Origin of the sequence: Erythrobacter longus, from assembly GCF_000715015.1 — a bacterium.
Taxonomy (GTDB): domain Bacteria; phylum Pseudomonadota; class Alphaproteobacteria; order Sphingomonadales; family Sphingomonadaceae; genus Erythrobacter; species Erythrobacter longus.
In genome coordinates this window covers 115,343-171,330 of the sequence record NZ_JMIW01000004.1, presented here as the reverse complement: position 1 = coordinate 171,330, position 55,988 = coordinate 115,343, and the positions used below count along the sequence as shown (strand labels likewise).

At 58.7% G+C, this 55,988-nt stretch carries 53 protein-coding genes, 1 tRNA gene and 1 pseudogene (2 of these 55 running past the window's edge); 38 read left to right on the top strand and 17 right to left on the bottom strand.

Going from position 1 to position 55,988, the window contains the following annotated elements:
- Both EH31_RS10850 and pyk read right to left on the bottom strand, forming a co-directional pair.
- Positions 1 to 322: the 5' portion of a hypothetical protein gene (locus tag EH31_RS10850; protein WP_034960368.1), read on the bottom strand. 2 nt of this gene lie to the left of the window's left edge; the window shows 322 of its 324 coding nt (coding positions 1–322); its start codon is at positions 320 to 322; only part of the stop codon is in view: it crosses the left edge, with 1 base visible at position 1.
- Positions 323 to 328: 6 nt separating this feature from the next.
- Positions 329 to 1,834, bottom strand: a complete 1,506-nt coding sequence (gene pyk / locus EH31_RS10845; RefSeq protein ID WP_034960367.1) for a pyruvate kinase — start codon at positions 1,832 to 1,834, stop codon at positions 329 to 331.
- 79 nt (positions 1,835 to 1,913) lie between these two features.
- Between pyk and EH31_RS10840 the strand changes: the two genes are divergently transcribed.
- Positions 1,914 to 2,228, top strand: coding sequence for a DUF1244 domain-containing protein (locus EH31_RS10840; RefSeq protein WP_034960366.1), 315 nt, complete (start codon positions 1,914 to 1,916; stop codon positions 2,226 to 2,228).
- Between the two features lie 6 nt (positions 2,229 to 2,234).
- Here EH31_RS10840 and EH31_RS16960 read toward each other — a convergent pair whose 3' ends face one another.
- Positions 2,235 to 3,428, bottom strand: coding sequence for an adenylate/guanylate cyclase domain-containing protein (locus tag EH31_RS16960; RefSeq protein WP_051699182.1), 1,194 nt, complete (start codon positions 3,426 to 3,428; stop codon positions 2,235 to 2,237).
- Between the two features lie 269 nt (positions 3,429 to 3,697).
- On the opposite strand from EH31_RS16960, the gene EH31_RS10830 reads away from it, so the two are divergent.
- Positions 3,698 to 3,934 carry a DUF2312 domain-containing protein gene (locus tag EH31_RS10830; RefSeq protein WP_034960364.1) on the top strand — a complete coding sequence of 79 codons (237 nt, stop codon included), beginning with the start codon at positions 3,698 to 3,700 and terminating at the stop codon, positions 3,932 to 3,934.
- An 18-nt stretch (positions 3,935 to 3,952) separates the two neighbouring features.
- Here EH31_RS10830 and EH31_RS10825 read toward each other — a convergent pair whose 3' ends face one another.
- A complete protein-coding gene (locus EH31_RS10825) occupies positions 3,953 to 4,411 on the bottom strand; it encodes a hypothetical protein (RefSeq protein WP_034960363.1) in 459 nt (152 codons plus the stop codon).
- Positions 4,412 to 4,545: 134 nt separating this feature from the next.
- On the opposite strand from EH31_RS10825, the gene EH31_RS10820 reads away from it, so the two are divergent.
- Entirely contained in the window at positions 4,546 to 4,893 is a 348-nt protein-coding gene (locus EH31_RS10820) for a heavy metal-binding domain-containing protein (protein ID WP_199797025.1), read from the top strand.
- Here the strand turns inward: EH31_RS10820 and EH31_RS18155 are convergent.
- A complete protein-coding gene (locus EH31_RS18155; RefSeq protein WP_081853365.1) occupies positions 4,824 to 5,129 on the bottom strand; it encodes an HNH endonuclease in 306 nt (101 codons plus the stop codon). The two genes, EH31_RS10820 and EH31_RS18155, sit on opposite strands and share 70 nt — an antisense overlap.
- Positions 5,130 to 5,182: 53 nt before the next feature.
- Positions 5,183 to 5,974 carry a CPBP family glutamic-type intramembrane protease gene (locus tag EH31_RS10810; RefSeq protein ID WP_206742026.1) on the bottom strand — a complete coding sequence of 264 codons (792 nt, stop codon included), beginning with the start codon at positions 5,972 to 5,974 and terminating at the stop codon, positions 5,183 to 5,185.
- 94 nt (positions 5,975 to 6,068) lie between these two features.
- On the opposite strand from EH31_RS10810, the gene EH31_RS10805 reads away from it, so the two are divergent.
- Positions 6,069 to 6,815, top strand: a complete 747-nt coding sequence (locus EH31_RS10805) for a YebC/PmpR family DNA-binding transcriptional regulator (protein WP_034960481.1) — start codon at positions 6,069 to 6,071, stop codon at positions 6,813 to 6,815.
- 222 nt (positions 6,816 to 7,037) lie between these two features.
- Positions 7,038 to 7,523: a crossover junction endodeoxyribonuclease RuvC gene (ruvC, locus tag EH31_RS10800; protein WP_034960361.1), complete on the top strand. Its 486-nt coding sequence runs from the start codon at positions 7,038 to 7,040 to the stop codon at positions 7,521 to 7,523.
- On the opposite strand, the gene EH31_RS10795 is transcribed toward ruvC, so the two are convergent.
- Entirely contained in the window at positions 7,520 to 7,846 is a 327-nt protein-coding gene (locus EH31_RS10795; protein ID WP_034960359.1) for a hypothetical protein, read from the bottom strand. The two genes, ruvC and EH31_RS10795, sit on opposite strands and share 4 nt — an antisense overlap.
- Positions 7,847 to 8,069: 223 nt before the next feature.
- Here EH31_RS10795 and EH31_RS10790 point away from each other — a divergent pair, with 223 nt between their 5' ends.
- The 3 genes from EH31_RS10790 to EH31_RS10780 are packed head-to-tail and all read left to right on the top strand — an operon-like array spanning position 8,070 to position 9,881.
- Positions 8,070 to 8,420 (top strand): arsenate reductase, encoded by a 351-nt coding sequence (locus EH31_RS10790; RefSeq protein ID WP_034960358.1) that lies wholly within the window; start codon positions 8,070 to 8,072, stop codon positions 8,418 to 8,420.
- Positions 8,399 to 9,448 carry a glycerophosphodiester phosphodiesterase family protein gene (locus EH31_RS10785; protein WP_034960357.1) on the top strand — a complete coding sequence of 350 codons (1,050 nt, stop codon included), beginning with the start codon at positions 8,399 to 8,401 and terminating at the stop codon, positions 9,446 to 9,448. Before EH31_RS10790 ends, EH31_RS10785 begins: the two co-directional genes overlap by 22 nt.
- Positions 9,438 to 9,881: a thiol-disulfide oxidoreductase DCC family protein gene (locus tag EH31_RS10780; RefSeq protein WP_034960356.1), complete on the top strand. Its 444-nt coding sequence runs from the start codon at positions 9,438 to 9,440 to the stop codon at positions 9,879 to 9,881. The genes EH31_RS10785 and EH31_RS10780 overlap by 11 nt, the downstream gene beginning before the upstream one ends.
- A 102-nt stretch (positions 9,882 to 9,983) precedes the next feature.
- Here EH31_RS10780 and ubiG read toward each other — a convergent pair whose 3' ends face one another.
- Positions 9,984 to 10,724, bottom strand: a complete 741-nt coding sequence (ubiG, locus tag EH31_RS10775; protein WP_034960355.1) for a bifunctional 2-polyprenyl-6-hydroxyphenol methylase/3-demethylubiquinol 3-O-methyltransferase UbiG — start codon at positions 10,722 to 10,724, stop codon at positions 9,984 to 9,986.
- Positions 10,725 to 10,803: 79 nt separating this feature from the next.
- On the opposite strand from ubiG, the gene EH31_RS10770 reads away from it, so the two are divergent.
- The 7 genes from EH31_RS10770 (at position 10,804) to purU (ending at position 18,166) form a co-directional block, all read left to right on the top strand.
- Positions 10,804 to 12,060, top strand: a complete 1,257-nt coding sequence (locus EH31_RS10770; protein ID WP_199797024.1) for an aspartate kinase — start codon at positions 10,804 to 10,806, stop codon at positions 12,058 to 12,060.
- 145 nt (positions 12,061 to 12,205) lie between these two features.
- Positions 12,206 to 12,910, top strand: a complete 705-nt coding sequence (locus EH31_RS10765) for a helix-turn-helix domain-containing protein (protein ID WP_034960352.1) — start codon at positions 12,206 to 12,208, stop codon at positions 12,908 to 12,910.
- A 240-nt stretch (positions 12,911 to 13,150) separates the two neighbouring features.
- Positions 13,151 to 14,167, top strand: coding sequence for a GGDEF domain-containing protein (locus EH31_RS10760; RefSeq protein WP_081853364.1), 1,017 nt, complete (start codon positions 13,151 to 13,153; stop codon positions 14,165 to 14,167).
- Between the two features lie 101 nt (positions 14,168 to 14,268).
- Positions 14,269 to 15,447, top strand: a complete 1,179-nt coding sequence (gene purT, locus EH31_RS10755; RefSeq protein ID WP_034960350.1) for a formate-dependent phosphoribosylglycinamide formyltransferase — start codon at positions 14,269 to 14,271, stop codon at positions 15,445 to 15,447.
- Between the two features lie 34 nt (positions 15,448 to 15,481).
- Positions 15,482 to 16,492 (top strand): NAD(P)H-dependent flavin oxidoreductase, encoded by a 1,011-nt coding sequence (locus EH31_RS10750; RefSeq protein ID WP_034960348.1) that lies wholly within the window; start codon positions 15,482 to 15,484, stop codon positions 16,490 to 16,492.
- A gap of 5 nt (positions 16,493 to 16,497) precedes the next feature.
- Positions 16,498 to 17,298, top strand: a complete 801-nt coding sequence (locus EH31_RS10745) for an SDR family NAD(P)-dependent oxidoreductase (protein ID WP_034960347.1) — start codon at positions 16,498 to 16,500, stop codon at positions 17,296 to 17,298.
- Between the two features lie 13 nt (positions 17,299 to 17,311).
- Entirely contained in the window at positions 17,312 to 18,166 is an 855-nt protein-coding gene (purU, locus tag EH31_RS10740; RefSeq protein WP_034960346.1) for a formyltetrahydrofolate deformylase, read from the top strand.
- Positions 18,167 to 18,184: 18 nt separating this feature from the next.
- Here the strand turns inward: purU and EH31_RS10735 are convergent, their stop codons facing one another.
- Positions 18,185 to 20,365, bottom strand: a complete 2,181-nt coding sequence (locus EH31_RS10735; RefSeq protein ID WP_034960345.1) for a PQQ-dependent dehydrogenase, methanol/ethanol family — start codon at positions 20,363 to 20,365, stop codon at positions 18,185 to 18,187.
- Positions 20,366 to 20,402: 37 nt separating this feature from the next.
- Here EH31_RS10735 and EH31_RS10730 point away from each other — a divergent pair, with 37 nt between their 5' ends.
- A complete protein-coding gene (locus tag EH31_RS10730) occupies positions 20,403 to 21,380 on the top strand; it encodes a dienelactone hydrolase family protein (protein ID WP_338390480.1) in 978 nt (325 codons plus the stop codon).
- Positions 21,381 to 21,558: 178 nt separating this feature from the next.
- Here the strand turns inward: EH31_RS10730 and EH31_RS10725 are convergent, their stop codons facing one another.
- Complete coding sequence (locus tag EH31_RS10725; RefSeq protein ID WP_034960343.1) at positions 21,559 to 22,542, bottom strand: complex I NDUFA9 subunit family protein; 984 nt, start codon at positions 22,540 to 22,542, stop codon at positions 21,559 to 21,561.
- A 231-nt stretch (positions 22,543 to 22,773) separates the two neighbouring features.
- On the opposite strand from EH31_RS10725, the gene EH31_RS10720 reads away from it, so the two are divergent.
- A tRNA-Leu gene (locus EH31_RS10720) sits at positions 22,774 to 22,860 on the top strand.
- A gap of 166 nt (positions 22,861 to 23,026) precedes the next feature.
- Positions 23,027 to 24,250 carry a tyrosine-type recombinase/integrase gene (locus EH31_RS10715; RefSeq protein ID WP_034960480.1) on the top strand — a complete coding sequence of 408 codons (1,224 nt, stop codon included), beginning with the start codon at positions 23,027 to 23,029 and terminating at the stop codon, positions 24,248 to 24,250.
- 137 nt (positions 24,251 to 24,387) lie between these two features.
- Here the strand turns inward: EH31_RS10715 and EH31_RS10710 are convergent, their stop codons facing one another.
- From EH31_RS10710 to EH31_RS10700, 3 genes are all read right to left on the bottom strand, one after another.
- Complete coding sequence (locus EH31_RS10710; protein ID WP_051699180.1) at positions 24,388 to 24,582, bottom strand: DUF6961 family protein; 195 nt, start codon at positions 24,580 to 24,582, stop codon at positions 24,388 to 24,390.
- The gene (locus EH31_RS17975; protein ID WP_422110926.1) at positions 24,573 to 25,001 is read right to left on the bottom strand and encodes a thermonuclease family protein; all 429 of its coding nucleotides are present in this window, start codon (positions 24,999 to 25,001) and stop codon (positions 24,573 to 24,575) included. Before EH31_RS17975 ends, EH31_RS10710 begins: the two co-directional genes overlap by 10 nt.
- 187 nt (positions 25,002 to 25,188) lie before the next feature.
- Positions 25,189 to 25,779, bottom strand: a complete 591-nt coding sequence (locus EH31_RS10700) for a lytic transglycosylase domain-containing protein (protein ID WP_034960342.1) — start codon at positions 25,777 to 25,779, stop codon at positions 25,189 to 25,191.
- Between the two features lie 138 nt (positions 25,780 to 25,917).
- On the opposite strand from EH31_RS10700, the gene EH31_RS10695 reads away from it, so the two are divergent.
- From EH31_RS10695 to EH31_RS10685, 3 genes are all read left to right on the top strand, one after another.
- The gene (locus tag EH31_RS10695) at positions 25,918 to 26,832 is read left to right on the top strand and encodes a DUF7146 domain-containing protein (protein WP_169738771.1); all 915 of its coding nucleotides are present in this window, start codon (positions 25,918 to 25,920) and stop codon (positions 26,830 to 26,832) included.
- Between the two features lie 75 nt (positions 26,833 to 26,907).
- A complete protein-coding gene (locus tag EH31_RS10690) occupies positions 26,908 to 31,155 on the top strand; it encodes a strawberry notch family protein (protein WP_034960341.1) in 4,248 nt (1,415 codons plus the stop codon).
- A 104-nt stretch (positions 31,156 to 31,259) separates the two neighbouring features.
- Positions 31,260 to 33,233: a ParB/RepB/Spo0J family partition protein gene (locus tag EH31_RS10685; RefSeq protein ID WP_034960340.1), complete on the top strand. Its 1,974-nt coding sequence runs from the start codon at positions 31,260 to 31,262 to the stop codon at positions 33,231 to 33,233.
- A gap of 272 nt (positions 33,234 to 33,505) precedes the next feature.
- On the opposite strand, the gene EH31_RS10680 is transcribed toward EH31_RS10685, so the two are convergent.
- The gene (locus EH31_RS10680; RefSeq protein WP_034960338.1) at positions 33,506 to 36,160 is read right to left on the bottom strand and encodes a TonB-dependent receptor; all 2,655 of its coding nucleotides are present in this window, start codon (positions 36,158 to 36,160) and stop codon (positions 33,506 to 33,508) included.
- Positions 36,161 to 36,712: 552 nt separating this feature from the next.
- A pseudogene (locus EH31_RS10675) lies at positions 36,713 to 40,384 on the bottom strand (YobI family P-loop NTPase).
- Positions 40,385 to 40,815: 431 nt separating this feature from the next.
- On the opposite strand from EH31_RS10675, the gene EH31_RS10665 reads away from it, so the two are divergent.
- From EH31_RS10665 to EH31_RS10645, 5 genes are all read left to right on the top strand, one after another.
- Complete coding sequence (locus EH31_RS10665; RefSeq protein WP_034960335.1) at positions 40,816 to 41,745, top strand: ArdC family protein; 930 nt, start codon at positions 40,816 to 40,818, stop codon at positions 41,743 to 41,745.
- A gap of 11 nt (positions 41,746 to 41,756) precedes the next feature.
- A complete protein-coding gene (locus tag EH31_RS10660) occupies positions 41,757 to 42,197 on the top strand; it encodes a hypothetical protein (RefSeq protein ID WP_034960333.1) in 441 nt (146 codons plus the stop codon).
- A gap of 219 nt (positions 42,198 to 42,416) precedes the next feature.
- Positions 42,417 to 43,352: a DUF2493 domain-containing protein gene (locus tag EH31_RS10655; protein ID WP_034960332.1), complete on the top strand. Its 936-nt coding sequence runs from the start codon at positions 42,417 to 42,419 to the stop codon at positions 43,350 to 43,352.
- Between the two features lie 70 nt (positions 43,353 to 43,422).
- Positions 43,423 to 43,692: a hypothetical protein gene (locus EH31_RS10650; protein ID WP_034960331.1), complete on the top strand. Its 270-nt coding sequence runs from the start codon at positions 43,423 to 43,425 to the stop codon at positions 43,690 to 43,692.
- A gap of 280 nt (positions 43,693 to 43,972) precedes the next feature.
- Positions 43,973 to 44,371: a single-stranded DNA-binding protein gene (locus EH31_RS10645; protein ID WP_034960330.1), complete on the top strand. Its 399-nt coding sequence runs from the start codon at positions 43,973 to 43,975 to the stop codon at positions 44,369 to 44,371.
- 67 nt (positions 44,372 to 44,438) lie between these two features.
- Here the strand turns inward: EH31_RS10645 and EH31_RS10640 are convergent, their stop codons facing one another.
- A complete protein-coding gene (locus EH31_RS10640) occupies positions 44,439 to 44,705 on the bottom strand; it encodes a DUF6437 family protein (RefSeq protein ID WP_034960329.1) in 267 nt (88 codons plus the stop codon).
- A 346-nt stretch (positions 44,706 to 45,051) separates the two neighbouring features.
- Between EH31_RS10640 and EH31_RS17275 the strand changes: the two genes are divergently transcribed.
- The 5 genes from EH31_RS17275 (at position 45,052) to EH31_RS10610 (ending at position 49,042) form a co-directional block, all read left to right on the top strand.
- Complete coding sequence (locus tag EH31_RS17275) at positions 45,052 to 45,273, top strand: hypothetical protein (protein WP_081853363.1); 222 nt, start codon at positions 45,052 to 45,054, stop codon at positions 45,271 to 45,273.
- Between the two features lie 567 nt (positions 45,274 to 45,840).
- A complete protein-coding gene (locus EH31_RS10625) occupies positions 45,841 to 47,097 on the top strand; it encodes a tyrosine-type recombinase/integrase (protein WP_034960324.1) in 1,257 nt (418 codons plus the stop codon).
- Positions 47,094 to 48,335 carry a tyrosine-type recombinase/integrase gene (locus EH31_RS10620; RefSeq protein WP_051699179.1) on the top strand — a complete coding sequence of 414 codons (1,242 nt, stop codon included), beginning with the start codon at positions 47,094 to 47,096 and terminating at the stop codon, positions 48,333 to 48,335. The genes EH31_RS10625 and EH31_RS10620 overlap by 4 nt, the downstream gene beginning before the upstream one ends.
- Entirely contained in the window at positions 48,328 to 48,726 is a 399-nt protein-coding gene (locus EH31_RS10615; RefSeq protein WP_034960323.1) for a type II toxin-antitoxin system RelE/ParE family toxin, read from the top strand. The genes EH31_RS10620 and EH31_RS10615 overlap by 8 nt, the downstream gene beginning before the upstream one ends.
- Positions 48,713 to 49,042, top strand: coding sequence for a helix-turn-helix domain-containing protein (locus tag EH31_RS10610; protein ID WP_034960322.1), 330 nt, complete (start codon positions 48,713 to 48,715; stop codon positions 49,040 to 49,042). The genes EH31_RS10615 and EH31_RS10610 overlap by 14 nt, the downstream gene beginning before the upstream one ends.
- 147 nt (positions 49,043 to 49,189) lie before the next feature.
- Here EH31_RS10610 and EH31_RS10605 read toward each other — a convergent pair whose 3' ends face one another.
- Entirely contained in the window at positions 49,190 to 49,630 is a 441-nt protein-coding gene (locus EH31_RS10605; RefSeq protein WP_034960321.1) for a MerR family transcriptional regulator, read from the bottom strand.
- A gap of 82 nt (positions 49,631 to 49,712) precedes the next feature.
- Between EH31_RS10605 and EH31_RS10600 the strand changes: the two genes are divergently transcribed.
- The 7 genes from EH31_RS10600 to EH31_RS10570 form a co-directional block, all read left to right on the top strand.
- A complete protein-coding gene (locus EH31_RS10600; RefSeq protein ID WP_051699178.1) occupies positions 49,713 to 50,204 on the top strand; it encodes a methyltransferase family protein in 492 nt (163 codons plus the stop codon).
- An 11-nt stretch (positions 50,205 to 50,215) separates the two neighbouring features.
- Positions 50,216 to 50,788, top strand: a complete 573-nt coding sequence (locus tag EH31_RS10595; RefSeq protein WP_034960320.1) for a methyltransferase family protein — start codon at positions 50,216 to 50,218, stop codon at positions 50,786 to 50,788.
- Positions 50,788 to 51,195 (top strand): DUF4345 family protein, encoded by a 408-nt coding sequence (locus EH31_RS10590; protein ID WP_034960319.1) that lies wholly within the window; start codon positions 50,788 to 50,790, stop codon positions 51,193 to 51,195. Before EH31_RS10595 ends, EH31_RS10590 begins: the two co-directional genes overlap by 1 nt.
- On the top strand, positions 51,192 to 51,617 hold the full coding sequence (locus EH31_RS10585) for a hypothetical protein (RefSeq protein ID WP_034960317.1): 426 nt from the start codon (positions 51,192 to 51,194) through the stop codon (positions 51,615 to 51,617). Before EH31_RS10590 ends, EH31_RS10585 begins: the two co-directional genes overlap by 4 nt.
- 63 nt (positions 51,618 to 51,680) lie before the next feature.
- On the top strand, positions 51,681 to 52,919 hold the full coding sequence (locus EH31_RS10580) for a TolC family protein (protein ID WP_034960316.1): 1,239 nt from the start codon (positions 51,681 to 51,683) through the stop codon (positions 52,917 to 52,919).
- Between the two features lie 11 nt (positions 52,920 to 52,930).
- A complete protein-coding gene (locus EH31_RS10575; RefSeq protein WP_034960315.1) occupies positions 52,931 to 54,094 on the top strand; it encodes an efflux RND transporter periplasmic adaptor subunit in 1,164 nt (387 codons plus the stop codon).
- A gap of 46 nt (positions 54,095 to 54,140) precedes the next feature.
- On the top strand, positions 54,141 to 55,988 hold the 5' portion of the coding sequence (locus EH31_RS10570) for an efflux RND transporter permease subunit (protein WP_152553552.1). Its footprint extends 1,359 nt past the window's final position; 1,848 of the gene's 3,207 nt are visible here — the first part of the coding sequence; it begins with the start codon at positions 54,141 to 54,143; the stop codon falls past the right edge of the window.

Genomic DNA, 55,988 nt, shown 5'->3' with positions numbered 1-55,988 from the left:
ACGATCCCAGTCCCCGCCTGCGCTTCACGATCTTAGATACAGTGCAGTCCTCGTCCGTGTGAAGAACAAGCTCGGCGCCAATCTCTGCGCGCGCGACGAACACCACGGCCCGACCAGAGCCGCACAAAAGCCTCATCCGTCCGGGGTTTCTCTCTGCCAGGCGCGTCCAGTCGTTCGCATCAAGGATCTTGTCGGCTTGCCTTAGTGTCATGCCAGTTTCGACCCCGGCGTAGCTATCCAGAAACCGTTCGTCCTGTTGCCAAAACAGCGCCAAGAGCGTCATCAGGACTACCAGCCCAAGCCCGAGCAACAAGAACCTCACAGCGCGTTACTCCCCGCGCGCGTCCAGTTCTTTGCCCGACAGCGTCACCACATGGAGCACATTGGTCGAACCCGGCGTTCCAAACGGTACGCCTGCCAGGACAATCTGCTTCGATCCTGCCACGCCAAAGCCATGGCGAAGGGCCATGCGTTTGCCTTTGGCGATCATCTCTTCAAAGCTGCCGATGTCCTTCGTCACCACAGCATGCGCGCCCCATAACAGGGCGACGCGCCGCGCGGTCCTGACGCTTGGGGTAAGGACGAGTACGGGCGTATCGGGCCGCTCTCGCGAAACGCGGCGCGCGGTGGAGCCGGACGAGGTGAAGACGGTGATTGCGCTGATTGGCACGGTGTCGGCGATGGTCATGCAGGAGTGTGCAAGCGCATCAGAGGTCGTTGCATCGGGCCGAGTTTCGAGCAGGCGGACGCGTTCCTTATAGCCCTCGTCGTTTTCGATCTGGAGCGCGATTGCATTCATCATCGCCACCGATTCTTCGGGCCATTCGCCCGCCGCGCTTTCAGCAGAAAGCATCACCGCATCCGCCCCGTCATAAACCGCATTGGCCACGTCCGAGACTTCGGCTCTGGTCGGTATCGGGCTTTCGATCATGCTTTCGAGCATTTGTGTCGCCACAATAACGGGCTTACCCGCACGCCGCGTTGCGTTGACGATTTTCTTTTGCAAAGGGGGCACTTCGTAAGGTTCAAGCTCAACCCCCAAATCGCCGCGCGCGACCATAATGCCATCGGCCATATCGATGATGTCGGAAAGGCGATTGACCGCCATCGGTTTTTCAATTTTCGCGCAAAGGGCGGTATTGGTGCCCTTGTGCTCTGCGATTAGCTTGCGCGCCTCGGCCAAGTCCTCGGGGCGCTGAACAAACGAGAGCGCGATCCAGTCGGCACCGTGTTGCACGGCAAATGCCAGGTCCTTGCGGTCCTTATCGGTGAGTGCAGGGATGGGCACCTCGGCATCCGGGACGTTCACGCCTTTGCGGTCTGAGATAACGCCGCCGACTTCTGCGGTGCAAAAGATGCGCTCCTTGTCCGCCTCTTTGACGATCAGCTTGATTTTGCCATCGTTGATGAGAAGGCGCTGTCCGCGCTCCATAATCCCGAAAAGCTCAGGGTGGGGGAGGCACACGCGGGTTTCATCACCCGGCGTGGGGTCGCGGTCCAATGTGAAATGGCCCGAGTGGCGGATGACCGCGCGGCCTTCCTTAAACTCGCCAACGCGCAGTTTTGGCCCCTGAAGGTCGGCCAGGACCGCAATCGGGCGGGCAAATTCCTTTTCCAGATCGCGGATCGCTTTGATCGCTTTGGCGTGGTCATCATGATTGCCGTGGCTCATATTGACGCGGAAGGCATCCGCGCCCGCCTTGAACAGTTTGCGCAACATTTCCGGTGAGCGGCTGGCGGGGCCGATGGTGGCCAAAATCTTGACCTTGCGCCCGCGTGGGTTGATGCGTGGGTCGATTTTGGGGTCGATCCGAGTGTTATCGCGTTTTGTCATGGCGCTACTGATCCCTTTGGCCCATCACGTAATACGTTTGCTATGACACAGCCATATTGCAACTCAAGGAAAAGCCCGCATGAATACGAATACTCCCTCCGATCTTGACCAATTGGACGATGCCGTTGCTGCTTCTGCGTTCAGGCGTCTGGTGAGCCATCTCCAACATCGCCACGATGCGCAGAATATTGAGCTGATGGGCCTTGCCGGATTTTGCCGCAATTGCCTGGCGGACTGGATTCGCGATGCTGGTTTTGAAGGTGACAAGGCGACTGCGCGCGAGCTTATTCACGGGATGCCGATGGATGAGTGGAAAGCGACGCGGCAAAAGCCGGCGACCGATGAACAATTGGCAGCGATGGAAGCCAGTATCGCTCTTAACAAGCGGGACTGATCCGCCTCAGGAATTGTCCACCTCTCCGGCGCTCTCCAAATGGTAGAGCTCCACCTCGCCATATTTTTTGGGCAAAAGCACGCGGCCAACTGAGGTGAATTTGCACTCATGGCAATTGTCCATCAGCAGCGCTGCGGCAAAGCTTTCGGTGCAATAGACCCCGCCCACTGGCGTCACCGGTTCGATCCGCGCGGTGCGATTAACCTCGCCTCCGTACCATAAACGATTGCCTGTAATCCGGTCGGTGCCCACCCAGATCGGGCCATAATGCACCCCGATCCGCATCCCTGCGACCGCGCCAGAAGGGACCAGCCCGCGCGGAATATCGGACAGTGCATCTTGCAAGGCGAGGGCAACCGCTGCGGCTTTTTTGGGAGCATCGACGATCGCATAGACCGCGTCGCCCCACGTGTTGCGAAACTCCACATGGTCGCCGTAATCGCTCAACACCTGTCCGATGCGCCCCATGATGGTGTGCATGAATTCAGGCAACTCGCGTTCTCCCAGCCTCGAGAAGCCCTTGTAATCGGCAAAGATGATGGAGCGGATTTCGCGCTTGGTCCCATCGCCAATTTTGCCCCGTTTGGGAAAGCGCATATTGCGCGGTACTTTTCCAGCAGGGATCGTGACAGTCTTGCGCCCCAAACCCTGCCACAGCTTCATATCGGCCTTGGTTCCGGCCTTTCCGGTCGAAGAAAAGCTCGCAAACTCATCGGAAACAACCGCAATTTGATAGGCCTCGCAGTCGATCCCTTGCTCTCGGCGTTTTTCTGAACGCAATAAAGCAAGACCCATTGCGTAAAGCGTGTTGTAGGCGAATTGATTGTCGTCACCGACATAATCGCTCGGCGTTGCAAAACTGATTGTCTTCGCAGCGTTACGGCAGGCGTAATACCGTTCAGCCCAATCATGCCCGCCAGATGTCACGCTTTCGTCGATGAAGTCCTCTTCGGCAAAGGGCAGGACGACATTGAGCTCAGCCCCGCGTTTTAAAAGCTCTTCGGCAATGACAATGTCCGCGCCGCACGCCAGCGGGCCATACCCAACGGCTACGTCCAATTCATCAAGGTGGTTGCTGATACGCTGCGCAAGCGAGGTTTCCGCTTCGCTTCCTGAATTGAACATATGGCCGCAAAAGACGATGACACTGCCACTTGCCCCAGCTTCACAGGGCACGGCTTCAAGCTGGTCGGGTATCATGCGCCCATCCCTTTGGCATATGCAGCCTTTACCGCCTCATCGCTGAGTTCGATTTGTCTGATCACTGGCTGGCCCCCACTGCATTCCCCACTGCATTCCCCGCTGGATTCCATGCTGCATTCCCCGCAGCGCCAACCCTACAATATCGCGAACCTTGTGCAAGTTGTGGGTAGACCGGTGGAGAAGAACAACACTAAAGCTGCAAGGAACGGCGTCTCCTGTTAGGGCCTCGCCAACTGTTTAAACCGATTCTTTGGAGAACCCCGACGATGGCCGAAGCCACCGATGACCGCCTGCGCCTTCTGATCGAACGCATCGAACGCCTTGAAGAAGAAAAGAAGGGCATCGCCGATGACATTCGCGATGTTTATGCTGAGGCAAAGGCGGTGGGATATGACACCAAGATCATGCGCCAGATCATCAAGCTTCGCAAAATGAAGCCGGATGAGCGGTCCGAGCAGGATATGGTGCTTGAGACGTATAAAGCCGCGCTTGGCATGGGCTAGGCCTGTGGGGCCAGCGTATCAGGCTGGCCCATACAGCATTGTCGTCTCTCCCACGATTGGCAGCATATAAAGTCCGCTGCCGGTATCGCCCCCGCCTACCTTGTGCATCGTTTCACCGCGCACATCCTTGCTGACTTCCGAAAAGTCGCTGAGGTCGAGGGAACTGGTGCTGAACGAACCAAAGCTTGCGCGCGACATGCAGCTGGCCAGGTCGTCCATCACAGCAAGGGAAAGATAAGGCGCTTGCTTGGTGCCGCCCTCATAGCGCACTGTTTTGCTGAGCTTTCCAGCCATTTGCCGCTTGCACGCGGGCAAGAGGCTTCGCACTTTTTCCCGGCAACCGTCATCAATACACGCTTTGGCAAAAACAAGGCCGGGCTTGGTGTAGGTGCATTCTGGACCCGCACCACTGCCCGATTGGCCTGAGACGATTAGGAGCGGAACCGCGAGGGCTGCTCCAAGAAGATATTTGTCCATGTCGCCACATATAACACTGCCGATTCTACCGATTGCTGAAGAACTATGTTTAACGCTGAAAATCTTTCGCGGCGTTGATTTTGGGCGTCGCTGCTCTATTTGGCTAATACACCCAAACGAGGAGGAGAGTTCTCATGGCAGGACAATGGAAAGACGCGCGCGGCGTGCTTGTTACGACTACACCAACGGTCGAAGGCCACCCGATTCAGGAATATTGCGGCATTGTCGTTGGCGAAGTGATCGTTGGCGCAAACCTGTTTCGTGATCTGTTCGCCAATATCCGCGACATCGTGGGCGGGCGTTCGGGCAGCTATGAACGCATCCTAAAACAAGCGCGCGACGAGGCGATTGCCGAATTGCAAGCCGAAGCCGCGTCCAAGGGCGCAAATGCGGTTGTAGCGATTGACCTTGATTACGAGGTTGTCGGCGACACTGGTTCCATGCTGATGGTCTCGGCCAGCGGAACCGCAGTTAAGATATAGGCTCTGGCCAAGCGTGAAGCTTGCATCTGGCAGCCTCTGTGCTGATTGCAATGGCGGCAAGCAGCGGCGAGGTTCTTCAGTCTGCTTGATCCGCCGTCAGCAAGCGGTCTCAAATGCTCGATGGTCGCTTCCAATGGAGAGCCCTTTGGACCGAAAACTCGCACGCAGTAGCAGCAGCGATGCTTCTGTTTGACGACCAAGTTTTGCCTTATTCGGCGCCTTTTTTTGTAATCCATAAGGTCACGTTGGCACGCAACCTAGCAAGTAGGAAAACAGATATTGGGGCTTCCTAACCCAACTGCCCGGCAATGGCGGCAATGGTGATCGCGGTTGCGTTATGCGCTGCGTGGAGCGCGATTGCCGCCCATAATGCAAAGCGCACCCGGACATAGCCAAGCATCGCGCCTAGGATAAATTGCGGCAACACCAGCGGCAGCAGGATCGCAAGCGAGCCTTCATCAAAGTTGGCGAGGTGGACCAGCGCGAAGCTTATCGTGGCGAGCCAGAAGAACACCGGGAAACCGCGCGCAAACCAATCCATCGCGGGTCTTGCTCGCAATATGAAGAGCGCGGCGAGCGCTGCGATTATGGCTGCAAGGCCGATCAATGCGCCGACGGCAGGGGCCGATGTGTGGAGGAAGAGTGCACCGCTCGCTCCGGCTGCAATCAGCATCAACGCCGCAATTGGACCGGGTTTGCCCGATAGCCAGCCGCGAAAGACAATTTCTTCCATGACCGGCGCGCCGACCACCACAGCAAAGATAATTCCCGGCGTGAATTCCATCCCCGCAAGCGCAGTTTCCGGGATGTAAACGCCGGCTGCGATCAAAGCGCTGGCAAGCCCGATCAGGACAAACATGGCCGCCATATCCAGCGCAAAGATCCGTGCAAGGACTGTAGGCGCGCCCTCATTCTGGACCCCCACGTCAAGGCTGGGCCGCTTTAGAAATGCGCCGAAACGCCTCCATTCACCAATGATCGAAGAAGCCGGGGCAAAAAGCGCAAGATCGCGCTCAGCGCCGCCAAAGGTAGCCTCGATTTCAGATGGCGAAATCGGCTCAGAGTTGGGGGTTGTCGTCATGTCGCTCATGGGGCTAATGCATGCCCACTTATTCACGCTTAAAACAGCGCAAAAAACGCAAACCGACCAAATCTTTGGCAAAAAGAGTTTTCAAATGGCAGGCCATTCCAAATTTAAGAACATCATGCACCGCAAGGGTGCGCAGGACAAGAAGCGCTCTAACCTGTTTTCTAAATTGAGCCGGGAAATCACCGTTGCTGCGAAGATGGGCACGCCTGATCCCGATATGAACCCGCGCCTGCGCCTTGCGATCAACACCGCCAAAACGCAATCCATGCCCAAGGACAATATTCAGCGCGCAATCGACAAAGCAGCGGCGGCAGACGGCGAAAATTACGAAGAGGTCCGCTACGAAGGCTATGGCCCCGGTGGCAGTGCGATCATCGTTGAGGCTCTGACCGACAACCGCAACCGCACCGCGACAGCGGTCCGCACCGCATTCAGCAAAAATGGCGGCAATCTGGGCACCGAAGGGTCTGTTGCCCACGGGTTCGAACGGCTTGGCTACATTGAATATGGCGCCGAAGCTGGTGACGAGGATAAAGTGCTTGGCGCAGCGCTGGAAGCGGGCGCACAAGATATCACATCTTCGGATGATGGCCATGAAATCTGGACCGTAGCCGAAGACCTTCACGCTGTGGCCGATGCGCTTGAAAAGGCGCTTGGAGAGGCGAAAGAGGTCAAGCTTGCGTGGAAGCCTAACCTGACCGTTGATATGGATGAAGACGGTGCAGGCACGCTTTTGAAGCTGATCGATGCGCTTGAGGATGATGACGATGTGCAAACCGTCTGGGGCAATTACGAAATCAGCGATGAAGTGATGGATAAACTCGACGCTTGAAGAAGCTCGAGCTGCTTTTTCTCGCGACGCTTTTGGCGGCTTTCGCACTGGCGATTGTGTGGCGGCTTGGATTTATGGTGGGGCTTTGAATCTTTCCCTCCCGCTTGCGGGAGGGGTCAGGGGTGGGCATGGGCCTGCAAGGCCCACCCCGCTGCGACTAAGGCTCGCCGGTGGCTCGCCAAGTCTCGCGACCCTCCCGCGGGCGGGAGGGTTGGGAATAAAGTGACTATAATTCTAGGCCTTGATCCATCGCTGACCTGCACTGGGTGGGGCGTCATCCGCAGCGAAGGCTCGCGCCTGACCCATATCGCCAATGGTCAGATTAAAACCCATGCGAAGGCTCCCATGGCTGAACGCTTGGCGCTGCTGCACGGCGGTATTGCGAGCGTTATTGCCGAGCATCGCCCGGACCGTGCCGCGTGCGAGGAGGTTTTCGTCAATGAAAACCCTAAGTCGACGCTGAAACTTGCTCAGGCGCGCGGATGCGTCTTAGCGGCGTGCGGGGGCGCGTCACTCAGTGTGAATGAACACGCCGCGCGGCTGGTGAAAAAAGCGGTTGTGGGAACAGGCGGCGCTGACAAATCGCAGGTCGGCGCGATGATCAAGGTGCTTTTGCCCGGCGCAAAAGTGGTCGGGACAGATGCGGCTGATGCCCTAGCGGTCGCGATTGCAGATGCGCATTTGGGCCGCCAGCCAGGCCAGAGTTAGACGCCCGCTGACTGGAACCCGTCATCCTCTTCATCATCGTCAAACAAGACGTCCGACGATTTGGCAACAAATACGGTTGCCCACGTCCCGAGAATGGCTGCGAGGATGAAGTAGACCGGAGCGCTCGCGCCCACTTGTTCGCCCTCTGCGCTACGTCCTATTCCGGGCTGCGATTGGGCTGAGCTGTAAGATGAGCTGTAAACAGGGGCATTGTCCCCGGCGCGCGTGCCAGCGCTGGCCGCAACAGGAGCAAAGCCAAGCGAAATGGCGCCAGCGGCAAGAGCGAGTTTTGCCAGAGCGGATTTAAAAGGCGTTTTGGTCATGGTCTTCCCTAAGATTCAACCCCTCCTTAAGGACAAACACTAAAGGGTCCGTTAAGCGCGATCGCTGCCCCTTAAAAAGGCTGCCCCCTTGAAAATTGGCTCCGAAGACGTTGGCCCTATAAACAGGCGAAGCATGCGCGAAATTGGCCCTGTTGTCCGGCTGGAGCTTGGGCTAGAGCGTGCTCGCTGAAGCGAATTCTTTGCCCAAAGGACCAAGCCCTCAATGACCATCCACCTTTACGGCATCCCCAATTGCGACACCGTCAAGAAGGCGCGAAATTGGCTCGATGCTAACGGTCTGGAATACGCATTCCACGACTACAAGAAAGAGGGCGCTGATGCTGGCAAAGTGGCCTCCTGGATCGCGGGCAAGGGCGTAGACATTGTGCTCAACAAACGCGGCACCACATTTCGCAAATTGTCCGATACTGAAAAAGCGGATGCGGCTGATAGTAACAAAGTCGTAGCCTTGCTTGTTCAGCACCCCTCTATGATCAAACGCCCAGTGGTAGAGCACGAAAATGGCATCCTCGTGGGTTTCAAGGAAGATGAATGGTCCGCTTGTTTTTTGTGAGTGCGTTTGCCGCGCTCCTTATGGTTTCCGCTCCCGCAATGGCTACAGGTGATCCCTTGATAATCGCACACAGAGGCGCCAGCGGCGACCGGCCCGAACACACTCTTGCCGCTTACGAGCTGGCGATTGATCAGGGAGCCGATTTTATCGAGCCTGACCTTGTGGTGACCAAGGATCTGGAGCTTGTCTCTCGCCATGAGAACGAGCTGTCAGGCACAACAGATGTGGCAGGCCGCGAAGAATTTGAGCATTTGCGCCGCGAGAAGACCATCGATGGCCAGCGCGTGGCCGGCTGGTTCGCAGAGGATTTCACTCTTGAGGAATTGCGCACGCTTCGCGCCAAGGAACGCGTGCCCGCAAGCCGCCCTGCAAACACGCGCTTCAACGGTCTGTATCAGGTTCCAACCTTTGAAGAGATCGTCAAACTGGTCCGTGCAAAAGAGGCCGAGACGGGCCGCAAAATCGGCCTTTACCCTGAGCTTAAACACCCCAATTTCATGCTTGAGGCGGAAGGTATCGACATGGTCGACCTGATGCTGCGCGAACTTCGCAACTTGGGGATTGAACCAAGCGACCCGATTTTCATCCAATGCTTTGAAGTGGGCACTTTGCGCCGCCTGAACCAGCGCAGCGACTATAAGCTTGTGCAATTGATCCACCCCGAAGGTGGTCCGGTGGACGAGCCCGAAATGCGCTATGCCGAGATGATTACGCCCAGCGGCTTGGCGGAGCTTGCGACTTACGCCGATGGGATCGGGCCATGGCTTGGCTATGTGATCGACCCTCAAACATTGGAGCAAACATCATTGGTGGCAGATGCAAAGGCCCAAGGATTGGCGGTGCACCCATGGACCTTGCGCAAGGAAAACGGGTTTCTTCCCGAAAGCTTGCAAAACGAAGGCGGGCCTTCGGCAGATGGCAAGTGGCGGATGCTATGGGCAGCAGCGCTTGCGAGCGGGGCGGACGGTTTCTTTACCGACAATGTGAAAGAGTTTGTCGCCCTTGTGGAGCAAGAGGATGGCCGCTGACCCATCCGCCTTTGCGACGCTTCCCCGCGACAAGCCGATCATCGTGTTTGACGGCGTGTGCGTGTTGTGCACGGCAAATGCGCGCTTTGTTTTGAAGAATGATCGTGAGGGCCGGTTTCGGCTGGCCGCCATGCAGGACGACGCGGGCGCTGCGATCATGGTTCACGCGGGGCTTGATCCCGATGATCCCACAAGCTTTATCATCCTCGACCCTGAGAGTGAGGGCGGGCGCATCTGGATGAACAGCGATGCGGTGCTGCATATGTGGTCGCAGCTTGGGCTTCCGTGGCGCGCAGCGGTGATTTTCCGCATCGTCCCGCGCTTTCTTCGCGATCCCGTCTACAAGCTCATCGCGCGCAATCGTTACAAATGGTTCGGCAAACGCGAGGAATGCTGGGTGCCGAGCCCCGAGCAGGCCGCGCGAATCTTGTAGCAGAATCGTCATGCTGAACTTGTTTCAGCATAACCCTTTGAGCTTGGTGGCCGGGTCGACGTGTTATCCTGAATCAAGTTCAGGATGACGAGGGAGGTCGGACTAACGCTTCACCCGCGCGCTCAAAATGTAATTGAGCACCTCGTCATCGGACAGGTGCAGGCCCTTGCCCGGCCGCCATGCGATGCCGCGCCGCTCTGTCACTTCAAAGCCAAGCTCTGCGAGGAGCTCTTCCAGTTCTTCTGGCGTGATAAAATCTTTCCAATGGTGCGTGCCTTTGGGGACATATCCCACTGCCTCTGCCGCGCCGACAAGCAGCACGCGCGAGGCAGCCGTACGGTTGGGGGTGGAAAGCACGAGCAATCCGCCCGGTGCCAGCCGGTCCGCCACATCGCGCAAGAACGCGCGCTTGTCCGCGACATGTTCGACCACCTCAAGGCTGGTAACCAGATCAAAGGTGCCAATATCGAGCGATGCGACCTCTCCCGCAATATAGCGGATGTCGAGCCCGCCCGCCTCGGCGTGAGCGCTGGCGGCCTGAACATTGTCGGACGCTGCATCGACGCCGGTCACTGCTGCGCCAAGCCGGGAAAGCGGTTCACACACCAACCCCGCGCCGCATCCAATGTCGAGCGCGGTCTTGCCCGCAAGCGGCCTGATCCCTCGCGCATCTGTCCCAAAATGCGCATCAACCGCTGAACGGATGAAGGCAAGGCGTACCGGGTTCACCTGATGCAGGCTCGCCATTTTTCCCTTCGGGTTCCACCAGTCTTTTGCAAGATCAGCAAAGAAGGCGGCCTCTTCGGGACGGATTGTTACGTCAGATGTGTTTGCGTTTCCCATAGACCCTCGTTAGCAGCGCGAACGATACTTAACTAGCGGGAGCTTCATGGGCTTGGCCGAGAAAAAGCAAAGAATTGTGATGAAGTTTGGCGGGACCTCGATGGCGGGGACCGAGCGGATTCGCCGCGTCGCCAATATTGTGCGCGCACAGGCCGCAAACAACTCCGAGGTCGCCGTTGTCGTCAGCGCGATGGCGGGCGAAACCGATCGCCTCGTCAATTTCTGCCGCGAGGCCAATGCGCTGTATGATCCGGCGGAATATGACGTGGTTGTATCGAGCGGCGAGCAGGTGACCAGCGGGCTTCTGGCGCTCACTCTGCAATCGCTGGGCTGTAAAGCACGCAGCTGGCTTGGCTGGCAAATGCCGATGAAGACGGTTGAGGCCCATTCAAAGGCGCGTGTCTCCACCATCGATGCCCCCGATATGATCGCCAGCATGGAAGCGGGCGAAATCGCCGTTTGTCCGGGCTTTCAAGGTGTCTCGGATGAGGGCCGTGTGACGACCCTTGGCCGAGGCGGCTCTGATACGTCGGCGGTCGCTGTGGCGGCGGCGGTGAAAGCGGATCGCTGTGACATTTATACCGATGTGGACGGGGTCTACACCACCGACCCGCGCATTGTGGCGAAAGCGCGCAAGCTCAAAGCGGTCACTTACGAAGAGATGCTTGAACTCGCGTCCGTCGGGGCAAAGGTCCTTCAGACCCGATCTGTGGGACTTGCGATGAAAGCAGGCGTGCGCATCCAGGTGCTCTCCAGCTTTGTGGGCGAAGATGCCGTCCCCGCTGATGAACTGCCCGGCACATTGATTGTGTCGGATGAAGAAATGGAACTCATGGTCGAAAGGGGCGAAATGGAACGCCAACTTGTAACCGGTATCGCACACGACAAGAACGAAGCCAAAGTGACGCTCACCCGCGTGCCCGATAAGCCTGGCGCTGTGGCCGATATCTTTGCCCCGCTTGCGGACGCTTCGATCAATGTCGATATGATCATTCAGAACGTCGGCCGCGACAAAGGCGAAACCGACGTGACCTTCACCGTGCCGGGCGCTGACCTTGCCCGCACACAGGCGCTTTTGGATGACCGACGCGAAGACATCGGTTTCAACCGCATCATCACAGACAGCAAAGTGGCCAAGATTTCCGTGGTGGGCGTCGGCATGAAAAGCCACGCCGGCGTTGCCAGCACCATGTTCAGCGCGCTGTCGGATCGCGGCATCAACATTCAGGCAATCTCGACCTCCGAAATCAAGGTCAGCGTGCTGATTGATGAAGACGAAACCGAACTTGCCGTACGTGTGCTTCACACAGCTTACGGCCTCGACGCAGCCGACTAATCGACCCGCTAATCATGCTTCTGGGCATTGGATTGGTAACGCTTAACCTCATAAGGGCGCGTTCCAGCGCAATTAACCTTGTTTGCTAACCGCGCCTTTACCTTTTTCGCCGGAATCTGGCTCCTCCACATAGGAGCCTTACGTAATGGCGTTGAAAGCCCACCTCGAAACTGTTGATAGCGAAGACGGCGTTACTCTTGATGGCAGGCGGCACCCGCGCCGTGCTTTGACATTGCAAACGCAGGCGGTCTCCCAAGGCGGTAGGCCAGCCAATGTAACGATCCACAACCTGTCAGCAGCCGGCCTTCTTATCGAGACGCAGCTTGAGCTGATCCCCGGGGACCGGCTGGCGATTGGCCTTCCTGATGTGGGCCCGGTGGGAGCAGAGATCGTATGGGTGAGCGAGCAGCTTTATGGCTGCGCATTTGAACAGGCTTTGGGAGAAGCCGCGCTTGCCGCCACGCAGTTGCAATCAGAACCTCTTGGAAGACACCAGGCGCCCAGTGCACAGCCTCAGACGGCAGCGCCTTCGTTTGGTCGCTCCTCCAACAGCGCTCAATTTGGGCAGCAACTCAATCGCCTTCGCCGCGAACGTTCCATGACATTGGAACAAGTCGCCAATGCCTTGGGGGTCAGCAAACCAACCGTTTGGGCATGGGAAAAAGGCAAGGCTCGCCCCCTGCCAGAGCGTATTAGCGCTATCGCTCAAGTACTTGGCATTTCGGAAGCCGAATTGTCGGGTTCCAGCGACCAAAAGAAGAGTGAAAACCTGGTTGAGGAATGTCGCTTACGTATAGCTTCGGAGTATGGAACCAGCCCGGAATGTGTTCGTATAATGATCGAAGTTTGAGGCGATTCCGATCAGCCGAGGCTTACATGGGATAGAACACTTTTGTCGATTTATGGTAAACGGAGATCACGACGATTCGTTTTTTAGTTCAGTTACTTAGCGTTAGCTAACAGGTCGCATAACAAGCTCATAAAAGAGTAGAGATTTTCTCATCATTGGCCTTTGAAAGTTAGTTTACGCTGTGTCTTTACTCTGAATGAGTCGGACGGGGTTGTAGTTGATTATTCGGGGGCAGACTGCATGACTATGCATTCTCATAACGCAGGCGCTTGCGCGCCACAAATACAAGAGTGTGACCCGGCAGATGATATTCTCATTCGCCTTGATCGCGCCGGTTTTATCGTAAACGCATCGCAAAACGCGAGGCAGCTTGGCATCGATTTTGAAGCGCTGCTTTTAATGCCGCATATCGCCGATTTTGCGGTCGCTGATTTTCAGCACAAAGTGACGCAATACTTTGAACACGTAATCGCCGGAGAGTGCGAAGAAGAGGCTATCGAATTTCCGATTGTCACCCCTCACAGCACCGATGAATTTGGCTCGGTCGCCTCTCAACAAGGTATGCAGTGTTCCGAGCACGACCAGCAATGGTGCCTGTTAAAGCTCAGTTGCATCGGCAATGATGGGCAATCGGGCCGCGGCGCGCTTGGCACTTTGCAATTGGTTGAGCGCAAATGTGAAACCACCTGTCATTTGGAAACTCCGCGGATAAGTGACCGGTTGACAGGGCTTGCTGATCGCCGCGCATTTGTTCGCTGCCTAGATGGAAGTCTTGCTCTGAATGAAACGGCGAGCGTTGCGATCTTTGCGATCGACGGCATGCGCGCGATTTATATGCAGTACGGCCAAACAACCGCCGATGAGGTCAGGTGGGGATTTGCTCGGTTTCTTGAGACGATTGCGGATCAGGACCATATCTTGGCCCAGGTCGATGATGAGCGATTTGGCGTTATCCTGCCCGGTATGGCTCCGAGGGCAGCGCGCGAATGGGCAGCTGATGTGCTGCAGGTTTTTGCTGGGCTTGCGATGCCTGAAAGCGGATGCAAGCCGGAGTTTGGCGCAAGCGCAGGCATTGCAAAGGCGGCGATGAGCCCGGAATGGACGATCCGACAAGCTGAGCTTGGCTTGGTGATGGCGCGCGCTGCAGGAGGCATGCAAACTGCGATTTGCCGGCCGCATTCCAACCTGTTGAGTGGCCACCTGATCGAACGGGCGATGGAGAATGTGGTGGTGCGTGCTTCGCGCCGCGCAGGTTAACCGGTTTGTTTGGCGCGGCACCCATTGCCGCGTGCCTGACACAGAAAGGGCGATTTGAACGTACTTGGAGGCGGGCTTCCACTACGCTAAGCCTGCGCGCCATGTCACACACTGCCACCATCCTCCTTCTGGGCTCAGGCGAACTGGGCCGCGAATTTGTCATTTCAGCCAAGCGTTTGGGCGCCCGGGTCATTGCTTGCGATGCTTATGACAATGCCCCCGCCATGCAAGTTGCCGATGCGCGCGAGGTTTTCTCCATGCTCGACGGCGCGGCTTTGCGCGTCGCTGCTGAAAAACACCGCCCCGATTATATCGTCCCCGAAATCGAAGCGATCCGCACCGAGGTTCTGGGCGAACTTGAAAGCGAGGGCTTTAACATTGTTCCCTCTGCGCGCGCGGCACAGCTGACCATGAACCGCGATGCCATCCGTGATTTGGCAGCGGGCGAGCTTGGCCTCACCACCTCGCGCTATCGCTATGCGACCAGCCTTGAGGAAGTGCGCGCGGCGGCTGAGCACTCGGGTTTCCCTTGCGTGATAAAGCCTGTGATGAGCTCGTCGGGCAAAGGGCAGAGCAAGGTCGATAACGCCGAGGGTCTCGAAGAAGCGTGGGATTATGCTTGCGCAAATATGCGCGGCGACAGGGCGAGGGTGATCGTCGAGGAGTTCATCGCCTTTGACTATGAAATCACGCTTCTGACCGTGCGCCACAAGAATGGCATCAGCTTTTGCCCGCCCATCGGCCACAGGCAAGAACGCGGCGATTATCAGGAAAGCTGGCAGCCCACGGCAATGTCGCAAGGCGCAATTGCCAAGGCGCAAGAGATGGCCGTCAAAGTCGTCGAGGCGCTTAAAGGGGGAGGCAAGGGCTGGGGCCTGTTCGGGGTCGAGTTCTTCGTTTGCGGCGACGATGTAATCTTTTCGGAAGTTTCGCCCCGGCCGCACGACACCGGCATGGTTACCCTCGCAAGCCAGGATCTGACCGAATTCGACCTCCACGCCCGGGCCATCCTTGGCCTGCCCGTGCCAGCGACCATCCACGCCCGCCCGTCGGCTTCCGCCGTGATCCTTGCAGACCGCGACAGCGAGGACTTCGGCTTTGAAGGGGTGGATGCAGCGCTCGCGGTCCACGACACCGCCGATGTCCGCATTTTCGGCAAGCCTGCTACGCGCCCCTATCGCCGCATGGCTGTCGCGCTTGCCAAGGGTCAGGATACAGAAGAAGCACGCGCGCTTGCTGCCGCTACGGCACGAGGGGTGCGTATTGTGTATCACGATTGATCTTTGCGCAGGCGCCGCTTAAGCGAGCCTTCCTATGAGCAACTATTCAAAAACCGCTGCCATGATGCAGCGCGGCACCGACTTTCTCGGCTGCGAAACCGCCATCCTTTGCGGCGCGATGAGCTGGGTGTCTGAGCGCAATCTTGTCTCCGCCATTTCAAACGCTGGCGGCTTTGGCGTGATTGCTTGCGGGGCAATGACGCCTGACCTGCTCGATGCCGAAATCGCCGCAACCAAGGCGATGACGGACAAGCCCTTTGGCGTGAACCTCATCACCATGCACCCGCAATTGTTCGACCTTATCGAGGTCTGCAAGAAATACAGCGTTAGTCACGTCGTGCTCGCAGGTGGCATCCCGCCCAAGGGCAGTGTCGAAGCGATCAAGGCGTTTGGCGGCAAGGTCATCGTCTTTGCGCCCACACTGGCACTCGCGAAAAAGCTGCTGCGTTCTGGCGGCGATGCCTTGGTGATCGAAGGGATGGAGGCAGGCGGCCACATCGGCCCGGTTGCCACAAGCGTTCTGGCACAGGAATTCCTGCCCGCCTTGGCCGAAGATCATGTGGTCTTTGTCGCAGGCGGCATTGGCCGGGGCGAGGCGATTGCGAGCTATCTTGAGATGGGCGCTTGCGGTGTTCAACTGGGAACACGCTTCGCCTGCGCATCTGAAAGCATTGCGCACCCCGATTTCAAAAAGGCGTTCTTCCGCGCCAAGGCCCGCGATGCAGAGGCAAGCGTCCAAGTGGACCCGCGTCTCCCCGTGATCCCGGTGCGCGCGCTCAAAAACAAGGGCACCGAGGAATTCACCAAAAAGCAGATCGAAGTGGCTGGAATGCTCGACCGCAAGGAAGTCGATATGGGCGCAGCACAGCTTGAAATCGAACACTTCTGGGCAGGGGCCTTGCGCCGCGCGGTGATTGATGGCGATATTGAAAATGGCTCTCTTATGGCTGGTCAATCGGTCGGCATGGTGACCAGCGAAGAGCCTGTCGCAGACATCATCACGCAGCTGATGGAGCAATGCGAAGCGGCATTGGCAGGAAGGTGACCCCGATGAGCGAGGACCAACCCCAAGAATTCCCGCTGCCCAATGCCTCTACCGACCTTTCGGGCCATGTGGCTTTGGTGACTGGGGCATCTTCCGGATTTGGCGAGCGATTTGCTCGTGTGCTCGCCAGCCAGGGCGCAAGCGTTGCCTTGTGCGCGCGGCGGGTAGACCGGCTTGAGGCGCTCGCAGCGGAAATCAATGCGTCCGGCGGCAAGGCTGTCGCTATCGAAATGGACGCAACCGATGCGGATGCTCTGATCAACGCAGTCGAGACTGCTGAGCGCGAGCTTGGCATCGTTGATATCCTCATCAACAATGCGGGCATTCCCGATGCACAGCGCGCGCACAAGATGGAGTTGGAACTCATCGACCGGGTGCTGGGCGTGAACCTGCGCGCGCCGTGGATTCTTTCATGCGAAGTGGCGAGGCGGCTGCTTGAGGCCAATAAACCGGGACGCATCGTCAACATCTCCTCGACCGCGCATTACCGCTATGACGGGGGCGGGGCGGCGCTTTACGCGACCACTAAAACCGCGCTTGCCCGGATGACCGAAACGCTCAGCGTCGAGTGGTCCTATGCCAATATCAACGTGAATGCGATTTGCCCCGGTATGTTCGTGACCGAGATGACCGACGGCATGTTTGAACGCATAGGTGATCCGCGCCCGATGCTGGCCCGCAAACGCGTGCCGGTGCCCGCGCAAATGGACTCAACGCTGCTCTATCTCGTCAGCCCGTCTAGCGAATGCGTGACCGGCGCTGTCATCAAGGTTGATGATGGCCAATCCGCGCGCATGAAGATGTGAGCGCAGCCCACTTATGAGCTCTCCTCTAGTTCTGACGCTGACCTGCGCCGACCAGACCGGCATCACTGCGCGGGTGACTGCGTTCCTCTTTGAGCGTGGATGCAATATCCTCGACGCCCAGCAATTTCGCGATTCCACCAGCGACCGCTTTTTCATGCGAGTGGCGTTTGACCCGCTCGGCACCAATGCGGATGAGCTTCGCGGCAGTTTTGCAAAGCTTGGCGCGGAATATGCGATGGAGTGGAAGATCGTCGCTCTCGATCGTGCGCGCCGGGTGATTATCATGGTGTCCAAGGGCGACCATTGCCTTGTCGACTTGCTTTATCGCCTGCGGGTGGGGGAGCTGAACATCGAGCCGGTGGCGATTGTTTCCAACCACCCGCGCGAGGTCGCCATCCGCACTGACATTGGCGATATTCCGTTCCACCACGTGCCCGTGACCAAGGAAACCAAGCCGCAAGCCGAGGCGCGGGTGCGCGAAATTGCAGCTGAGACCGAGGCTGAACTGGTGGTGCTTGCGCGGTATATGCAGATATTCTCTGATGAGCAGTCTGCGCATTTCGCAGGGCGATGCATCAACATCCACCACTCGTTCCTGCCCGGCTTCAAGGGCGCGCGGCCCTACCACCAGGCGCATGAGCGCGGGGTCAAGATCATCGGGGCGACCGCTCACTTTGTAACAGCGGACCTCGATGAAGGACCGATCATCCACCAGGATGTGGAGCGCATCACCCATTCTGACAGCCCCGCTGACCTGGTGCGCAAAGGCCGCGACATCGAACGCCGCGTGCTGGCCGAAGCGGTGCGTTTGTTCGCAGGGGAGCGTGTGCTGATGAACGGCAACCGCACGGTGGTATTCCGGGGTTAGGCGCCCCTCACCGCCAAATCACCTTCGCGCCACTTTCTTGGCGCCCCCTTTTTTATCGGCCGCCTCCAAAGCCTTGTCCTCGTTTGCCCGCTGGATGACATAGGCGCGAATTGCTTCGATTTCGTCCTTGGACATGGAGGTCGCAAAGCTCGCCATGCCGTTGTCTTTGAGGATGCCATCGTGGACCACCGCCTGCCAGCTTTGCGCATCGCTTAGCGTGCCTGAACGGCGCAGGTCCGGCAATTCGGTCGAACCAACCGCAGCTGGCGCATGGCACACGGCGCAGTAACGAGCGTATTTGACCTTACCCAAAGCAATCGTTTCAGCGCCCGCACGTGATGGCGGCGGATCAAGCGGGATTTCAGCAAGGGTCAGAACGTCGGGCAGCACAGCCTCACCGCCGATCTTGAACACCAGCAGACGCGAAATATTGCGCACTGGTCCCTGTTCATTGATCATATGGCCATCTGCCGTAATCGCATATGCGCCGCCCCATCCGGCCAGCACAGCCACATATTGCTCGCCGTCCACGGTATAGGTGATGGGCGGGGCAACAATCCCTGTTTGTGCAGCAAAGCTCCAAAGCTTTTCACCACTCGCCGCATTATAGGCGGCAAATTCGCTTGAGGAATTGCCTTGGAACACAAGGTCGCCCCCCGTTGCCAGCAATCCGCCATTCCACGGCCCTGGAAATTCCACGGTCCAGCGCGCTTCCTGCGCCACAGGGTCCCAAGCCATCAGCTTGCCTTTGACCGTGCCGTAAATCTCGCGCCGCACGTTAAGATCAGGCGGCAGATCACCCGCCCCCAAATCAAAGCCCACGTTAAACCCGCGCGCCCGGTCCGCTTTCCAATCTGCTTCGGGAGCATAGGCCATGGCTGCTTCAAAGGCAGGGATATAAACAAGGCCCTCGCCCGGGTGGAACGCCATGGGGTGCCAGTTATGCCCGCCAAGCGGCCCCGGCATCACAATCGCCGGTTTGCCCGTCTTGTCGATGCGCGCCTCTGGATTGAAGATCGGACGACCGTTTTCATCAATCCCCTTAGCCCAGTTTTGCGGGATGTATTCCTTGGCCGAAATAAATTCGCCGGTTGCCCGGTCGATCACATAAAAGAACCCGTTCTTGGGTGCCTGCATCAAGACCTGACGCGTCTTTCCCTCGATCTCCATATCGGCAAGGATGATGTGCTGGGTCGCGGTGTAGTCCCACGTTTCGCCCGGCGTTGTTTGATAGTGCCAGACATATTCGCCCGTATCAGGCCGGATCGCGACGATGCTGGAAAGATAAAGGTTGTCACCTTCGCCTGTCCCATCTTCGCCCGGTGACCGGTAAGCCTGGTTCCACGGGCTCCCGTTGCCAACGCCGAAATACAGCAGGTTTAGATCGGGGTCATAGGCCATGGAATCCCACACCGTACCACCGCCGCCAATCGCGTCGGACCCGGCAAGCACTTCCATGTTCCAGGTCTTTGCGGCGGCTTTCAGATGCTCCGGCGCATCATCACCTTCGGTCCCATCGGGCACGGTGTAGAACCGCCACAGCTCACTGCCGTCCTCGACATCATAGGCGGCGATATAGCCGCGCACGCCAAATTCTGCCCCGCCATTGCCGATGATAACCTTGCCATCAATGATGCGCGGCGCGCCGGTGATGGAATAGGCCATGTCCTGATCGACGGTGACGACTTCCCAGTTTACCTCGCCGCTATCGCGGTCAAGCGACACCAGCCGCCCATCAAGTGTGCCAAGGAAGAGGTCATCGCCCCATGCGGCCAAACCCCGGTTGACCACATCGCAGCACACTTTGACGCCGGTTTCACCGGGCACCTCTGGATCATAATCCCACAAAGGCTCACCCGTGGTCGCATCAAATGCCTTCACCTTCGACCATGCGGTGGTGAGATACATTTTGCCGTCGATGACGAGCGGCGTTGCTTCTTGCCCGCGCGCTGTGTCCATATCGGCAAACCATGCAAGGCCAAGCTCGCCCACATTCCCGGCGTTGATCTTGTCGAGCGGAGAGAAACGCTGTTCGGAATAGGTCCGGCCATGGGTGATCCAATTGGCGTTATCATCGGCCGCGCCCAGCAGCATTTCCGCCGTGATGCCAGAGCCGCCTGAGCCAGCCATGTCTTCGCATGATGCCAAACCCAAAGCGCCCATTGCCAATACAGGCGCTGCCCAAAACAGCTTTTTCATCTTGTCTCTCTCCCACGCAGAACTTTTAAGTCCCCTCTTGAAACGCAGTCTGACGTGGAAATTGCCGCTTGTCCATGGGCGCTTTGAATGCGTATCACTCGCCCCTGAACACGACTATCTCAAAGGAGCCGGAACGATGTGCGATGAAAAGAAACTCAAAGAATGGGCGCGCGGGCAGGTTAGCCGGCGCGATCTTGGCGTTCTGGCTGGCGCTGCGGCGCTGACGGCTTGTGCGCCCGATGCGGTTACAGCAAGCGGGGAAACCGGCGCCCCTGCGATCACACAAACCAATGTGACGTTCGAAACGGCTGACGGCGTAATGGACGGCGTGTTCATCCACCCGTCCGAAGGCAAGCACCCCGCTGTCATCTTCTGGCCTGACATCGCCTCGGTTCGCGCGTCCAAGATCAATATGGCAACCCGGCTTGCAGGCGAAGGCTATTCGGTTCTCATCATGAACCCCTATTACCGCGATGTGGCAGGGGAACAGTTTGCTGATTTTGCCGCCTTTATCGAAGCGGACGGCTTCCAGAAAGTTCGCCCCTGGCGCGAGAAACTCGATGCGGATTCGATTGGCCGCGATGCAGGGGCCGCGGTGGTATGGCTCGATGCACAAGCTGCAGTCGACACGTCCAAAGGGATCGGCGCGCAAGGCTATTGCATGGGCGGCCCCTTCACCGTGTGGAGCGCAGCAGCGGTTCCATCCCGGATCAAGGCTGCGGCCAGCTTCCACGGAGGCGGATTGGTGCGCGAAGACTATGCAAAGAGCCCGCACAAAGTGCTCGGGGCAAGCACGGCTGGCTATCTGATCGGGGTCGCGCAGGACGACGATGCCGAGGCCCCTGGCGACAAGGACGCGTTCGCGGCCGCTGCAAAGGAAGCAGGGCGTCCCGTAAAGATAGAGGTCTATGCCGGTGACCACGGTTGGACCGTGCTCGACAGCCCGGCATACGCCAAGGAAGCGGCTGAAAAAGCCTATGCGGACTTGCTGAAGCTTTATTCAGAGCAGCTTTAAGCCGCGCTGACCAATCCTTGCATTTTCCTACTCGCTTCGCGCTATCTAAGGCAGGGGAATGCAGCGCCTCTTTCGCCCTCCTCAACCCTGTGTTTTAACGGGTTGTGGGAGGGCAAAGTTTTTTGGCCCCTGAACAGTGTGTCAAGTGTGTCAAAACTTGCGAAAAAGTGAGCGTTTTCTAACTCTTGGTTGTGCGGCTCTTATTGCGTTCATTGGCAAGGCCAAAGCGGCCAAACTTGCGGTAACGCGTCATCCATTTGTCAAGGAACAAGCCAAGGGGCCGCGCATCAATACCAAGGTCGGCAAGCGTGTTGGCATCATCGGCAACAACGCTGCCCGCTTTGAGCAAAGTCCATTGATCGCGGCTCATCGGGGTCAATGGCATTGCGGCGAAAAGGCCGCTGAGGCCATCGGGCATGGCGATGAACTTGGGATCGCGCCCACACGCGGCGGCAATGCGGGTGTTGATGTCCATCATGGTGAGAACTTCTGGCCCGCCAAGCTCAAAGGTCTTGCCGCCATGCTTGGCAGGGTTTTCCAACGCGACAGCAACCGCTTCGGCAACGTCGTCAACATAGACCAGCTGAAGCTGTGCATCTGGCCCGAAGACAGGAAGCACGGGCGCCATCTGGATCAGGCCGCCGAACATATTGAGGAAGTTATCGTCCTTGCCAAACACAATGGAGGGACGAAGGATGGTCGCGTTTTCAAACCCTTGTTTGACAAGGCGCTCCCCCATGCCTTTGCCCTTGGCATAGGCGGTTGGCGAGTTTTCATCCGCGCCAATGGCGCTCATATGGACAAAGCCCTTAACCCCGTTCGCCTTGGCCTGCGCTGCCATCTGTCCAGGCGCCTCTCCCATGAGCGTGCCAAGGTCGCCATCAAAGGCCCCGACAAGGTTGACCACATACTCAGCGCCGCTCAGCGCTTTGGTGATTTGCTCAGGCTTGGTAATGTCGCAGCGCGCGAATGTAAGCTGACCCAGATTGGCGAGCGGCTTCAGCGGCCAGCTTTTCTCAGGTTTGCGGCTGGCGACCCTGACCCGGGCTCCGCGCTCAAGCAGGGCCTGGACGACATAATTGCCGATAAACCCGCCTCCACCAAAAACGGTGACGAGAGCGCTTGAGAGAGGCGATGATGAGGAGGGTGATGGTTTTGACATGGCTCGTAAGTCCCAATGAGCGGATCAATTTGGAAGGGCATATGCGCAGAGTTTTGCGCTGGTGTTATCACGCGCCGCCATGCTCCAATGTGTGGCCAAGAGCAAGGGCCCAAGCGCAACAAGCACAAGGAGTGAGATAAAGACGCAAGGTTTGCGTTGACATAGCATCCCCCTCAACGCTATTGGCGCGCCCCTACCGCGAGAGTACGGCAGTACGGCTTTCGCATATGTGCCCAGATGGCGGAATTGGTAGACGCACCGTCTTCAGGTGGCGGCGCTCGCAAGGGCGTGGAGGTTCGAGTCCTCTTCTGGGCACCATTTGTTCTTCTCTTGTTCTCCCAGATAATCTATAAAACCCGCAGAAACCCTAGGGATTCCGCCCTTCGGTAGTTCCGGATCGTCCCGTTTGTTCTCGGGGGTTCCAGACATTTTTGCGGGCCTTTTGCGGGCCTTTGCGAAAACCACATTGGGAAAAGGCCCGCAAATGCCTCTGACCGAAACACGGCTCCGCGCCCTCAAGACGAAAGACAAGCCTTACAAGGTCGCTGACCAGCGAGGCCTTTACATCGAAGTAACGCCGGCTGGCAGTAAGCTGTGGCGTTTCCGATACCGGCTCGGCAAAGTTGAGAAGAAGCTTGCGATCGGTAGCTATCCCGAAGTCAGCCTGAAGGAGGCGCGAGACGTAACCTTCGAGGCGCGTCAGGCTGTCGCCTCAGGGGGCGACCCGGCTTTCGAGAAGCGCAAGCGGAAGATCCGCGAGGAGTTTCTCTCCGCCCAGACATTCGAGGCAGTTGCTCGCGAATATATCGAACAGATGATGGTGCAGAATGGCCGCGCCGAAGGCACGATCATCAAAGCCAACTATTTTCTCGATCAGCTCGCACCGGCCATCGGAAACCGGCCTATCCATGAGATCGAGCCGTTTGAAGTGCTGGCTCCCCTCAAGCGGCTTGAAGCCACTGGCAAGCACGAGACTGCCAAGAAGTGCCGGTCGTTTGCGGGTCGGGTGTTTCGATATGGTGTTGCGACAACTCGCTGCAAATCCGATCCAACCAGTATGCTGAAAGGCGCACTCATAACGCCGAAAGCCACTCACTATGCCGCCATCCTGGAGCCCAAGGAGCTGGGCGGCCTGCTCCGGGCAATCGATGATTACACCGGATACATGGTGACCAAGTTCGCGTTGCAGATCGCACCACATGTATTTGTGCGACCTGGCGAGCTCAGGCATGCCGAGTGGCGCGAGATCGACCTCGTTGATGGCGTTTGGAAGATCCCTGCTGGAAAAATGAAGGCACGCCGTGCGCATGCGGTGCCACTCTCAAAGCAGGTAGTTGTCTACCTCACTGACCTAGCCGAATTGCTCGGCTATGAAGGATACGTGTTCCCTTCGGCTCGCAGCTCAAAGCGTCCCATGAGCGAGAACACACTCAATGCCGCTTTTCGTCGCATGGGGTATTCCAAGGATGAAGTCACCGCTCACGGTTTGCGGGCGACGGCCTCGACGTTCCTGAACGAGTCAGGATTGTGGAACCCGGATGCCATCGAGCGCGCATTGGCCCACGGCGACAGCAATGCGGTGCGCGGCATCTATCACCGCGGTAAGCACTGGGATGAGCGGGTGCGCATGGCTCAATGGTGGAGCGACTACCTTGATGAACTCCGCTCAGGAGGAAAGATCATAAAGGCAAAGTTTGCCCTGGGCTGAGATGAGAGAGCCTCTACTAGTCAGCCGAAGCAAGATCGGAGGCTCAAAAACACCCCCAGCAAAGACACTGATGCGAGGACGGCGAACTCAATCCTGATCCCCAGATTTCGAAGCCATTGCCGCACAGCTTCGAGACCTCAGTTCGCGGTGCTTTTACGTGCAAGCTGATCGAAACGGTCGGCGATCGCTTTCCAGGTTTCTACGCCTGCTTCGTCGCCCTCTAGGGTCAACCGTTCCACTTGCTTTGCTATGTAGGCTGGTCCGGCATCACCATGATTCTTCTCTACCCATAGCGCGGCAGCCCACCGCTCTTGGTCACGGTTCAACACCATGGTTCACGCCTTCCTGTCCACGTTCGGGCGAGCCCTTCGCGAACCAGCTGGTCGCCAAGTGACCGACCGTTGCGGGTCACGACACGCAATTTCCGACCGTATTGGTCCTCATCCCGATTTCCGATGGTGAGAAGCTCAAACGGGCCGGCATTAAGCAAATCGACCAATCGGCGTGTTGCCCGCATTCCAAGCTCGTACTCATAGTCGCACCGAGGCTGGCCAATTTCTGGAGTGTCGATATCAGCGATACGGATCTTGGTTCCATCAAGCCAGAAAGTATCCCCATCGACGACACATGTCCTTCTGACTCTGCCACAGATAGCGAACTGCGGGGAGCTCGCTTGTTGGAATAAACCTTGGGGCTGCTGTCCAACGCTTGCGGGTCTCGCGTCTCCTGCCGGCCAGTTAAGCGCCAGCATCCCGGCCGCAACCACTATCGAGAATCCCCCTAAGCCCAACATGATCTCCTTACCCAGCTTCCTGCGTTTCTTTGCCTTCAACGCTTTGTGAAAGTCGAGCGGGTCCCCCGCTCCATCACGCATTGGCGTAGTCCGATTTCATTATGGTATGCACCAGCAAATGATAGTCAGAAATCATGCGATTTCGTCAATGGTAGGCCCCGATTGCAGACCATCTTGATAAGACCGTCCGGACGTATTGCGGTGTCTCACCATTTCTTGGGATGCCGCGGGCGCGGGATACCGCACCAGGACCAGCATTGTAGGCAGCCAATGCGAGATGGACCGCTTCGAAGCGTTTCAACATATCGCGCAGGTAGCGCGCGCCGCCGTCGATAGAGGCGATGGGATCATGCCGGTTTTTAACGCCCAGTTCGCGCGCGGTGCCTGGCATCAGTTGGGCAAGTCCGGCGGCGCCGGCCGGACTTACCGCCATTGGATTGAAGCGGGACTCGGCCCAGATTAGGGCGCGAAGCAAGTTTGGAGGAAGGCCATACCGGCGCTCAGCCTCGGCGATCACTTCCATATACAGTCCTTCCCTGTAGGAAATACTCGTCTTCCCTCGGGCATGGACCGCCGGAAGGTACTGGCTGACGGTCTTAGCCCGGCTCTCGATTTCCGGTTGGTGGACCGCGTGTTCAAAGAGGGCGAACTCCTGCGCACTGACAGGGTGAAACGAAGCCACGATCAGGCCTGCAAAGGCGATCGTTGTTCTCACAAAACGATTGGGGGCGGTCATCTCGTTCTTTGCTCCATTGCTTCGAATCGAAAAAGAACATACATGGAACATATACCTGTAGGAAAGCGGCATTTGCTGGCCTTCGGGAGAGGAGAGGAAGCCTGTCGAGGGGGCCACTTCGCAAGCTGAGGAGCTCGCATGTCCCTGTCTGCCCGCACTCTTCCCAACCCGTCCCTTGCCGAAACTGCTCGCCGCATTTGCGAATCGCGGGGCGGCAAATGGTCAGGCACAAAAGGGATGGCCTGCTGCCCCGCACACGAAGACCGCACACCTTCGCTCGGCGTGACGCTCGGCCGAAAGGCTATTCTCTTCCATTGTTTTGCTGGCTGTGATCAGCAGAGCGTGCTTTCCGCTCTGGCCTGCGAAGGTTTCGAGGTGGCCAGGTTTTTCTCGGGTCCTTCGACCGAGGATCAGCTCGAGCCAACCAGGGTGCGCAAACCCTCGGCAGCAGCGTTGAGGATCTGGCGCGAAGCGGAACCATTGGGTGGCAGTCCGGCGAAGGCCTACCTTGAGAGCCGCGACATCCTGGCCGCATCTTCAGCTCTTCGCTTTCATCCGCAAACGCCGCTCGGGCCGAAAGGACAGGCCCGCTTTCTTCCCGCTATGATTGCGGCGGTCAGCCTCGACGAGGGGCCGATCGCGATCCACCGCACGTTTTTGTCCACCGAGGCTTCAACCAAGGCCACCTTCGACAAGCCAAAGCGCGCGCTTGGCTCGCTCGGTGAAGCTGCTGTCCGTCTCTTTGCTCCGGTTTCTGGGAAGCTCGGTCTTGCCGAGGGGATCGAGAGTGCGATGTCGGCCTATGCTCTCACCGGCATTCCCGTCTGGGCGACCCTGGGCAATGAGCGCTTCGGTCTCGTGAGCGTGCCCGAGAGCGTGACCGAGCTTCACCTCTTCGTCGATCATGATGCTGGCGGCGAGCTGGCTGCCTCACGTTGCCTGGCCGCCTATGCCCGCGATGGACGCACGATCCAGGTTCGCAAACCCTCGTCACGCGATACCGACTGGAACGACGAACTTACAGCATGGCTGCGCCGCAAGGCGGCGCGTTAGAGGAGAGAGGGCTTCTCGAATTCCTGATCCGGCAGAGGGCGTGTCCCGATGCCCTCATCAGGAGGACGAATTGCCATGTTTCAATCAGACCTGTTTCCCGCCAGCGAGCAGTTGCCGTCAGAGCCCCTGGCCTTCGCAATCAGCACCAGGATTGCGGCGCTTCTTGCCTCGGGACGCCATCTGACCCGTGCCGACATTTCCGGCCTGTTCGCCAAAGACACCGGCGCCCTGGACTGGGGAAGCGCCTGGACCATCGATGACTACAACAACGCGACCGAGATCGGCGCAATGCTGTGGCTACGGGAATCTTCACGCATCGATCTGGCGACAAGCGTGCATGAAGCAGAAGCGCGTTTCGACTGGCTCCAAGCAGCCTTGCCGCCCCGGCACGTTCGCAGTGAGGCACAGGTCGAGCTCCAGCAGTTCTCGACCCCGCCGATGCTGGCCTGGCTGATGGCAAAGGCCGCAGCCATCTGCGCGCACGACACGCTACTCGAACCGTCCGCCGGCAATGGTGCGCTTGCCGTATGGTGCAGTGTCCAGAACGCCTCATTGGTCCTCAACGAGATCGATCCGGCAAGACGAGACAGCCTGGGCCACATCTTCCCTTCGGCCACGATCACTGCGCATGACGGCGAACTGATCGCCGACCTGCATCGCGGCCCGGCGCCGTCGGTCGTCATGATGAACCCGCCATTCGCGCGCAGCCAGGAACGCGGCAAGGATGGTGAGACGGCCATGCGCCACCTGCGCAGCGTGATCCGGGCCGCTGCCTGTGGCGCGCGAATTGTCGCGATCATGCCTGAAGGCTTCGATGCTTCCTCCTTCGCCAAGGGATACTCCGAAGCCTCTCTCCTGCTCAATGTCCGGCTGCAGCAGATGTTTCGCCGGACAGGGACGGGGATCTCCGTTCGCCTGGTTGTGATCGACAAGGTGTCGGCTGCGTCGGCGCCCGCGATCACCGGAGATACCTGTCACCTTATCCAGCTCCACGAGCTGCTCACCACACTTCCGCCACGTGCACCGACATCCGCCAGCCTCCATCGCCTGCCAGTCGGCAGGCCAGTACGCCTTGGGGACAGGAACTCAACGCATCGCACGCCAGTCCGGCCGGTGGCACCGTTCGCAGCGAGACCAGGTGCCACAGCGAATACGATCGAATTGGCCTATTCGGTTCTCGCGGAACCCGCGCCGGTGCCCGAACAGACAGGCATCTACCTGCCTTATCGGCCCAGCCGCATCGCGTTTGAAGATGCGCCGATTCATCCCACCCCGCTCGTGGAATCGGTCGCCATGGGTTCGGTCGCGGCGCCGCAGCCGAATGTTAACCCGTGTCTCCCTGCTGGCTGGCTGGCCGATGGCCTTCTGTCCGAAGCGCAATGCGAGACATTGGTCTACGCGGCCCAAGCCTTTGCGCGCGATCTCCCGGGTCAGTTCAAGGTTTGCCAGGAAGGCACCTCGCTCGAATTGTCCGATGACGGGCACGCCTACAGGCAGGGCTTCTTCCTTGGCGATGGAACCGGGGCGGGCAAGGGACGACAGATCGCAGCGGTCATCATGGACCGCTGGCTTGCAGGCGAGCGCCGCCATATCTGGATCACCAAGAACGAGGCGCTGCTCGAAGATGCGCGCCGCGATTGGGAAGCACTTGGTGGGCTGCCGCTCGATCTCCAGTCGCTCTCGCGCTGGAAGCTCGGCCAACCTGTCACAATGTCCGAAGGCATTCTCTTTGTGACCTATCCGACGCTGCGCTCGGGACGCGCCGAGGATACGCGGCTTGACCAGATCCTTGCCTGGGCGGGCGAGGATTACGATGGCGTGATCGCCTTCGACGAAGCCCACGCCATGGCCAATGCGCTCGGGGGATTCTCCACTCGCGGCAAGGTCAAGGGCTCCGAACAGGGCATGGCGGGTCTCAGGCTGCAGAACCATTTGCCGCGCGCCCGCGTGCTCTACGCGTCTGCCACAGGTGCCTCGAATATCGCCAACCTGGGCTACACATCCCGGCTTGGTCTCTGGGGACCCGAGACTGCTTTCCCGACCCACGAGGCGTTCATGACCGAGATCCGCGCAGGCGGCGTCGCGGCGATGGAGCTCGTCGCCCGCGACCTCAAGGCGCAGGGGCTATACCTTGCCCGCGCGCTGTCCTTCGCCGGGGTCGAGTACGAGATCCTCGAAAACAGCCTGACCGAAGCGCAGGTAAAAATCTATGACGCCTATGCTGATGCCTGGGCGATCATTCACCGCAACCTAGAAGCGGCCCTGGAGGCAACCCGCGTGGTCGATGAAGACAGCGGCGATACGCTCAATCGCAATGCCAAGGCGGCAGCGCTGTCGATCTTCGAAGGCACCAAGCAACGCTTCTTTGCCCAGCTCCTGCTTTCGATGAAACTGCCCAGCCTGATCCCCGCGATGGAAGTGGCGCTTGGCGAAGATCATTCGGTTGTTGTGCAGCTGGTCTCTACCGCAGAGGCCATGCTCGATCGGCGTCTTGCCGACCTCACCGACGAAGAACGCGAAGCGCTCGATATCGATCTCTCCCCGCGTGAATACGTCATCGACTACCTGTCCAAGAGCTTTCCGGTGCGCCTGATGCAGGTCTTCGCCGACGAGGATGGCAATCTTCGCTCCGAGGCGATGAGCGACGAGGAGGGCAATCCCGTTTTCTGCCCGCGCGCCATAGCCGCGCGCGATGCGCTGATCGAACAGCTCTGCGCGCTGCCGCCAATCGCCACAGCGCTCGATGCGATCATCGAGCACTTTGGCACCGAAACCGTGGCCGAGGTTACGGGGCGGACCCGAAGGCTGGTATCGGGCCGAGATGGTCAACAACGCCTCGAACGGCGTAGTCCCAGTGCCAATGTCGCCGAAGCGCAAAGCTTCATGGAAGGCACCAAGCGCATTCTGGTCTTCTCGGACGCGGGCGGCACAGGGCGTTCCTACCACGCCGACCTCGGCTGTCGGAACCAGCAACGCCGGGTCCATTTCCTGCTCGAACCGGGCTGGCGCGCCGACAACGCGATCCAGGGTCTCGGTCGCACGAACCGCACCAATCAGGCCTCGGCCCCGATCTTCCGCCCGGTAACCACAGATGTGAAGGGCGAACGCCGGTTCATCTCGACCATTGCGCGAAGGCTCGACGCTTTGGGCGCGCTTACGCGCGGCCAGCGCCAGACCGGCGGACAGAACCTCTTTGACCCGGCAGACAATCTCGAAAGCGACTATGCGCGCGATGCGCTCAGCCGCTGGTTCCAGCTGCTCTATGACGGCAAGCTCGAAGCCACGAGCTTCGGCCAATTCGTCGAGCGAACGGGCCTCCGTCTCGAAAACCCAGATGGGGGGCTGACCGACAATCTCCCCACGATCCAGCGCTGGCTCAATCGCATCCTCGCGCTGCCGATTGCGCTCCAGAACGCCATATTCGATGAATATCTCGGCCTCGTCGAAGCGCGGATTGAAGCCGCGCGCGAGGCTGGAACGCTCGACCAGGGACTGGAGACCGTGAGGGTCGATCGCTTCACGGTCCTCGCCGATCAACTCCTGCGCACCGATCCCGTAACCGGAGCCGAGACCCGCCTCGTCTCGCTCGAAGTGACGAGGCACCTTCGGCCTCTACGCTTGCAGCGCCTGGTGCGGATGCACGAGATTGGCAGCCCGCACGCGATGCCGATGCGCAATGCGCGCTCGGGCAAGGTTGCGCTGTCGGTTCCGGTCCGGCGCCTCATCGCTGATGACGGAGCCGTGATTGAACGCCGGCGCCTGCTCCGGCCGCTCAAGTCCGCGAACTGGACACTTGAGGCACTTGCTGAAAGCCACTGGGAAGACATTGGCGTCACCGCGTTCACGAGCGCCTGGCGGGCTGAGGAAGAGGCGGCCGCCGCTTCACCGGTGACCGAGCGCGTCCATCTCGCCACCGGACTACTGCTGCCGGTCTGGAAACGCCTCCCCGGCGATCATGTCCGCGTCACCCGGCTCGTTGCCGAGGACGGCCAGTCGATCATCGGTCGCGAAGTGCTCGATATCGATCTCGCTGCGATTGCCGATACCTTTGGTCTTTCCGGAGTTACCGGTCCGGCGCCAGACCAGATCGGCGACCTCGTCCTCGCCAGCGGCAAACCGCTGGGCCTCGCGAGCCATGATCCTCTCACCGTGAAGCGCTCACTGGTGGGCGGCGAACAGCGCCTTGAACTGACCGGATTCTCGCCCGATCGGCTCGACTGGTACAAGGGCAAAGGCTGCTTCACCGAGATCATCCGCTACCGCACGCGGCTGTTCGTCCCGGTATCGAGAGCCTCTCTGATCCTTCCCGCGCTAGCCGCCTGATCCCTCGAGCAGACCCCAATCTCAGAACGAGAGTGGAGGGAGCCCTTTGGGCTTGTGGGCCTCGTGATCCTCACCAGCGCCTTCATTCCATCAGGAGAACACCCATGATCCAGTCGATTCCCTTGAAGAAGCTCGTCCCGAGCCTGCGTAACGTTCGCAAGTCGAGCGACGTGCTGGCCGACCTCCAGCTGCGGGCAGACATTGCTGCGCGCGGCCTATTGCAGAACCTTGTCGTGCGCAAAGGAAAGCGCGGCAAGTTCGAAGTCGAGGCCGGCGGTCGCCGTCTCGCCGCGCTGCAGGCGCTGGCCGAAGAGGGCACCTTGCCCGAAAACCACGAGGTTACCTGCCTCGTCATCGAAGGCGAGGAAAGCGAAGTGCGCGAGGCCAGCCTTGCCGAGAACTTTCAGCGTCTCGCGATGAACCCCGCTGACGAGGCGCAGGCCTTCGCTTCCATCATCGAGGCAGGGGCTACCCCCGAAGACGTGGCGCGCCGCTTCGGCCTCACCGTCCGATTCGTCGAAGGACGTCTGCGCCTAGCCTCTCTCGCGCCTTGCGTCTTCGAAGCGCTCGCCGAAGGCACGATCACGCTTGATATGGCCAAGGCCTACGGCGCGATCTCCGACGTGGAGCGCCAAGCGCATGTCTATGCCGAGCTGCAGGACGCCTGGTACCAAATCACGCCCGACACGATCCGGCGCATGGTGCTCGACGCAACCGTTCGTGGCTCCGATCCGCGAGCGGTTCTAGTCGGACGCGATGCCTACCTGACTGCGGGTGGCCGGATCGAACGCGAACTGTTCGACGACGATGCCAGCGAGAGCTGGATCGATATCGCGCTGCTCGAAGACCTCGCGCACAAGGCCATGGAAGAAGCCGCAGAAAAGGCCGCGCTCGAATATGGCCTTGCCTGGGTGCGCCCGACGCTGGGGAACTATGTCAGCCACGACCTTGTTGAAGGTCTCGCTCGTTTGCCCTGCGAGCCTGCGCCGATGACCGAACAGGAAGTGCAGGAATTCAGCGAACTTGAGGCCGACTACGACCGCGTCGCCGCCGTGCTCGAAGACGAAGACAGCGACGAGGACGAGGTGGCCAAGGCGGAACAGGAACTCGTGGTGATCGACCGCGCCATGCGCGCGCTCAATGACCGGCCGCCGGTACTCGCCGACGAACTGAAATCTGAGGCTGGTGCCTTCTTAGTCCTCTCGCGTAATGGCGAGCCAACATTGGTCCCGCAGTTCTATACCAAAACCGAAGTCATCACCGACGAAGGTCCTATCGAGGCAGTCGAGGACAGCGGAACGGCGAAGCCCAAGGGCAGCTCGCTGTCGCAGCGCTTGCTCGACGAGCTCGCGATGCAACGCCGCGACATCCTGGCAATCCATCTCGCCAACGATCCGGCACTGGCGCTCGACTTCCTGGTCTTCACGCTCGCCGATGCCGATGGGCATGATTGGCGCGCCAAGAAAGCGTCGACGCTCGTTGGGTCGGCGGCGTCCGGCCCGGTCACCGGGTTCGAGGCCAAGGATGCACCGGCGAGCGCTGCTCTGGCAGAGTTTGCCGGTTCGCTCGATCAAAGCTGGCGTGCTGGCGAGAGCGACGTTGAGCGGTTTGCGAGGTTCCGGGCGCTTTCCGACGAGGCGCGCTCGGCGTGGCTCGGACATGTCGTCTCGCGCACTTTGGTTGCCAGCCTGGCCTGCGAAGGCGAACGCTCGGCGCCGCTGCACGAGGCGCTCGGCTCCCTGCTCGAAATCGAGACTGCGCATTGGTGGCGTCCCACGGCAGCGAACTACTTCGACCGGGTGGCCAAGGCCCGCACGCTCGAAGCGCTCAATGCCGCCGGCGGTCCCGAACTGGTCAGTCGTTATGTCGCATCGAAGAAGGCTGAGCTTGCGAGCGCTGCTGAACGCATCTTCTCGGGCAACTTCATTGGCGAGCCCGAGGTCAAGGAACGGGCGCAGGCCTGGGTGCCTTCGATCATGCGTTTCGCCGGTGCCGAGCAGGTCGCACCGGTTGCCGCTGAAGGTGACGAGCCGGTCAGCGACGACGCGACTGACGAAATTGCCGAGCAGGCTGCCTGACCCCTCCTGACAGGTCCAGGTCACTCGGCGGGCGGTCCGTCCCAATCGGGACGGGCCGCCTTTTCCATGTCAAATTTTGGGCCGATTGCCGACAATCAGTAATTGTCGCTCGTAATCTGCACAGCGGACTCAATGCTAGTGGCTCAAGAGCGGCCTTGAGGGCGAAGCTAGAGTGGCTAGCAATCGCTATTGCCCATCAACGACACCCCCAGCCGTCAGCTCAAAACGATTACGGCAACAGGGTCGAAATCATCGGCTACTGGTAGCGTCATCTAGAACCGCGCGCCAAACCGCATCCCGAAAGTCTGCGGATTGGGAAGATAGGCGAGGATGCCGCGCGACGGGGCAAAGCCTTCGGTGCGACCTGGATCGACGACGCGTTGCGCCGTTTCGATGGTACGGTCATCGAAGAGATTATCGACATAGGCCATGACCGTATAATTGCCGAAATCAACGCCGACCCGTGCACCAACGCGCCAGTAACCCGGTAGCCGCGAAAGATTGGCCTCATCCACGAACCGCGACGAACGATACAATCCATCCATGTTGACGAACCAACTGCTGCCTTCCGATTTTAAGGGCCTGCGCACCTCACCAGTCAAAAACAGTGTGTGCCTCGGGCTTCTGCCGACATCATTGCCGGAAAAATCGCCGCAAATGTTTTGCGCCTCGGCCCGGAATTGGGCGGACGAGGACTGTCCGATAGGAACCCCGCAATCGATGAAAGCGGAATCGGGCGATCCGGGAGGTGGACCTTGCACAAAGCTGGCAAAGGTTGAATCGATAAACGCATAATTTGCGCTCACCCGCAGCCAATCTGTCACGCGGGCATCGGCGTCAATTTCAAGGCCATACACATCGACTTGCCCCGCGTTCACGATGCCAGAGCCGACAATGGCCCCTCCGCCTTGCGAGGTGCTGGACTGCTGCACGCCGATCTGTTGGTCCGTGTAATCGTTATAAAACGCGCTAGCATTGATGATGAAGCGATTGCCCAGCCATGCCGATTTGATCCCGATTTCATAGGCGGACAGCCGTTCCGGCAGAAAGCGTTGATCGGTGAAGTCGATAATTTCGTTGGTGTTGAAACCGCCCGGTTTGAACCCGCGCGAATAGGATGCAAACAGCAACAGTTCGTCGCTGAAACCGTATTGTGCGGTGAAACGCGGTGTGAAGCGGTCCGAGTTGATCTCTGCTTCCTGCGGACATGCGACGATAGAACCGGGCGGCGGACCGTCTGGTGCTGCAGGGCTGAAGACTGTGCCGTTCGCAAACGCGGGCAGACAAACCGGTGTCAGCTGCGAAAGCGAGACATCTTGAATCCGGAACCCGGGAATGTCGAAACGGATAGTCTCGTCGCTCCATCGAAGATCAGCGCCCAGCTCAAATCGCTCAGTCACTTCCCAGCCAACGCTGGCGTACAAAGCGCGGTACTGTGTGTCGCGATTGGTCGCGAGCGAGAAGCCAAAATTCTCTTGGGGAGCGGTCGACAGGAAGAACGGAGGGCCTCCAAGGGGCGAATTCGGATTGCGCAGCCAGAATTGCGCTGAGTTAATCACCGAAGACCGCTCATCGAACGCTTGTCCACCAGCGATGACCGTGAAATCGCCAAACCGGTTTTCGTATTTCAGCTCATGATCAAAAGTGCGATTGTTGAACTCAAGCGCCTGAAACGCGTTAAGCGACAGGACAAATCCCTGCGGTCCGGGGAAATTGGTGTAATCGCCATCCTGCTCAAGGCTCGACCGATTGTCGAGATGCCCGAACCGGTACGATAGCTGTCCCAGGCTTGTGTCCCAATTGACCAGAAGCGTGGCGATGTCTTGCCGCAGCCTCAGGCCTGCCATGGGCTCACCGGTGAGCGGATTAGGGCTGAGATCAATCTGATCCTCGCGCGCGCTCACATTTCCAATCAACGTCCCCCGCGTGCAATTTGCAACTTGTGGCGGTGTAAGCCCTGCAAAATCATCGGGGCATGGAAAAATAGACGGAGCGCCCGGCGCCGGAGCAAAAGTGCCCCCTGGAACCGGCAACCTCGTATTAGGCGTAAGCAAAACCGAGGGCGCCTCGTTTTGCCTCTGGTTCAGATAGATGTAGCGGCCCACGACATCGAGATTGTCCGTGATGTTGATCCGCAAAGACCCGCCGGCACCCTCGGTACGGTTCTGTCCAAGGCGTGCGCCCGTCGCCGGATTTCGGTAAAAACCATCCCGATCCGAAAACACACCATTAACGCGCAGCGCCACTTTGTCCTGGACAATCGGCATGTTAAAAGCGCCATCAATGCTGAACAGGCCTCCTTCAGCGATATCGGCGTTGACCCGGCCTTCAAACTGTTCTCCCGGCGTTCGGCTAATGAAGTTCACCGCACCGGCAAAAGCATTTCGTCCCCATAGAACCGATTGGGGACCTTTGACGACTTCGATCCGTTCCAGATCATAGAGCAGAGTGTTGACTGCAGCGCCTCCGCCGCCAATCACCATATTCTCCCCCGAAAGGTCCAGCCCATCGAGCAAAATGGCGACGGATGGACGTCCACGCTCCGATTGCATACCCCTGATTGCAGGACGGGTATCTGCAAGAAAGCCGCCTTGGTCAAACGTGAGTCCCGGGACACGCTGGGTGAGGTCCTCAACGGTGCGAATTCCTTCATCCTCGATCACGGAATCGTCTATGACGCGGATCGTCACAGGGACGTTTTGCAGCACCTCGTCGCGCTTGCGAGCAGTTACAATGATCTGAGGACCGCCGATAGTATTTTCGCCCGCCCCCTCGTTCGCACCGGTGCCGTCCCTAGATGTTGCTTGGGACGTAACCGTTTCCTTAAAATTGGACGTGACCGTTTCAGATGGCGCTGCTGCAAGATGAGTTGGCGTTATTAGAACAGTTGTTGCGAGCATGCCGACGCGTAGCCGTGCAGTGACCATTGTGATAGTAAATCCTTCAAAATTCTGGCGTTTTCGCTTTTTGCCTCTTTTATGAGTCCAAGATAAATAGGCCTGTGTCAATAGTGTAGTGTCAACTAAATTTGACACACTGGTTTTTGAGCACCGGTGATCGAAGTGGGCAGCTTGGCTAGTGCAGCTAGCGCATAATGACTGGGAAATGGACGGAGCTTGTTGGCACGGTTGAACAAGCCGCCTAGCCTTTTCCGACACCTCACTTTATCTCTTTAATTACTCGCTTAGCTAGACTGACATGAGACTGTGTTATGCTGTCGCTACGTGTCGTCAAAGACTGTTTGCTCTCAAATGAGATCGGCTTCCACTATGCAGTAGTTCGCCAATTGAGGAATGAGTTTGGGCCGATTGCGGACTGACTGCTCTCGGTTCGCAAAACGGCCAAAGCGGACGTTCGGCCATGGGAGATCGTATCCCTCTTAACGTTCTCGGCTGAAAACTTCGGGCTGCAAATTCGAGCTGATGACCAACCATCCGTTCAGCGATGGTGGACACAGTAAGGCGACCGACAAAACCTTGTTACCGCCTGTGATAAAGATAAACTACAATGTCGTCGCTCCAGAGCGCCGAACCATAGGAAGAGATCACATCCCTGTCGTCAAGCCATTGCACCAGAATGCGATTCTCCTCGGTATTCGGGAGCCTCGGCCGCGCGTATCCGACCGTGATGCTACTGTAGGGCGACGGTAGCAAGCCAAGGGTTTCACGGATTTGCGTCAGATCCATTGTTTGATGCAATCCATTGAGCAACTTAATCCGCATAGTGGTTTGCTCAGTGGCGTGGATCAACGCTCTGGCCACCTCGAAGGTCATCCCTTCGAGATTCACGTTCGTCCTGACAAGAATCTGCGCGACCACGGCAGCCCTCTCGGGTTGTTCTGCTATCTGACCGAGGTCCATAAAACCGATCACCGCTCGCTTGACATCGTCCGTGATGTCAGAGCGTAGAAGCTTTTCACGAAAAGCGTCGTCGACCGGGACGGCAGACGGATCTTCGAGATAGGTGCCGATATTGCTCGCGATAAAGAGAACTTGCAGTTCCGCATCGTCGGCAAGCGCATTAAAATTCTCTTCGCAGAAAGTTACCGCGTTCTCTTCTATGAGTATCTGGCGTTTCGCGTCATCGAGTCCGCTCGGGAAGCGCCTAGCTCTGTTCGGCAAAGCGGCGATGAGTTCCCGGTATGCATCGTTGGGCAGCTCGTTAGTCTCGCGTAGGAAGTTCCTCAGGGCCAGAGTATCGTCTCCTGACGGCATGTCGATTTCGAGGAGCGCAGCCCTCATGGCGTCGTCGGACAGAAACTCGACCAGAGAGGCCGCCTCGAAGGTCTCGTCGGACATGAATGTGACGCAGTTCGCCCATGTCGGTTCGATTTTCGCGATACGAAACAAGGCTGGGCGCCAACTGTCAGGGACGCCTTCAAGGGAAGGAAACACGCCGCGCTGTTTGGAGATGAAGGCCTCGACATCCGCCGTCTCGAGTGCATCATGCGAGAGCACCTCTAGCATCGCCGGAAGGCCTTCTTCCTCGTTCCGATCCAGCTGCATGAGGACATTTTCGAAATACTCTTCGAAACCGTCTTCGACCCGGATCAGCAGCGGTCGAGGACCAATCTCGCGCAGGGTCGAGAGATGGCGGCGATGCAACCCATCGACATCTGTTCGGTCGAGAACGGACGAGTGGATGAAGTCGAGATTCGCGACCGTGAGGCGGTAATGCCCAGCTTCGAACAGCGACCGCACGATCTGTGGCCGATCCGCGAGTGCGGACAGGTCTTCGACGGCGAGCTTCAGAGGTTCGAGCCTCGAAGGATCGAGACTGTCGGTGAGCGCGAGGACATCGGGAAGTTCCTTAGAGAGATACTCGCCGAGTTCCCGGTGTTCGCTAGCCAACTTGCCAAGAAGGTCGGGCGGCACCTCCTCGATCAGTCGCGCTAGGTGATCGTTGCGCATCGAACTTTCCAGCATCGCCGGGACGAGCAGAGGCCAGGCTGCCGACAAGCCGATCAGCAGATCATCGACGTGCATGCCATTGGAATAGTAGGACCTGAAGAAATCCTCGTGCCTGGAAAACTCGTTTGCGAGGAACGTGAAGAGCTTCGATCTGCGGTCGTGCTGATTAGGCTCGCCAAGCAGGACGTCTACGAGCTTGACGTTCAGGACGAAGGACTGGCCGAAGTCTTCGGCCCGCATGTTCTCGATCACCTCTTCCGCGTTGTCGATCGGAAAGTCGGGTTCCGGCGTCACAAAACCTCGGATATGCCGAAGGAACTTGTTGTCGTTCGGCGACAGGCGGCCCGAATGGAAGAGCGACGTGTACTGGTAGTAGCTGTCGTCCAGATATCCTTCTAGGAGCAGGAAGCGTGCGAGTTCGCCCCCATCTCCCAGTTTCGCGAAGGCCTCGTTCAGTCTCGCACTGTCCTTCCTCAAAAGGACATTGAACTTGCTCGCGCGGATTTTCTTGATCCTTTCGCGCAGTTCGACGATCCGAGCTTGCGCCTTATCCTTGCTCTCGCGTGATTTCTTTTCGATCAGCGAAACCCTGTCCCTGAAGCCGATCGTCGGATCGATTTCGGACTGAAGGTTGCCGATGTCCTGCTGACGAACTGGACCATGATAGCCAGCTTGGAAATGAACGCGCCCAGCCTCGATCACCTCGTCGAACCTGTCGTCGTCCACCAACTGGTTAACAGGAATCATGGCTTGATTGCCGGTCCCGACGCTGCGCAGGTCTGCGGGTAGCGTCTGGACCAGAGCCATCGCGTAACTGCGACGCAGTTCTTTGATATCTCGCGGGATCTGTTGCTCTGCAGCCTCTATCCCTTGCTGCAGTTCGACGATCTCCGACCGATATTCGCGCTCGGCATCCGCGATCAGCCGATCCCTCTGGTCGAAGATGGTGGCCAGATGACCCTCGCCCCGGTGCAGCCGCTCGAAGTCGCGGGGATAGGTGTTCTTGTATATGAGCACCGCGAGCAGCTTGTTGGGATCGAGGGAGTTCTCATCGTCCGTCTCCAAGTTCGCGACGTAGATGGCATATTCGTTGAAGATGTTCCGGATGAGACGCAGATCGTTGAGATACCGCGACACCTCGCGCAGGAAATCGGGATCGAGCCTGTCTTGGAGAGCGAGCCGCTCACCCTGCCTCAGGACCATGTCGATCGCGTTTGAACTGTTGATTATCGGAATGACCGGGATGATAAACTCGAAGAATTTCGTGCGATCAGTGTTCGCGAACATGTCGTCCCGCAGCGCGTAGAGAAACTGTACCCGTCGCTTCACGCCGACGTAGCCGTTCACCAGGCTGTTGATTTCACGAAGCGTCACGAAAATGTCGGAATCGTCGAACCGGTCGAGGTCCTCGACGACGACGAGCTCGTAGTCGGTCGACTGGAAGAAGTAGACGATCTCGTCGAGGTGCCTGTTCAGTATGGATGACTGATCGGTCGCGGCGGGTCCAAGCTCAACGTTCTTGAGGGATATGCTCTTTAGCGAAACGCCGAGGCTGGCGACGTAAATGTAATGCACTACGGTGTAGACGAAGACCGTGGCAAAGATGAATATGCTGTAGTTGAACACGTTCGAAAGAGCGAACGGCTCGAAATAGGCTCCAGACAGTATGGCCGTCCGCCCAGCGAACACATACCACAGCGCCATGAGCCCGACGAGGATGTAAAGCGAACGCAGTTTCGATCAAATACCCGGCGACTTGATGCGCTTGAACCGCGACAACGGCAGCCGATCAGCATCCGCGCCGTATAGGAGCTGCTGGAGAATGCTGCGCTCAATCTCCTGTCTGGATGGCTGCTTCGCGTCTTCCGTCGACTCATCCGATCGCTCGCCAGGTACCCTTTCACCTGCGTCGGGCAGAAAAGCGGCCAGAGATATATGCAGGGTGGACCGCGGATGGCGCTTGAGGAAGGTCCTGATTATGCTGCTCTTCCCGGATCCGTATGGCCCGGTGAGAGCGATGTTCGACACGTCCGGGTTTTCCATCGCCGTCTGCAAGGCTGCCGCATAGACGCCGCTGGGATCGGCCTCGTCGGTCGGTGCTAGATCGACGAACTGCGAAGCGGTCTTGGTGGGTGTCGCACGTTCGTTGAGGTACGTCGCGGCTCTCTGAAACTGCACTGCTAACCAGCGTAAGTATTCCGAAAGTTTCCCGGAATTAGGTGTGGTTCGCTTGTTGTTCATCGGGACCGAACTACCGGATGACATATTTATTTCCAAGTGCAGCAAGAAGTGAATGCACTATTGACTACACTCTAGGCTGATCGATCCTAATTCCCTGATAACGGAATGTCGGTCAGCCATGAGGAAGGCTGGCGTGGAATGGCGCATGTAGTACGGACAAAGTAGACTAGTTTCTCCAATCCTCGGATCGAGATACTTTGGGCAGCGAAGGCTATCTTGGCTTCTGGATAGGAGCTGGAATCAGACGCACTTAATCGGCGGACATACTAGTCAAAAAAGCGGACTGGATTGATGTCCGCTTTCAGGATCGTGAAGGCGAACTTCAAACGACTGGGATGAGGGCGCATAACGCTCATCATTGAAGAAGAGAGGAGGCAGCTTTGCTCTTCCTGAGCCGGGACATCTCCGTCCCGGTCATCAGGAGAACTCCCATGACCAAGTCCCGTCGCACTGCTTCGACTTCACCTGCCCAGCGCATTACTGCGGCCATCATCCAAAAGCTCGAGCGAGGCACCAAACCCTGGGTCAAGCCGTGGCGCGGTGTGCCGGTTTCACGTCCGTTGCGCTCCTGCGGAACGCCCTATCGCGGCATGAACACCTTCTGGTTGTGGATGGTGGCCGATGGCTGTGGCTACACTTCGCCGTACTGGATGACATACCGGCAGTGTCAGGCGCTTGGTGGACAGGTCCGCAAGGGCGAGAAGTCGACCATCGCGATCTTCTACAAGAGCTACACCAAGGAGGTCGAGAACGCCGTAGGCGAAGCGGACACCGAGAACCGGCGCGTGCTCAAGGCCTATGCCGTGTTCAACGCGGATCAGTGCGACGGCCTTCCCGACTTCTACCATCCCAAGCCACTGGTTGCCTCGCTGGAGCCCGATGGACGAGAAGATTGCCTTGATGCCTTCTTTGCTCATGTCGGCGCAGACCTGCGCCACCATGGTGCGCAGGCTTACTATGAGCCGTTGTGCGACCGGGTCACCATGCCACCAGCCGAGCTCTTCGAAGCCTACGACCACTACTATGCTACACTCGCACACGAGCTATCGCACTGGACGGGGCATTCCTCGCGCCTCAATCGCGATCTCAAGAACCGGTTTGGCAGCGAGGCCTATGCTGCCGAAGAACTGATCGCCGAACTGTCCTCGGCCATTCTTGGGGCCGAACTGGGCCTTCCAGTCACCCACCTCGACCATCACGCCAGCTACATCGCGTCCTGGCTCAAGATCCTCAAATCGGACGAGCGTGCGATCCTGACGGCTGCAGTAAAGGCCGAGGAAGCGGCAAGCCTGTTGCTCGAACTGGGTGGCCAGCAATCTAGCGAAGGCGAGACCGACATCGATCTCGCTGATGCAGCCTGAGGAGCAGTGAGATGGGACGTTCTGTCAGTTATCCAACCGGCTCCGTGGTTGCCTTTCGCCTGCTTGATCACGGCGAAGATGACGATGTCGACTGGGTCTACGAGTGCCTCGTCGACGAGATCATCGATACCGCGAAAGCGGCCTTTCCCTCTTTCGAGCGCTTCGACGGATGGCGCGGCCGCGAAGATCGTATCCTCCTTCGCAATGCTTTCGCCGATTGCGGCATATCGACCTATTGCGGGCTCGCCGCGATCTGGCTCGCCGAGCGCGATGACGCTCGCTATTGGGAAGCCGATTTCTATAACCCACGAATGTCGAGAGCACGGCACTGGCTTCGCCAGGTCTCGGGTAGGTTCATCGACCTGTTTGGTGAGCTGCGCATGGTCGGTCGGTTCTCGAATGGCGAAGCGATCTTCGAGCGCTCCAGATCCACCCGTGACGCCGAGTCGTGATCCTGCCTCATCCCTGACCGCCGGCAGAGGCCCTTGGGCCGGTCGGGGCGTGCCGCAACCTGCGGCCCGTCGGCCCGTGTTGCCCGCGCCAGCCTAGGGCCGCAGGTTTCCCGCTGCGCGGTGCGTCTCGCCCCTTTCCCCGGCCCTGATCGGGCTCCGGCGGACAGGGCCGAGGCAATGGTGCCTCTTCTCCTTGTCCCCGCGATCAGGAGACACCCCATGTACGACAGCTTCATCGACCAGTTGAGCGGCCTTGACCTTTCAGGTCTCAGCATTAGGCCAGCCCCATTCAAAGAAACCGACTTTCCCTGCGAGGACGCGATCGACCAGACGCTTGGCGCCGTGTGGTCCGACCTTTTCGCGATGTTTTCCGACACTGCTTTGGAGGCTGATGCCGAGGATATTGCCTGGGGCGTGGTCAATCTCTTTCACCGTGCCGCCAGCCGCAAGTCGGCTCAGCTTGATCGGGCCAGCGACGAGATCCGTGTCCTCATCGCATCAGCAGATGGCTCCGAGGTGCATTCCAGCAATCTGGAAGAGCAGGTCGAACGCGCGCAGGCAGCCGAAGCCAGCATGCTGGCCTTCGAGCAGATGCGTGAGGTGGCTGCAGCTCTCTATCGCGACGAGACCGGTTCCTCATGGAAGCCCGTTTCCGGCTCGCGCACGAACCATTCGCGAAACTTCACATCAGCCGTGATCGATGCCCGCGATTTCCTCCGCGCACGCGCCGAGAACCGGCGTCACGCCCTGATCCCGGAAGGAACTCCAGTCGTCTTTGCTGGTGGTCGCCAGAGCTTTGAAAGCGCCGAGGATGCGCGCGTCTATGCCGACAATGTCTGGGCGACGCTCGACAAGGTTCGCGATGCGGTTCCCGATCTCTTCCTGGTCCATGGCGGCGACGGCAAGGGTGCCGATCGCCTGGCCGCCAGCTGGGCCGAACGCCGCGAAGTCCAGCAGCTGACCTATTCGCTCGATCGTCGGCTTGGTGCCCGCGCCGGGTTCAAGCGCAACGAGCAAATGCTTTCCCTCAATCCGCGTTACGTCGTCGCCTTTCCTGGCAATGGTGTAACCGAACGGCTTGTCATCGATGCCAAAACCCGCCGGATCACCGTGGTCGATCGTCGCGGCCCGTTGGGTACCTCTCCCGGGTCCTGAGGGGGCCTTTAGAATCTGCAGCTGTATTGCCCGGATGTGCATTCGGCGCCGACCAGACTATAGACCGGTCATGCAACTTGACGATCTGCTGCAGCGCTACTTTGCCACCACCGACCTCTCCAGGGTTTCTCCCGACACCTTTGCAGCCGGCATTGAGCACTGCCGGGTCGATCTCGGCCTTGAGGAGGACCGGGGGAAGCGCTTTGCGCTGTGGTCATTCCTGCACATGTTCGGGTCCGCCCCCGATCTCGATGTGGCGTTCAAGATCGAGGAAGACCGCGAAGCAGCCCGCAACTTTATGGATCTCTTAGCGGCATCGGAAGACGATGGGGTAAGCTGATTGCATTGGGGTCACGCGAGCCTTCAGACCCACACCCGATACCCATCCGGCTTTCTTCGCGAACAGTCCTGAACCAGGTCAGCTGACGACAGCAACCCGTTCCTTTCCGGCCGTGTTGGCAGCTGCGCTGCCTGCCCGCACCACCCGTCATGAACAGGTTTCCCTTCGGCCCCAGACGATGTCTGTTGGCCTGCGGTGCAGTCCTCCCATGCCCTGCTTCTTCTGGATGTTCGCAAGCCGGAGATGGTCTCCGGTTTGAGGAACTGAAGGAACTTTCATCATGACCAATATCGCAATCCTCACTGGCCGCATCGCCCGCGAACCCGATACCCGCGAGACCAAGGGCGGTACCAATGTCACCGGCATCACCGTCGTCACCGATCGCCCCGCACGCGACAAGGACGGGAAGACCTACAAGGATGAGAACGGCTACACCGCCAAGGAAAGCGAGTTCCACCGGGTGACCTGCTTCAACGGCCTCGCCAAGACCGTCGGCCAGTACTGCTCTAAGGGCCAGCTGGTCAGCGTCCAGGGCCGCATCCACTACACCCAGTGGGAGGACAAGGACGGGGTCACGCGCTACGGCACCGAGATCCTCGCCGACAAGGTCGACTTCCTCTCCCGCGGCAGTGGTTCGAGCGACGACAACGACAACACCGACGCTCCCGAGATCGACTGACATCGACCCCGATTGCTCCCCTTACGAAGAGGCTCTGCCGCAAGCGGCAGGGCCTCTTCTTCTGTGGTTACTGGGCTCCCGGCGCGCCATTCGAAGCACGGCTTGAACCGCGTCCCGTCAGTTTCTCGATCGCGGCATTCTCGCCGAGTTTTCCGAGTTCTTCGGCAACCTTCCTGAGACCCTTTTTCGAGAAGCTTTCGAGGCCGCTTCCCAGGATGATTTCGCCGAGCTCTCTGGCCGCTTGCTTTTCAAGTTCGCGTTGTTTGGCGTCGAGCGCCTCGCGGTCTGCTTCGAGCTTTTGCAGGGCTGCAATCGCGCTCCTGTTTCGGGGCATGTTACTTGTCCTTTTGTCCCCCTCGGATCTGCTCCCCTGTTGATTCCATGCCCGCATCATCGGGGTGTAGGAAAGGCAATTCGCACCCAGCAGGCGTTTGATGTTGGGCGGAGGTGGTGGGTCCTGGCTCACGGACATCCCAGCATGATGGCCTTGCGCCTTCCGCCTCAAGGACGCGCGGGGCCCCACCATTTTGCCCGCCACCGGATTGCATCCAGCGTCGGATAAAATCGTTGCCCCCACCGCCGCTCACGCGGTCGCCCATCCGGGCGATCCTGTGACCCGGAATACGCAAGACCATCACACGACCTCCTGTCGTCTCACGACAGATATCAGGAGGATTACCATGGCTTGTTCTACACATTGCACTCTACCATCGCGCAGCTACTTCGAGGCTCTTGAAACCGCCGAGAAACGGGCGCTGCACAGCTTCTTTGATCAGCATGTTATCGAGGATGATGAGCTCGGATACATCGCTCTCGACGAGGGTGACTACAACGCCTTGCCAGCGCATCTCACAGCGCGGGTGGTCCACACGGTCCACGGCGGCATGCTCGACGAGTTCTGATACCAAAGGCAGGGCGGGAACCGGCAACGGTTCCTGCCTTTTTTCATGTTCGCCTTGGTAGAGAACAGCGGATCGCCGACAGACATTATCCCTCGCTGACGGGCGCCGCATGCTTAGCAGCGGCGCCCGAAAAAGGAGCAGGGCTATGGACGCACTCTGTCCCGCGCATCATGCGATGCGCTCCTGAGGGTGCGGCTTTGTAGGTATCTGGGCCCTGCATGCACTTGCGAACCGGCAACGGGTCGGGCGGCGGGAAGCCAGGCACGCGACATGCCCCGCGTGCCTCGCTTCCCACGCGCCCTTGGCCGCTGCCTCTTTCGCAGGTGCAGCCTTCTGTTTGGGGCATCCAAGAGCTTCTCATTTGCTCTCGATGACCTGCCGGCAACCGTTGCTCGCGCTCCATCCTCAGGGACAGGAAAAGACACCCTTGGTCAAAACCTCAGATCGCCTGGATAACCCGCGCGCATATGGGAACAAGGGAGCACACCCTACGCCGCCATGCGGCAGAAAGATATTGTTAAGCAATAGGTTAGGTGAAGTTGTTCCTCTACAAAGAGGAGCAAGTCAATGCAAGCAAATGGCTATCTGCTACCAGCGAATGAAGCAGCGAATCATCGTCGAACTCGATCCGGTGAAGGGCGCGGGAGTGGTGAAAAGGCAAAGCCGTCCAACCGGGTAAGGCTCAACGGCAATATCGCCCGGCGTAAACCGGGCAAGCGCATATGCGAATATTGGGACATCGACCTGCCGGGCTTTGGCCTGCGGGTAAATCCCGGCGGCAGGCGGACGTGGTTTGTTCTGTTCCGCCAGCGCGGCAAGCTACGTCGTGTGTCGCTCGGAACTTCCAAGGATATCACTCCTGCTACGGCCCGTCGCCTCGCGCGGGCGAAGCTGGCCGAGGTGGCGCTGGACGGCCTGCCAACGCGCAAGAAGGCTCGCGCTGCGCAGAAGAGTAGTGCGCCCTTGATCCGCGACTACGCCGAACGCTTCTGGGCTGACTATTCGCGACACTGGAAGCCATCGACGCGCAAGCGCAACGAGAGCGCCATCTTCAAGGAAATCCTCGGCGCGTTCGGCGATAAGCGGATTGACGAACTAGCAAAGGGCGACATCCTGTTCTGGCGCGACAGCTTCGTTGAACGGCCCGGCGTGTTTAATCGCACTTTGCCGGTTTTGTCGGTGATGATGGGTTATGCCGAGCGCCTTGGCCTGCGTCCGCGCGGCTCCAACCCTTGTAAGGGCACGCCCCGCTACAAGCGCAAACCGATGGAGCGTTTTTTTGATAGCAATGAGTATGCGCGGCTGGCCACGGCATTGCGAGACTATGAGGCTGAGCAACCGCTCTATGTCGCGGCGATCCGCCTGCTGATCTTCACCGGCGCCCGTTGCGGCGAGATCGAGCAACTGCGCTGGGAATGGGTGCAGGAGCCGCGCCTGATGCTGCCAGACAGCAAGACTGGCGCGAAGATCATCTATCTGAATCGGCAGGCCACCGATGTTATCGCAGGGCTGCAAAACCGGACACCTAGAGGCTTGCTGTTCCCCTCGGTCCGCAATCCTGAGAAGCCGATCAAGCTCAGCATGCATTGGCCGAAGATCCGCAATCGCGCGGCGCTGCCGGATGTGCGGCTGCATGACCTTCGCCATAGCTTCGCCTCGGTAGCAATCCGCGACAACATTTCGCTGATGGTGATCGGCAAACTGCTGGGGCACGCGCTCGCTGAAACGACAACCAAATATGCGCATCTTTCCGATGACATCGTGGCCGATGCAGCGGAGCGCGTATCCGGCTCCATTGCCCGATTGATTGGATTGGACCGATGAACGCGCTGACACTGCGGGGCATCGTCGCCGAGGAACTGGGCGGCCTCAAACTCCACGCCGTCGGCAAGCGCGGTGGACTTGGGGAACTGCGCCAGACCATTTGGACGCGCGAACTGCCCGGCTTCGGGACGCGGCATTATGCCAGCGGTCGCAAGGTTTACATCGTTCAAGCACGGATGGCAGGGCGCACCCGGACAGTTACAATCGGCAACGCCAAGGTGTTGAGCCATGCGCAAGCGATGGACGTGGCAAAGCGTGTACTGCTTCGCGCACAGACAGGCGAGAATCCGGCACAAGAGCGCAAGCGGCTGCGCAAGGTTCCCTCCTATCGCGACTTTCTCAAGACCTACTGGGACAGAGTAGCGCCCAAGTGGAAGGAATCCACGCTCTACACACATCGCTACTATAAGCGGAAATATCTCGATCGCGCGTTCGAAGGCCTGTTCCTCGACGAGATCGAGGAACGCCACGTGCAGGAATGGTTCAACCGGATCACCAATACCGGCGGCCCTGGTGCTGCCAACCGTTGCAGTGAAATCCTGCGCGCCATGTTCAACAAGGCTGAGGAATGGAGTGTGCGTCCTGAAGGCTCAAATCCCTGTCTCTATATCCGCAAAAACAAGGGTCGAAAGTGTGAACGCTTTTTGTCCGACCAGGAGTTCAAGCGGGTCGGTGAAGTGCTTGACCGGCATCGCAAGGCCTTTCCGCTGCATTGCGCGGCGATCAGCCTGCTGATCCTGACCGGCTGTCGCAAATCGGAGATCACCGGTCTTCAGTGGAGGGAGGTACGAGGAAGACGTTTGCTGCTGACCGACAGCAAGACCGGCCCGCGCACAGTCTGGCTTGCCGAAGCGGCTGCAACGATCCTTCATGCTCTGCCGCGTTGTGAGAAGCAGCGTTATGTGTTCTGGAACCCGGCCACGCAGCGTCCAATTACCGACATTGGCAATCTGTGGAGCAAGCTGCGTGACGAGGCGGGCCTACCGGGCGTCCGCATTCACGATCTGCGGCACAGCTTCGCCAGCCATGCCGCCGCCCACTCTGAAACCCTGCCAATGATCGGCAAGCTTCTGGGCCATGCCGATGTGCGGACGACCACCCGCTATGCTCATCTCGACGATGGGCATGTCATCGAGGCAGCACAGCGGATCGGCGACCTGATCGAGCAAAACATGAGCGGCTCATATTCATTGAGACGTAACACTAAGTATGATAGTGGACCGTTGCTGCATGACTGAGAACCCGCGCCTTCGCATCTATGCCAACCGCTGGTTCGCCAAGTTTGCGGCAAAGGAAAAGATCAGCGATGCCGCGCTTGCTGATGCCGTGCATCGGGCCGAATCCGGCCTGATCGATGCCGATCTTGGCAGCGGTCTTATCAAGCAGCGCATCGCGCGTCAGGGCGGAGGCAAATCGGGCGGCTATCGCTCGATCCTGATCTTCCGCTCGGGCAAGCGGGCCATATTCGTGTTCGCCTTCGCTAAGAGCGACAAGGCGAACCTGAGTGCGGTGGAACTGAAGGTCTATCGCAAGGCCGCCAGCATCATGCTGGAGCTCAGCGATGACCAGATCGAAACGGAAGTTGAAGCAGGCCGATTGGTCGAGGTGAAAGACGATGAGCAAGGCTAAGGCAAAGACCTACAAGAGCGAGGCGATGGCTGCCGTCCACGAGATGATGGAAGGCCTCCACGACACGGGCAGCATCGACAGGCGCACCATGCGCGAGTTCGATGAAGCCTGCCTTACGCCTGCGCCCGTCCTGTCGCCCGACGAGATCAAGGCGATTCGAGAGGCAGAGCATGTCTCGCAGCCGGTGTTTGCGCGCTATCTCAACGTGTCGAAGAATCTCGTTTCTGACTGGGAACGCGGAGCGAAGAAGCCGGGAGGTCCGGCTTTACGGCTGCTATCCATCATTCAGCGCAACGGGCTCGATGCAGTGGCTTAGCCTCGGACAAGGGCGGAATGTCTGCTTTTGCCAGATCCAAGCTGAGAACAAGACGTTCAGCTTACGACCCATTCGGGGACATTGGCTGGGAGCGATACTGGATGGCAGAAATCTCGCACATTCAGGTGCGAGAACCGCTCTCTTAACTCACAGCGGTTTAAGGCGCTCGTGCTTATCAGTCTCGCATTCAGAGTGGTCATTGATCGCCGCCATAACCTGGCATCCGCCGACTTTACCGCCCCTGCAATTTTCGATCATGCGTTTCAGCTCGCGTTCCAGAGCCTCTAGCTGTGCCAGCCGCTTTTGAACTTCGGCAAGTTGCTTCTGAGCGATTGTGTCAACTGCCGAGCAGTCTTGGTCTGGTTCAGTCTGCAATCCAATCAAGTCTTTGATTGCGTCCATCGAAAAGCCGAGTTCGCGGGCATGCCTCACAAATGAGAGGCGTTCCACATCGACGCTGCCATAGAGCCTTTGCCCACTTGCGCTGCGGTCTGGCGTGCCCATCAAGCCGATACTTTCGTAATATCGAATGGTGGTCACCTTGACCTTTGCCGCACTTGAAAGACGGCCAATTGTCATTGGTTTCATATGAGTGTGCTTTTCCCACTTGCCCCTACAGTCGCTGTAGACTGTATCACTTGACTCGAATCACAATCAAGCGAGTCGAAAAATGCCTCAAACCCAGATTTCAGAGCGATCCAAGAAACAGAAAAAGCTGTATTTCCCGCCCCTGATGCAGTTCGCGTTCTATGGCCTTGCTGGCTATATTCTGGCGACAAACCTGCCCGCGCTTGCTTACGGATCAGTGCCTCTCTTTTGGCTATCGGTTCCCGTCATTGCGGTTGGAGCGCAGGTGCTTTTCTTGGCGGTTCGATCGTTTGGGAAAGCGAACACAACGGTAAATCCGATTACGCCTGAGCAAGCCGAGCAACTCGTTACAACAGGCCTCTATCGCTTTACCCGAAACCCCATGTATTTGGGTATGCTACTCGTGCTCGTGGGTGGAGCCTTGGCCCTCCAAAACCTCGCAGCATTCAGCGGACCAATTCTCTACGCCCTCTCTATCACGCTCCTCCAGATCATCCCTGAAGAGCGAGTTCTGGAGCAGAATTTCGGAAGCGCATTTACAGCCTACCGCAAACAGACGCGGCGCTGGTTGTAGGAGTGCTGCACATGATTGACCTGCCTTCATGGGTCTCTTGGAGTTTGTTCGGATTAGCGGCCAGTTCGATTTGCGCGATAATCGGGCTTTCCATTTTCGCGGTTTTGAGCGGAAAGTTTCAGTTCTTCCCTCCCCCTTCAGGAAACAGTTGGCAGCACCGCACCTTCATGGCGCTGTTTCGCCTGTTCCTTTACCCATTGCTGGCGCTTTCCCTTCTCGACTTTGCATCTGTGGCTCCCGCTTATGCTGTGCTCCAATATACTTTGGGCCTAGTGCTGTTGGTTGTCGGCTTTGCACTCGCATTCTGGATCACGTTCCAGATGGGCTGGCGCAATGCATTTGGCGAAAAGCACGGCCTGAAAACACAAGGTTGGTTCAGGATAAGCAGGAACCCTGTTTACGTCGCAACATGGGTCGGCATGATTGGTTGGGGCCTGCTCGCCAACACGTTGCTTGTCTGGATATTATTGGCGCTCTGGGCGACCATGTATTTGCTTGCCCCTGTATTCGAGGAACCATGGTTGGAGCAGCAATACGGTCAGGACTATCTGGACTACAAACGCCAAACCAGGCGGTTTCTGTGATGAGCCATCTTCATCGAAACCTGGGCCGTGTTTACCCTTCTTTTGCGGGCTGCATTTTTCTCGCGCTCGGAATAGTAACTCTCATTCAGCCGGAAATCATGAGCTACTATGCGATTGGGCTCGACCAGCCATCTGCCCGGGTGGCTATGCGCGCCATGATCGGAGGCGGCGAGATAGGTATAGGCGTTGTCCTGATCCTTGGGGGGCGCATCAACCTCTCTTCGCGTCAGCTTAGTCTGACTGCTGCCGCAATTTTTATCTGCGTGGGATTAAGCAGAGTTGCGGCTGTTTTCATGGAGGGCGCTGATCTGCTTGCCGTCCAACCGCTGCGTGAAGCTCTTATCGAGATATTGCTTGGCGGCATAGGGCTATGGGCGGCGCGTGGATTGGAGCACGATCAACTATGAGCATTTTCAGCCATCCAAGTTCCATGATTGATATAAACTTGTACAAATCTTCACGTGTTTCTAAGATGTTCGCTGAAGTGACACGCAAGATTTTGCCTTTTCTCGCCGTATTAGCGATCCTTTTCAGCAGCGTGCTGTCCCTCCCGGACGTGCATGCCGGGGAAGGTGAAAGCTTCGCTCATGCAGCCGATCATATCTATGCGCATGGCGCGGACCATTTTGATACGAACGATGCAACACCAGACCATGATGGACATGACCATTCGGCCACGCACCACCACAATTGCAGTTTTAGTCTCGCTGACACCAGCATGCTCCTGCGATCACCTTTCTGGAGTTCGGATAACCTGAGGGGCCCGCTTGCCACGTCATCGCTCGCCTCCCGTGCTCCCCCAGTCCTGATACAGCCTCCCAAAGCCTGACCGACAATCATTTGCGAGCTCGCTTTCGAGCGCGCTCGATTGGTTTCAGTCAGGAGATAAGAAATGCGGTGCATTGCACTGGCCGCGGCCTTGATTGCCGTGTGTACGGGTTTGCCGATATCGGCACAGGAAACAATTACTCTCGATGAAGCGCTCGCCAGAGCGGGCGTTGACGGTCAAGAGGGTACAAGTTCGAACAGCAATCCGCGCGTCTACGGCCCGCAAGCGGAAGCAGAAGCCGCGCGTGCGGCTATCGACCAGGCGCGGCTTCGGCCTAACCCTTCGCTGTCGTTCGAGGTGGAAGACATTGCAGGTTCCGGTGCATTTTCCGGCCTGCGCTCTTCCGAATATACTCTGGCGATCGGCCAGCAGCTTGAACTCGGCGGCAAACGAAGGGCGCGCATCGCGAGCGCACAGGCATCGGCCGACTTCACCGGCTTGCAGAGCGACCTCGCCCTGTCGCAACTCGCGCTGGGCGTTCGTGAGCGATATGTCGAAGCTGTCGCCGCAGGCCAGCGCCTCGTCCTGGCGCTCGAAATCGTCGAACGGAACCGTGAGCTGGCCCGGATCGCCAATGTGCTTGTCGAGGTCGGGCGGGAGCCGCCGCTGCGTGCCATGCGCGCCCGTGCAGCGCTTGCAGAAGCGGAAGCTGAGCTGCAGGCTGCACAAGCTGCCGATCTAGCGGCACGTCAGGCGCTCGCGGCTCTTTGGGTGTCCGGCCGGCCCAACCCGGTTGTATCAAACGTCTTTCCTGATTTAGCGCCGCCGCTCGCTCCGCTGGGTTCCGAAGATCCCTTGCAGCTGCGCATTGCGGATGCGCGAACCAGCTTTGCTGAGGCCGAAATTGCGCGTGAACGCTCGCTCGGCGTTCCCGACCCCACGCTGTCGGCAGGCGTGCGCCGATTTCAGGAAAGCAACGATCAAGCCTTCATTGTCGGGATTTCCATTCCGCTGCCCTTCCGCAACCGTAACCAAGGCAACATCGCGGCCGCTGAAGCGCAATACCGCGCGGCAAGCGCGAGCGAGGCGATAGCCGAGGCGGACTACCGCGTGGAGTTCGAGCGGACGCGAACGCTGTATCTGGCCGCCGAAACGCGGGTGGAGACCCTTTCCAGCGCATCCCTGCCGCAGGCCGAGGAAGCACTCCGACTTGTCGAGATCGGATACCGCAATGGCCGGTTTCCGCTGATCGAAGTCCTAGCAGCTGCCGAAGCGCGCGACGCCATTCGTGAAAATCTGATTCAGGCAGAAGAGTCCCGCGGCCTGCTCGCGGCGCGGCTCATCTGGCTCACCGCACAGTGAGATCCCTTCCCATGAAACGTAACTATCTTATCGCAATAGTCGGCATCCTTGTTCTGGCGGCCGTATCTGCTTGGGCCTTCTGGCCGTCAGGGTCTGCCGACCACTCCGAAGAAGGACAGAGCGAAGAGGAAGGCGGAGCAAAAACCGAAGGTTCCGAAGGCGCTTTGCAAATTAGCGAAGAGCAAATCGCGGCTTCCTCCATCGAAATCGAAGCTGTTCAGTTTGGTGCTGTTACAGAGATCGTATTCCCCGCAACTGTCGCAGCCGCGCCCAACGCCAGCGCGCGAATCGATGCACGTGCCTCGGGGGTCGTGCGGAGCGTGAACAAGATGCTTGGCGATTATGTCAGGCAGGGGGAAGCGATCGCGCGGATCGAGAGCGCTGATGCTGCCGGACTGGCTGCGCAGGTCGCCGCCGCGCGTGCGCGGGTAAATGAACTTTCTGCACTCTATGACCGGGAAAAACGGCTGTTCGAGGCCAATGTGACGGCTCGGCAGGATCTCGAAGCTGCGCAGGCGAATCTGCAGGTGGCAAGGTCCGAACTTTCCCGCGCGCAAGCCGCATCCGCAGCTGCTGGTGTCAGCGGAGATGGACGGTCGCTCGCTGTGACGAGCCCGATTTCAGGGCAGATCACCAGCGCGCCGATCGTGCTGGGCTCCTACGTCTCAGCCGGTGAAGAGATGTTCCAGATCGTGAACGCGAGCGGCTTGCAAGTGCAGGTTGCTCTGCCCGCCAGCGATGCCGTGAGAATTAGGCCCGGCGACGAGGCAACGCTCGAATTCGGAGAGGAGCGGGAGATCGGCGGACGTGTGCGCTCGATAACCCCCGCGCTCGATCCGGAAAGCCGAAGCGCCACCGCTATTATTTCCCTTGCGAATGCAGTGCCCGGATTACAGCCAGGCGCATTCTTGCAGGCGCGTATTCGGCCTTCCGGAGAGACCGATGCGACTGCCATCTCGGTGCCTGAGGCAGCCGTTCAGATGGTCGAAGGGCGCGAAGTCGTGTTCGTTCGCACCCAGACTGGCTTTCGGGCGACGCCTGTCGTGACGGGATCGCGCTCGGGAGGGCGCATCGTGATTGTGTCAGGATTGCAGAATGGCCAGCGGATCGCGACCGAAAACGCCTTCCTGCTCAAAGCCGAACTCGGAAAAGAGGAAGCCGAACATGGACATTGATCGTTCTGAAAGCGGCTTCGAAAAAGAGCGCAACAACAATGGCGGCCTGATTGGCGGCGTCCTTGATTGGTCGGTGCGCAATCGCTGGGCGGTCGTGGCCCTTGCCCTAGGTGTAGCCATCTGGGGCGCCTTCAATCTTGCGAAACTGCCGATCGATGCGGTGCCGGACATCACAAATGTTCAGGTGCAGATCAACACCGAAGCACCGGCGCTTTCACCCTCACAGATCGAAACGCAGGTAACCTTCCCTGTCGAGACGGGCCTCGCCGGGATCGAGGGACTGGAGATGACCCGCTCGATCTCGCGCAACGGCTTCAGTCAGGTTTCGGCGATTTTCGAAGAGGGCACCGACATCTACTTTGCGCGCTCGCAGGTTGAAGAACGGCTTGCCACGCTCGCCTCTTCGCTTCCTGCAGGCGCGGAGCCGTCGATGGGGCCAATTGCGACCGGCCTTGGCGAAGTCTTGATGTATACCATCGAATTCGAGCATCCGGGTGGAACGGATGCGCCAAAAGGCGGCGCCATTGGCTGGCAAAATGACGGCAGCTTTGTCACCGACCGGGGCGAGCGATTGGACACGGAGGTGGCGAGAGCCGCCTATCTGCGCACGGTGCAGGACTGGGTGGTTGCGCCGCTGATGCGATCAGCCGACGGTGTCGCAGGCGTCGACTCGATCGGCGGCTTTGAAAAGCAATATCTGGTGCAGCCCGACCCGGATCGTCTGGGCGGCTACGGTGTTTCACTCGACCAGTTGATTACTGCGCTCGAAGTGGCAAACCAGGCGGAAGGCGCGAACTTCGTCGAACGTGCCGGCGAAGCGCTCTTGGCCCGTGTCGATTCCCGGCTGAATTCGGTAGAAGACATCGAGCAGGCGGTGGTGACGACCCGCGAAGGCGTGCCGATCCGCGTAGGCGATGTTGCCACAGTCGAGATTGGCGGTGACCTTCGCACAGGGGCTGCCTCGCTCAACGGCGATGAAGCGGTCGTCGGAACTGTCCTGATGCGAGCGGGCGAGAACAGCCGAACCGTTGCCGCTGGCGCAGCCGACAGGCTTGAGGAAGTTCGTGCATCGCTGCCTGCCGGAGTGGTGGCTGAGATTGTCTACAACCGATCCACTTTGGTCGATGCGACCATCGCTACGGTTCGCAACAATCTGGTCGAAGGCGCCTTGCTCGTTATCGTCGTGCTGTTCCTGCTGCTCGGAAACATACGCGCTGCTATCATTGCCGCTCTGGTCATTCCTTTGTCGATGCTGATGGCAGCAATCGGGATGAACCGGCTCGGCGTATCGGGTAATCTGATGAGCCTTGGTGCGCTCGATTTCGGCCTGATTGTCGATGGCGCTGTCATCATCGTCGAAAACAGCATCGCGCGCCTCGCCGCAAGCCAGGAGCACGAGGGACGTTTGCTCACACTGCGCGAACGCCTTGCCGAGACGCGGGCAGCGGCGCATGAGATGATCAAGCCAACGGTGTATGGCCAAGCGATTATCTTTCTGGTTTTTGCGCCGCTCCTCACCTTCTCCGGGGTTGAGGGCAAGACATTTTCGCCCATGGCCATCACGGTGATGCTGGCACTTGCCTCGGCATTTATCCTCTCGCTTACTTTCGTCCCCGCGATGATCGCTCTCTTGCTGAACAAGAAGATCAACGAGCAGGAAGCAAAGCCCATCCGAATGGCGAAAGAGCGCTATGGTCCGCTGCTGCGCAGCGCGCTTGCCCGTCCATGGCCGGTCATCGGCACCGGTGTCGGCGTATTTGCACTTGCAGCGCTGGTGTTCAGTTTCATCGGCAGCGAATTCACGCCTCAACTCGATGAGCGTGATCTGGCAGTGCAGTCATTGCGTATCCCCTCCACTCCGCTCGAGCAGTCGCTCACAATGCAGCGCCAGGTC

Excerpts from the sequence above, each read along its gene's own strand:
- pyk (WP_034960367.1), bottom strand. The coding sequence starts at position 1,834 with ATGACAAAACGCGATAACACTCGGATCGACCCCAAAATCGACCCACGC.
- EH31_RS10840 (WP_034960366.1), top strand. The coding sequence starts at position 1,914 with ATGAATACGAATACTCCCTCCGATCTTGACCAATTGGACGATGCCGTT.
- EH31_RS16960 (WP_051699182.1), bottom strand. The coding sequence starts at position 3,428 with ATGATACCCGACCAGCTTGAAGCCGTGCCCTGTGAAGCTGGGGCAAGT.
- EH31_RS10830 (WP_034960364.1), top strand. The coding sequence starts at position 3,698 with ATGGCCGAAGCCACCGATGACCGCCTGCGCCTTCTGATCGAACGCATC.
- EH31_RS10825 (WP_034960363.1), bottom strand. The coding sequence starts at position 4,411 with ATGGACAAATATCTTCTTGGAGCAGCCCTCGCGGTTCCGCTCCTAATC.
- EH31_RS10820 (WP_199797025.1), top strand. The coding sequence starts at position 4,546 with ATGGCAGGACAATGGAAAGACGCGCGCGGCGTGCTTGTTACGACTACA.
- EH31_RS18155 (WP_081853365.1), bottom strand. The coding sequence starts at position 5,129 with ATGGATTACAAAAAAAGGCGCCGAATAAGGCAAAACTTGGTCGTCAAA.
- EH31_RS10810 (WP_206742026.1), bottom strand. The coding sequence starts at position 5,974 with ATGACGACAACCCCCAACTCTGAGCCGATTTCGCCATCTGAAATCGAG.
- EH31_RS10805 (WP_034960481.1), top strand. The coding sequence starts at position 6,069 with ATGGCAGGCCATTCCAAATTTAAGAACATCATGCACCGCAAGGGTGCG.
- EH31_RS10795 (WP_034960359.1), bottom strand. The coding sequence starts at position 7,846 with ATGACCAAAACGCCTTTTAAATCCGCTCTGGCAAAACTCGCTCTTGCC.
- EH31_RS10790 (WP_034960358.1), top strand. The coding sequence starts at position 8,070 with ATGACCATCCACCTTTACGGCATCCCCAATTGCGACACCGTCAAGAAG.
- EH31_RS10785 (WP_034960357.1), top strand. The coding sequence starts at position 8,399 with ATGGTCCGCTTGTTTTTTGTGAGTGCGTTTGCCGCGCTCCTTATGGTT.
- EH31_RS10780 (WP_034960356.1), top strand. The coding sequence starts at position 9,438 with ATGGCCGCTGACCCATCCGCCTTTGCGACGCTTCCCCGCGACAAGCCG.
- ubiG (WP_034960355.1), bottom strand. The coding sequence starts at position 10,724 with ATGGGAAACGCAAACACATCTGACGTAACAATCCGTCCCGAAGAGGCC.
- EH31_RS10770 (WP_199797024.1), top strand. The coding sequence starts at position 10,804 with ATGAAGTTTGGCGGGACCTCGATGGCGGGGACCGAGCGGATTCGCCGC.
- EH31_RS10765 (WP_034960352.1), top strand. The coding sequence starts at position 12,206 with ATGGCGTTGAAAGCCCACCTCGAAACTGTTGATAGCGAAGACGGCGTT.
- EH31_RS10760 (WP_081853364.1), top strand. The coding sequence starts at position 13,151 with ATGACTATGCATTCTCATAACGCAGGCGCTTGCGCGCCACAAATACAA.
- purT (WP_034960350.1), top strand. The coding sequence starts at position 14,269 with ATGTCACACACTGCCACCATCCTCCTTCTGGGCTCAGGCGAACTGGGC.
- EH31_RS10750 (WP_034960348.1), top strand. The coding sequence starts at position 15,482 with ATGAGCAACTATTCAAAAACCGCTGCCATGATGCAGCGCGGCACCGAC.
- EH31_RS10745 (WP_034960347.1), top strand. The coding sequence starts at position 16,498 with ATGAGCGAGGACCAACCCCAAGAATTCCCGCTGCCCAATGCCTCTACC.
- purU (WP_034960346.1), top strand. The coding sequence starts at position 17,312 with ATGAGCTCTCCTCTAGTTCTGACGCTGACCTGCGCCGACCAGACCGGC.
- EH31_RS10735 (WP_034960345.1), bottom strand. The coding sequence starts at position 20,365 with ATGAAAAAGCTGTTTTGGGCAGCGCCTGTATTGGCAATGGGCGCTTTG.
- EH31_RS10725 (WP_034960343.1), bottom strand. The coding sequence starts at position 22,542 with ATGTCAAAACCATCACCCTCCTCATCATCGCCTCTCTCAAGCGCTCTC.
- EH31_RS10715 (WP_034960480.1), top strand. The coding sequence starts at position 23,027 with ATGCCTCTGACCGAAACACGGCTCCGCGCCCTCAAGACGAAAGACAAG.
- EH31_RS10710 (WP_051699180.1), bottom strand. The coding sequence starts at position 24,582 with ATGGTGTTGAACCGTGACCAAGAGCGGTGGGCTGCCGCGCTATGGGTA.
- EH31_RS17975 (WP_422110926.1), bottom strand. The coding sequence starts at position 25,001 with ATGCTGGCGCTTAACTGGCCGGCAGGAGACGCGAGACCCGCAAGCGTT.
- EH31_RS10700 (WP_034960342.1), bottom strand. The coding sequence starts at position 25,779 with ATGACCGCCCCCAATCGTTTTGTGAGAACAACGATCGCCTTTGCAGGC.
- EH31_RS10695 (WP_169738771.1), top strand. The coding sequence starts at position 25,918 with ATGTCCCTGTCTGCCCGCACTCTTCCCAACCCGTCCCTTGCCGAAACT.
- EH31_RS10690 (WP_034960341.1), top strand. The coding sequence starts at position 26,908 with ATGTTTCAATCAGACCTGTTTCCCGCCAGCGAGCAGTTGCCGTCAGAG.
- EH31_RS10685 (WP_034960340.1), top strand. The coding sequence starts at position 31,260 with ATGATCCAGTCGATTCCCTTGAAGAAGCTCGTCCCGAGCCTGCGTAAC.
- EH31_RS10680 (WP_034960338.1), bottom strand. The coding sequence starts at position 36,160 with ATGGTCACTGCACGGCTACGCGTCGGCATGCTCGCAACAACTGTTCTA.
- EH31_RS10665 (WP_034960335.1), top strand. The coding sequence starts at position 40,816 with ATGACCAAGTCCCGTCGCACTGCTTCGACTTCACCTGCCCAGCGCATT.
- EH31_RS10660 (WP_034960333.1), top strand. The coding sequence starts at position 41,757 with ATGGGACGTTCTGTCAGTTATCCAACCGGCTCCGTGGTTGCCTTTCGC.
- EH31_RS10655 (WP_034960332.1), top strand. The coding sequence starts at position 42,417 with ATGTACGACAGCTTCATCGACCAGTTGAGCGGCCTTGACCTTTCAGGT.
- EH31_RS10650 (WP_034960331.1), top strand. The coding sequence starts at position 43,423 with ATGCAACTTGACGATCTGCTGCAGCGCTACTTTGCCACCACCGACCTC.
- EH31_RS10645 (WP_034960330.1), top strand. The coding sequence starts at position 43,973 with ATGACCAATATCGCAATCCTCACTGGCCGCATCGCCCGCGAACCCGAT.
- EH31_RS10640 (WP_034960329.1), bottom strand. The coding sequence starts at position 44,705 with ATGCCCCGAAACAGGAGCGCGATTGCAGCCCTGCAAAAGCTCGAAGCA.
- EH31_RS17275 (WP_081853363.1), top strand. The coding sequence starts at position 45,052 with ATGGCTTGTTCTACACATTGCACTCTACCATCGCGCAGCTACTTCGAG.
- EH31_RS10625 (WP_034960324.1), top strand. The coding sequence starts at position 45,841 with ATGCAAGCAAATGGCTATCTGCTACCAGCGAATGAAGCAGCGAATCAT.
- EH31_RS10620 (WP_051699179.1), top strand. The coding sequence starts at position 47,094 with ATGAACGCGCTGACACTGCGGGGCATCGTCGCCGAGGAACTGGGCGGC.
- EH31_RS10615 (WP_034960323.1), top strand. The coding sequence starts at position 48,328 with ATGACTGAGAACCCGCGCCTTCGCATCTATGCCAACCGCTGGTTCGCC.
- EH31_RS10610 (WP_034960322.1), top strand. The coding sequence starts at position 48,713 with ATGAGCAAGGCTAAGGCAAAGACCTACAAGAGCGAGGCGATGGCTGCC.
- EH31_RS10605 (WP_034960321.1), bottom strand. The coding sequence starts at position 49,630 with ATGAAACCAATGACAATTGGCCGTCTTTCAAGTGCGGCAAAGGTCAAG.
- EH31_RS10600 (WP_051699178.1), top strand. The coding sequence starts at position 49,713 with ATGCCTCAAACCCAGATTTCAGAGCGATCCAAGAAACAGAAAAAGCTG.
- EH31_RS10595 (WP_034960320.1), top strand. The coding sequence starts at position 50,216 with ATGATTGACCTGCCTTCATGGGTCTCTTGGAGTTTGTTCGGATTAGCG.
- EH31_RS10590 (WP_034960319.1), top strand. The coding sequence starts at position 50,788 with ATGAGCCATCTTCATCGAAACCTGGGCCGTGTTTACCCTTCTTTTGCG.
- EH31_RS10585 (WP_034960317.1), top strand. The coding sequence starts at position 51,192 with ATGAGCATTTTCAGCCATCCAAGTTCCATGATTGATATAAACTTGTAC.
- EH31_RS10580 (WP_034960316.1), top strand. The coding sequence starts at position 51,681 with ATGCGGTGCATTGCACTGGCCGCGGCCTTGATTGCCGTGTGTACGGGT.
- EH31_RS10575 (WP_034960315.1), top strand. The coding sequence starts at position 52,931 with ATGAAACGTAACTATCTTATCGCAATAGTCGGCATCCTTGTTCTGGCG.